The sequence below is a fragment of the Paraburkholderia caffeinitolerans genome, from assembly GCF_902859945.1.
Classification (GTDB): Bacteria; Pseudomonadota; Gammaproteobacteria; order Burkholderiales; family Burkholderiaceae; genus Paraburkholderia; species Paraburkholderia caffeinitolerans.
Genome location: NZ_CADIKL010000026.1, coordinates 1 through 57,486, shown reverse-complemented (window position 1 = coordinate 57,486; position 57,486 = coordinate 1). Strand labels below are relative to the sequence as shown.

51 protein-coding genes, 1 pseudogene and 1 riboswitch (1 of these 53 only partly in view) are annotated in these 57,486 nt (G+C 62.1%); of the genes and pseudogenes, 23 read left to right on the top strand and 29 right to left on the bottom strand.

Annotated elements, in window-relative coordinates:
* A protein-coding gene (locus HV773_RS23120; RefSeq protein ID WP_175196860.1) for a LysR substrate-binding domain-containing protein crosses the window boundary here: on the top strand, positions 1-335 show its end. The gene continues 559 nt to the left of window position 1, outside the view; the window shows 335 of its 894 coding nt (coding positions 560-894); its start codon lies off the left edge, out of view; it ends in the stop codon at positions 333-335.
* A 7-nt stretch (positions 336-342) separates the two neighbouring features.
* On the opposite strand, the gene HV773_RS23115 is transcribed toward HV773_RS23120, so the two are convergent.
* The 7 genes from HV773_RS23115 to HV773_RS23085 form a co-directional block, all read right to left on the bottom strand.
* Positions 343-1,467: a cupin domain-containing protein gene (locus HV773_RS23115; protein WP_246282370.1), complete on the bottom strand. Its 1,125-nt coding sequence runs from the start codon at positions 1,465-1,467 to the stop codon at positions 343-345.
* 23 nt (positions 1,468-1,490) lie between these two features.
* Positions 1,491-2,495 (bottom strand): low-specificity L-threonine aldolase, encoded by a 1,005-nt coding sequence (gene ltaE / locus HV773_RS23110; RefSeq protein ID WP_175196859.1) that lies wholly within the window; start codon positions 2,493-2,495, stop codon positions 1,491-1,493.
* 15 nt (positions 2,496-2,510) lie between these two features.
* Entirely contained in the window at positions 2,511-3,914 is a 1,404-nt protein-coding gene (locus tag HV773_RS23105) for an amino acid permease (protein ID WP_175196858.1), read from the bottom strand.
* 37 nt (positions 3,915-3,951) lie between these two features.
* Positions 3,952-5,091 carry an aminotransferase class V-fold PLP-dependent enzyme gene (locus HV773_RS23100; protein ID WP_175196857.1) on the bottom strand — a complete coding sequence of 380 codons (1,140 nt, stop codon included), beginning with the start codon at positions 5,089-5,091 and terminating at the stop codon, positions 3,952-3,954.
* Between the two features lie 46 nt (positions 5,092-5,137).
* Positions 5,138-6,208, bottom strand: coding sequence for a porin (locus HV773_RS23095; protein WP_246282369.1), 1,071 nt, complete (start codon positions 6,206-6,208; stop codon positions 5,138-5,140).
* 98 nt (positions 6,209-6,306) lie between these two features.
* A complete protein-coding gene (locus HV773_RS23090) occupies positions 6,307-7,467 on the bottom strand; it encodes a pyridoxal phosphate-dependent aminotransferase (RefSeq protein WP_175196856.1) in 1,161 nt (386 codons plus the stop codon).
* A gap of 28 nt (positions 7,468-7,495) precedes the next feature.
* Positions 7,496-8,260, bottom strand: a complete 765-nt coding sequence (locus tag HV773_RS23085) for an HpcH/HpaI aldolase family protein (RefSeq protein ID WP_175196855.1) — start codon at positions 8,258-8,260, stop codon at positions 7,496-7,498.
* 307 nt (positions 8,261-8,567) lie between these two features.
* Here HV773_RS23085 and HV773_RS23080 point away from each other — a divergent pair, with 307 nt between their 5' ends.
* Positions 8,568-9,263 (top strand): GntR family transcriptional regulator, encoded by a 696-nt coding sequence (locus HV773_RS23080; protein WP_175196854.1) that lies wholly within the window; start codon positions 8,568-8,570, stop codon positions 9,261-9,263.
* Positions 9,264-9,346: 83 nt separating this feature from the next.
* On the opposite strand, the gene HV773_RS23075 is transcribed toward HV773_RS23080, so the two are convergent.
* The 3 genes from HV773_RS23075 to HV773_RS23065 form a co-directional block, all read right to left on the bottom strand.
* Positions 9,347-9,679: a hypothetical protein gene (locus HV773_RS23075; RefSeq protein WP_175196853.1), complete on the bottom strand. Its 333-nt coding sequence runs from the start codon at positions 9,677-9,679 to the stop codon at positions 9,347-9,349.
* A 174-nt stretch (positions 9,680-9,853) separates the two neighbouring features.
* On the bottom strand, positions 9,854-10,150 hold the full coding sequence (locus HV773_RS23070) for a DUF4148 domain-containing protein (RefSeq protein WP_175196852.1): 297 nt from the start codon (positions 10,148-10,150) through the stop codon (positions 9,854-9,856).
* Between the two features lie 121 nt (positions 10,151-10,271).
* Positions 10,272-10,805 (bottom strand): YbaK/EbsC family protein, encoded by a 534-nt coding sequence (locus HV773_RS23065; protein ID WP_175196851.1) that lies wholly within the window; start codon positions 10,803-10,805, stop codon positions 10,272-10,274.
* Between the two features lie 217 nt (positions 10,806-11,022).
* On the opposite strand from HV773_RS23065, the gene HV773_RS36940 reads away from it, so the two are divergent.
* Positions 11,023-11,400 (top strand): hypothetical protein, encoded by a 378-nt coding sequence (locus HV773_RS36940; protein ID WP_246282368.1) that lies wholly within the window; start codon positions 11,023-11,025, stop codon positions 11,398-11,400.
* Positions 11,401-11,528: 128 nt separating this feature from the next.
* On the opposite strand, the gene HV773_RS23060 is transcribed toward HV773_RS36940, so the two are convergent.
* Complete coding sequence (locus HV773_RS23060) at positions 11,529-11,858, bottom strand: hypothetical protein (RefSeq protein ID WP_175196850.1); 330 nt, start codon at positions 11,856-11,858, stop codon at positions 11,529-11,531.
* Positions 11,859-11,928: 70 nt separating this feature from the next.
* On the opposite strand from HV773_RS23060, the gene HV773_RS23055 reads away from it, so the two are divergent.
* Entirely contained in the window at positions 11,929-12,348 is a 420-nt protein-coding gene (locus HV773_RS23055) for an EamA family transporter (RefSeq protein WP_281365294.1), read from the top strand.
* Positions 12,349-12,423: 75 nt separating this feature from the next.
* Here HV773_RS23055 and HV773_RS23050 read toward each other — a convergent pair whose 3' ends face one another.
* Positions 12,424-13,872 carry a coniferyl aldehyde dehydrogenase gene (locus HV773_RS23050; RefSeq protein ID WP_175196849.1) on the bottom strand — a complete coding sequence of 483 codons (1,449 nt, stop codon included), beginning with the start codon at positions 13,870-13,872 and terminating at the stop codon, positions 12,424-12,426.
* A 100-nt stretch (positions 13,873-13,972) separates the two neighbouring features.
* On the opposite strand from HV773_RS23050, the gene HV773_RS23045 reads away from it, so the two are divergent.
* Entirely contained in the window at positions 13,973-14,593 is a 621-nt protein-coding gene (locus HV773_RS23045; RefSeq protein WP_175196848.1) for a TetR/AcrR family transcriptional regulator, read from the top strand.
* A gap of 27 nt (positions 14,594-14,620) precedes the next feature.
* Here the strand turns inward: HV773_RS23045 and HV773_RS23040 are convergent.
* Positions 14,621-15,233: pseudogene (locus tag HV773_RS23040) on the bottom strand (acetoacetate decarboxylase); the annotation flags it as partial.
* A 160-nt stretch (positions 15,234-15,393) separates the two neighbouring features.
* Between HV773_RS23040 and HV773_RS23035 the strand changes: the two are divergent.
* Positions 15,394-15,690 carry a cupin domain-containing protein gene (locus tag HV773_RS23035; RefSeq protein WP_175196847.1) on the top strand — a complete coding sequence of 99 codons (297 nt, stop codon included), beginning with the start codon at positions 15,394-15,396 and terminating at the stop codon, positions 15,688-15,690.
* Between the two features lie 25 nt (positions 15,691-15,715).
* Here HV773_RS23035 and HV773_RS23030 read toward each other — a convergent pair whose 3' ends face one another.
* Positions 15,716-16,321: a TetR/AcrR family transcriptional regulator gene (locus HV773_RS23030; protein ID WP_175196846.1), complete on the bottom strand. Its 606-nt coding sequence runs from the start codon at positions 16,319-16,321 to the stop codon at positions 15,716-15,718.
* Between the two features lie 167 nt (positions 16,322-16,488).
* Here HV773_RS23030 and HV773_RS23025 point away from each other — a divergent pair, with 167 nt between their 5' ends.
* Both HV773_RS23025 and HV773_RS36935 read left to right on the top strand, forming a co-directional pair.
* A complete protein-coding gene (locus tag HV773_RS23025) occupies positions 16,489-17,259 on the top strand; it encodes an alpha/beta hydrolase (RefSeq protein ID WP_175196845.1) in 771 nt (256 codons plus the stop codon).
* A 558-nt stretch (positions 17,260-17,817) separates the two neighbouring features.
* Positions 17,818-18,057: a GDCCVxC domain-containing (seleno)protein gene (locus HV773_RS36935; RefSeq protein WP_246282374.1), complete on the top strand. Its 240-nt coding sequence runs from the start codon at positions 17,818-17,820 to the stop codon at positions 18,055-18,057.
* A 27-nt stretch (positions 18,058-18,084) separates the two neighbouring features.
* Here the strand turns inward: HV773_RS36935 and HV773_RS23020 are convergent, their stop codons facing one another.
* From HV773_RS23020 to HV773_RS23010, 3 genes are all read right to left on the bottom strand, one after another.
* The gene (locus tag HV773_RS23020) at positions 18,085-18,300 is read right to left on the bottom strand and encodes a DUF3820 family protein (RefSeq protein WP_175196906.1); all 216 of its coding nucleotides are present in this window, start codon (positions 18,298-18,300) and stop codon (positions 18,085-18,087) included.
* 58 nt (positions 18,301-18,358) lie between these two features.
* Positions 18,359-19,291: a LysR family transcriptional regulator gene (locus HV773_RS23015; RefSeq protein WP_175196905.1), complete on the bottom strand. Its 933-nt coding sequence runs from the start codon at positions 19,289-19,291 to the stop codon at positions 18,359-18,361.
* A gap of 161 nt (positions 19,292-19,452) precedes the next feature.
* Complete coding sequence (locus HV773_RS23010) at positions 19,453-19,608, bottom strand: hypothetical protein (RefSeq protein WP_175196844.1); 156 nt, start codon at positions 19,606-19,608, stop codon at positions 19,453-19,455.
* Positions 19,609-19,871: 263 nt separating this feature from the next.
* On the opposite strand from HV773_RS23010, the gene HV773_RS23005 reads away from it, so the two are divergent.
* From HV773_RS23005 to HV773_RS22995, 3 genes are all read left to right on the top strand, one after another.
* On the top strand, positions 19,872-21,731 hold the full coding sequence (locus HV773_RS23005) for an acyl-CoA dehydrogenase (RefSeq protein ID WP_175196843.1): 1,860 nt from the start codon (positions 19,872-19,874) through the stop codon (positions 21,729-21,731).
* Positions 21,732-22,000: 269 nt separating this feature from the next.
* Positions 22,001-23,674 carry a GMC family oxidoreductase gene (locus HV773_RS23000; protein WP_175196842.1) on the top strand — a complete coding sequence of 558 codons (1,674 nt, stop codon included), beginning with the start codon at positions 22,001-22,003 and terminating at the stop codon, positions 23,672-23,674.
* Positions 23,675-23,740: 66 nt separating this feature from the next.
* The gene (locus tag HV773_RS22995; protein WP_175196841.1) at positions 23,741-24,364 is read left to right on the top strand and encodes an alkyl sulfatase C-terminal domain-containing protein; all 624 of its coding nucleotides are present in this window, start codon (positions 23,741-23,743) and stop codon (positions 24,362-24,364) included.
* 23 nt (positions 24,365-24,387) lie between these two features.
* Here the strand turns inward: HV773_RS22995 and HV773_RS22990 are convergent, their stop codons facing one another.
* From HV773_RS22990 to HV773_RS22970, 5 genes are all read right to left on the bottom strand, one after another.
* On the bottom strand, positions 24,388-25,461 hold the full coding sequence (locus HV773_RS22990; RefSeq protein WP_217481930.1) for an AMP-binding protein: 1,074 nt from the start codon (positions 25,459-25,461) through the stop codon (positions 24,388-24,390).
* A 26-nt stretch (positions 25,462-25,487) separates the two neighbouring features.
* A complete protein-coding gene (locus HV773_RS22985; RefSeq protein WP_175196839.1) occupies positions 25,488-27,308 on the bottom strand; it encodes an alkyl sulfatase dimerization domain-containing protein in 1,821 nt (606 codons plus the stop codon).
* A complete protein-coding gene (locus HV773_RS22980; RefSeq protein ID WP_175196838.1) occupies positions 27,305-28,909 on the bottom strand; it encodes a GMC family oxidoreductase in 1,605 nt (534 codons plus the stop codon). Before HV773_RS22980 ends, HV773_RS22985 begins: the two co-directional genes overlap by 4 nt.
* 81 nt (positions 28,910-28,990) lie before the next feature.
* On the bottom strand, positions 28,991-29,671 hold the full coding sequence (locus HV773_RS22975) for a TetR/AcrR family transcriptional regulator (RefSeq protein ID WP_175196837.1): 681 nt from the start codon (positions 29,669-29,671) through the stop codon (positions 28,991-28,993).
* A gap of 90 nt (positions 29,672-29,761) precedes the next feature.
* The gene (locus tag HV773_RS22970; protein ID WP_175196836.1) at positions 29,762-30,679 is read right to left on the bottom strand and encodes a LysR family transcriptional regulator; all 918 of its coding nucleotides are present in this window, start codon (positions 30,677-30,679) and stop codon (positions 29,762-29,764) included.
* Between the two features lie 321 nt (positions 30,680-31,000).
* On the opposite strand from HV773_RS22970, the gene HV773_RS22965 reads away from it, so the two are divergent.
* Positions 31,001-32,335 carry an MFS transporter gene (locus HV773_RS22965; protein ID WP_175196835.1) on the top strand — a complete coding sequence of 445 codons (1,335 nt, stop codon included), beginning with the start codon at positions 31,001-31,003 and terminating at the stop codon, positions 32,333-32,335.
* Positions 32,336-32,417: 82 nt separating this feature from the next.
* Here HV773_RS22965 and HV773_RS22960 read toward each other — a convergent pair whose 3' ends face one another.
* Entirely contained in the window at positions 32,418-33,533 is a 1,116-nt protein-coding gene (locus HV773_RS22960) for a porin (RefSeq protein WP_175196834.1), read from the bottom strand.
* A gap of 230 nt (positions 33,534-33,763) precedes the next feature.
* A riboswitch (yybP-ykoY riboswitch) is annotated at positions 33,764-33,941 on the top strand.
* Between the two features lie 84 nt (positions 33,942-34,025).
* Here HV773_RS22960 and HV773_RS22955 point away from each other — a divergent pair.
* Complete coding sequence (locus tag HV773_RS22955; protein WP_175196833.1) at positions 34,026-35,030, top strand: sodium:calcium antiporter; 1,005 nt, start codon at positions 34,026-34,028, stop codon at positions 35,028-35,030.
* Between the two features lie 51 nt (positions 35,031-35,081).
* Here the strand turns inward: HV773_RS22955 and HV773_RS22950 are convergent, their stop codons facing one another.
* From HV773_RS22950 to HV773_RS22935, 4 genes are all read right to left on the bottom strand, one after another.
* A complete protein-coding gene (locus tag HV773_RS22950; protein ID WP_175196832.1) occupies positions 35,082-35,798 on the bottom strand; it encodes an MIP/aquaporin family protein in 717 nt (238 codons plus the stop codon).
* A gap of 123 nt (positions 35,799-35,921) precedes the next feature.
* Positions 35,922-37,427, bottom strand: coding sequence for a glycerol kinase GlpK (glpK, locus tag HV773_RS22945; RefSeq protein ID WP_175196831.1), 1,506 nt, complete (start codon positions 37,425-37,427; stop codon positions 35,922-35,924).
* Positions 37,428-37,459: 32 nt separating this feature from the next.
* A complete protein-coding gene (gene glpD / locus HV773_RS22940; protein ID WP_175196830.1) occupies positions 37,460-38,989 on the bottom strand; it encodes a glycerol-3-phosphate dehydrogenase in 1,530 nt (509 codons plus the stop codon).
* 308 nt (positions 38,990-39,297) lie between these two features.
* Positions 39,298-40,077 carry a DeoR/GlpR family DNA-binding transcription regulator gene (locus HV773_RS22935; protein WP_175196829.1) on the bottom strand — a complete coding sequence of 260 codons (780 nt, stop codon included), beginning with the start codon at positions 40,075-40,077 and terminating at the stop codon, positions 39,298-39,300.
* A 218-nt stretch (positions 40,078-40,295) separates the two neighbouring features.
* On the opposite strand from HV773_RS22935, the gene HV773_RS22930 reads away from it, so the two are divergent.
* From HV773_RS22930 to HV773_RS22915, 4 genes are all read left to right on the top strand, one after another.
* A complete protein-coding gene (locus tag HV773_RS22930) occupies positions 40,296-41,357 on the top strand; it encodes an ABC transporter substrate-binding protein (RefSeq protein WP_175196828.1) in 1,062 nt (353 codons plus the stop codon).
* 138 nt (positions 41,358-41,495) lie between these two features.
* Entirely contained in the window at positions 41,496-42,791 is a 1,296-nt protein-coding gene (tcuC, locus tag HV773_RS22925) for an MFS transporter (protein WP_175196827.1), read from the top strand.
* Positions 42,792-42,833: 42 nt separating this feature from the next.
* Positions 42,834-43,511: a response regulator transcription factor gene (locus HV773_RS22920; protein ID WP_175196826.1), complete on the top strand. Its 678-nt coding sequence runs from the start codon at positions 42,834-42,836 to the stop codon at positions 43,509-43,511.
* On the top strand, positions 43,492-44,883 hold the full coding sequence (locus HV773_RS22915) for a sensor histidine kinase (RefSeq protein ID WP_175196825.1): 1,392 nt from the start codon (positions 43,492-43,494) through the stop codon (positions 44,881-44,883). The genes HV773_RS22920 and HV773_RS22915 overlap by 20 nt, the downstream gene beginning before the upstream one ends.
* 38 nt (positions 44,884-44,921) lie before the next feature.
* Here HV773_RS22915 and HV773_RS22910 read toward each other — a convergent pair whose 3' ends face one another.
* Complete coding sequence (locus HV773_RS22910) at positions 44,922-46,031, bottom strand: HPP family protein (RefSeq protein ID WP_175196824.1); 1,110 nt, start codon at positions 46,029-46,031, stop codon at positions 44,922-44,924.
* 369 nt (positions 46,032-46,400) lie between these two features.
* Between HV773_RS22910 and HV773_RS22905 the strand changes: the two genes are divergently transcribed.
* Entirely contained in the window at positions 46,401-48,092 is a 1,692-nt protein-coding gene (locus HV773_RS22905; RefSeq protein ID WP_175196823.1) for a purple acid phosphatase family protein, read from the top strand.
* 45 nt (positions 48,093-48,137) lie between these two features.
* On the opposite strand, the gene HV773_RS22900 is transcribed toward HV773_RS22905, so the two are convergent.
* Positions 48,138-49,097 (bottom strand): sulfonate ABC transporter substrate-binding protein, encoded by a 960-nt coding sequence (locus HV773_RS22900; RefSeq protein WP_175196822.1) that lies wholly within the window; start codon positions 49,095-49,097, stop codon positions 48,138-48,140.
* A 228-nt stretch (positions 49,098-49,325) separates the two neighbouring features.
* Between HV773_RS22900 and HV773_RS22895 the strand changes: the two genes are divergently transcribed.
* From HV773_RS22895 to HV773_RS22875, 5 genes are all read left to right on the top strand, one after another.
* Positions 49,326-49,724 (top strand): Rap1a/Tai family immunity protein, encoded by a 399-nt coding sequence (locus HV773_RS22895; RefSeq protein WP_175196821.1) that lies wholly within the window; start codon positions 49,326-49,328, stop codon positions 49,722-49,724.
* Positions 49,725-52,563: 2,839 nt separating this feature from the next.
* Complete coding sequence (locus HV773_RS22890; protein ID WP_175196820.1) at positions 52,564-53,940, top strand: replication initiation protein; 1,377 nt, start codon at positions 52,564-52,566, stop codon at positions 53,938-53,940.
* Positions 53,941-54,968: 1,028 nt separating this feature from the next.
* Positions 54,969-55,655 carry a ParA family partition ATPase gene (parA, locus tag HV773_RS22885; protein WP_175196819.1) on the top strand — a complete coding sequence of 229 codons (687 nt, stop codon included), beginning with the start codon at positions 54,969-54,971 and terminating at the stop codon, positions 55,653-55,655.
* Positions 55,612-56,670: a ParB/RepB/Spo0J family partition protein gene (locus tag HV773_RS22880; RefSeq protein ID WP_246282365.1), complete on the top strand. Its 1,059-nt coding sequence runs from the start codon at positions 55,612-55,614 to the stop codon at positions 56,668-56,670. Before parA ends, HV773_RS22880 begins: the two co-directional genes overlap by 44 nt.
* A 531-nt stretch (positions 56,671-57,201) precedes the next feature.
* On the top strand, positions 57,202-57,486 hold a 285-nt coding region (locus HV773_RS22875; protein ID WP_175196818.1), incomplete at its 3' end, for a pyridoxal-phosphate dependent enzyme.

Here is a 57,486-nt window from a genome sequence, read left to right as displayed (position 1 = left end):
TGCCACGCCTGCACAGGCGACAAAATCCGGACGCCTGGCAGCTTTATGCTCAGGAGTCCGGCATCGCGCTAACAAATTCAGCGGTTGGCGCCCGCTACGACCTCCATTCCATGCTGATAGAGGCTGCGCTAGCGGGCTTGGGGGTTGCGCTGGTGCCGCGTCTTTACGTCGGAACAGAGCTCGAACAAGGCCGTTTAGTCGCGCCCTGGCCCGACGGTAAGGGAGTTGCCAAAAACTTCTGCCTCGTCCTTCCTGAATCAATTGAAGCGAGTGCGAGGCCACTGCAGGCGTTTGCGACATGGGTTCTTGACGAAGCCCGAGGCGTGGCGCCTTAAAACAGCATCAATTGCCGATCAAAAATTGGTCCGGCAACGTAATTTCGAGCAGTTGGAGATCATCCGAATAGTGCTCGAATGCATACCGCGCATTACCGGGGATGGTTACGCTTGCATCGGATGCGAGCGTATAACGGTCGCCTTCCACGACGATATCGAGCCCACCTGAAAGCACATAGAAAAAGCACAATTCCGTGTTATGCGTCTGCGCGCGGTGACTCGCCTCTCCGGCAGGCCGTACGACGCGAACCCCAGCAACGCCTTCGGTAGCCGCACCAATCCCCGTATCCGCCGCCTCGAATCCGGCAATGCGCCACGGCGCCCACTTGGCCGACGCCGCCACGTGACGCACGAAGCGCTGGCCATTGAAGTCCCGCACAGGATGAGTCGCCGGGGTCGGCAGCACCATTTCATGGTCGACGACGGTGATGTGCTCAGCCGGACTGCTGAGTTCGACGACTTCCGCCCCGGCCGAGCTTGCAAGCACGCGATGCCGAATAGTCGGCGGCTGTAGCACGCAGTCCCCGGCGTGCATTTCAAATGGTTCGCCCTGCCCCTCATAGACCACGCGCACCCAGCCCTTCCTGCAAAAAATCGTCTGGAACCGAACCTTGTGAAAGTGCGTGTAGTCGGGAACCGGTCCCCCGTCGAGAATGCGAATGTGCGATGCGATAAATGCGCCACCGTGCCTTGCCGGCAGCAAATCGCGATAGCGAAGCCCGGCCCGCCCGACATTCCAATGCGCCTCTTCATCCAGATTCGACAGCGCGAATGCCTGAACCGTCTCAGGCTGGCGCATTGGCGGATCGCTCGCTTCCAGGCGAATGCGCACCCCGTTCGGCGCAAGCAGTTCTCGCGTGCCGGACGCCAGTTGGTCAGGATCGTCGCAAAGCACTCGCAACTCTTTGACACCGTTGGCAAGGCCTACGCCAAGCCGAATCGACAGGCCATGTCCGGAGAGCATCGCGGTTGAAGGGTTATCGGCCGGAAAGATCGCGTCGATCCGCAGCCCAAGCGTGCTTTTGAGGAATTCAAGCGTTGGGTTCAATTCTTCGCATGCCATCAGTACCTGGCAAGTACGAATGCCGGAAATGGGCTGCTGTGGCGAAGAAAGATCGTCAGTTTTGTTCATGACAATGCTCCGGGGAATTGAAATCAGCGCGCGAAATATTGCTTGACCGCATTAACGAACACGCCAATGTCCGCGCGTGAAACGTCCAGATGCGTGACGAAACGGGACCCGTATAACACCTGCGTGAGTATCCCGCGTTCCCGGAGCCACGCTTCGAGCGGTGCGCAATGCTGCTGCGGAAATTGTGCAAACACCATATTGGTGGCGTGCGACAGGACCTTCACCTGATCGATCTGCGCGAGCCCTTCGGCAAGGCAGGCCGCATTGTCGTGGTCTTCGGCTAGGCGTTCGAAGTTGTGTTCGAGCGCGTAAAGACACGCTGCCGCGAGCACGCCCGACTGCCGCATGCCGCCCCCCAACATCTTGCGCCAGCGGCGCGCCGCCTCGATCACGGCCTTGCTGCCGACCAGCACCGAACCCACAGGTGCACCGAGCCCCTTCGAAAAGCACATCGATACCGAATCGAACGGGGCGCACAGCGCCGCTAGCGACAATTTCGAAGCGACCGCCGCATTGCAGACACGCGCGCCGTCGAGATGCGTTGCTAGCCCGCGCTCACGCGCAAGCTGCGTGGCCTCGGCGACATAACCCGCGGGCAGCACCTTTCCTCCTGTGGTGTTTTCCAGCGCGAGCAGGCGCGTGCGCGCGTAGTGGATGTCGACCGGCTTGATGGCGGCCGCGATCTTGTCGAGCGGCAGCGAGCCATCGGCTGCGTTTTCGATGGGCTGCGGCTGGATGCTCCCCAGCACGGCCGCGCCGCCACCCTCGTCCCGGTACGCGTGCGCGGCCTGGCCAACGATATATTCGTCGCCGCGTCCGCAATGCGCCATCAACGCGGCCAGATTGCTCTGCGTGCCGGTCGGAAGGAACAGCCCCGCCTCCTTGCCCGTGCGCTCGGCAACAGTCGCTTGCAGGCGAAGCACCGTAGGGTCGTCGCCCCAAACATCGTCGCCCACTTGTGCTGCTGCCATGGCGGCCAGCATGCCCTTACGCGGACGGGTCACGGTATCACTGCGCAGATCGATCATGTGTCGTCCCCCGGATCAGGCGCTGGCGCCGTTAGCGACCACCGATTGCGCGAGCCGCTTACGGTAGATGAAGTACACGATGGAAACGCCGATCAGCCACGGCACGCCGACGATCCACGAGATATTCCAGAACTCGGTATCCAGCCCCATCGTGATCAGGATCGCGCTCAACAATGCAATACCGGTGATCTGCGCGATCGGGAACAGCGGCATGCGCACCGGCAGCTTGCGGCCTTTCCATGCACGGCGAAAGCGCAGGTGCGTGGCCAGAATCACGATCCACACGAAGATGCCGCCGAACAAGGCAATCCCGAACAGATAGTTGTACGCGAGCGGGCTGAAGAACGACACCGCAGCGGCGGCCAACACGCCGGCGCCCGAAATCAGCGTGGCGACGAGCGGCGTACCGTTCGCAGTCAGCGCGCCGATCCAGCGCGGTGCATAGCCGCCGCGAGCGAGCGAGAACAACGTGCGCGAAGACAGGTAGATGTTGGTGTTCATGCTCGAGAGCGCCGCCGTGATCACCACGAAGTTCATCAGCCCCGCCGCGTGAGCAATGCCTGCGTGCGCGAAGAGCTTCACGAACGGGCTTTGCTGCACCACCTTCGCACCGGCTTCCGTCCACGGGAGGTAAGCCACCATGATGCCGAGCGCGAGAATGTAGAAGAGCGTGAGGCGCAGGACCATCGAGCGCAACGCATGGGGAATCGCGCGCGTCGGATCTTTTGCCTCGCCCGAGGTCACGGCCACGATTTCCACGCCATAGAACGAGAAGATCGCCATGAGCACGCCCATCCATACGCCGCCGAAACCATGGGGCATGAATCCACCCGGCAAACCGGTCAGATTGTGCAGGCCAACGCCGGGCGACCCCGTGCCAATGCCGAACACATGCGCGAGGCCCACAACGATGAAGCCGAGGATCGCCACCACCTTGATCAGCGCAAACCAGTATTCGAACGAACCGAAGTTGCTCACCGACCGGCAGTTCACGTAGATCAGCGCGATACCGAACGCGATGGACCACAGCCACACGGGAATGCCCGGAAACCAGAAGCCCATATAAAGACCCACTGCGATGGCCTCGCCGCCCACGGCGACCACTTCGATGACCCAGTACGTGTAACGCACGACAAAACCGGCCCAGCGGCTCAAATACATCTCCGCGTAAGTGCCGAACGAGCCCGCGGTCGGATGCGCAACGGCCATCTCCGCGAGGCTGAACACCATGATCACGGCGATCAGCGCAGCGATTGCGTAGCTGATCAGCACGCCTGGGCCCGCGTAACCGATTGCGATGCCGCTGCCCATGAAAAGGCCCGTACCAATGGCCCCGCCGATGCCGATCATCGAGATTTGCCGCTGCGTCAGGGCTTTGTGCAAGCCCTTCTCTCGCGCGGTAATGTTTGTCTCTTCCATGTCGTTATTTCCTTGTCGAATGTATTTCGCAAGCAGATCAGGCTTGCGGGAGCAGCGCCGACAATGTGTCGAGCACGGCATGCGTCGTCAGCGTGCCCGGTGACATGCGCACGGTGCTGCCCCGTGTATCCACAAGAACGCCGTGCTTCGCCAGCATGGCCTCCAGTTCGTGCGGGTCGACGTGTGCCGGCAGATCCGCCATCACACTGCCGCCGCGCTGCGCATCGTCGCGCGGCGATCGCACGGCGTAACCCTTGGCGTCGGCCAGCGCGATCAACCGGTGCGACAGCGCGAGGTTGTGCTCACGCATGCCGATCGCGTCGGGCGAGAGCCGCCACGCGAGGCCGGGGCCCGACGCGACGAACGGCAGGAACGAGGGCGTGCCGCCGTCGAAACGCCGCGCATCGGGCGCCAGCGAAAAGCGTGAGAGATCCCAGTTGAAGGGGTCGGGCTGGCTGAACCAGCCTTGCACGAGCGGCGCCATATCGCTGTCGATCAGCTTCGGATCGAGGTACGCGAGCCCGGTGCCCGGTGCGCCGCACAGCCATTTGAGCGTGGTCGTCGCGACAAAATCGACGGCCGGTTGCATGACGTCGAAATCGAGAATGCCGGCGCCCTGCGTGATGTCGACCGCAATCAGGCTCCCTTGCGCGCGACCGTGCGCAGCAAGGCGGTTGACGTCCGCACGCTTCGACGCAGTCGACGTGACCCAGGTGATGACGGCCAGCGCCACGTCATCCTGCCAATGGGCGATGAATTCGTCGTCGGTCATGTAGGCCGCGCCCGGTGCGAGTGGCACCGTATCGAGCGTGAAGCCCAGCACGGGTTCGAGCCCGCGCAGCATGTAGTGCAGGCTCGGGAAACAATCCGCGGCGATCAACACGCGGCGTCCGGCCAGACGCTTGCGACCGAGCGCGCCGACGAAGCGCGCAAACGCATCGGTGACGTTCTCCGATGCAAAAACGGCGTGAGCCGGCGCATTGACCAGCGTGGCCCATTGATCGAGCACCTGCCGACGGGCGGCGAGACCGTAGTCCCAGCGTTGCAGGTCCGGGCGGCACCAGCTCGATGCGAACGTGTCGAGCGCGGCGCGTACCGCGTCTTCCTGCCCGGGAAACATGCCGACCGAGTGATAAAGCAGCCACCCAGAGCGATCGGTATCGGCGGGATGATTCATGGATTGGGTTCCTTTCAGTGTGACCAGCGGCGTGACGCGCTGCGCGTCAGAACATATGGCGGATGCCCACCGCGACGCCGGTCTGGTTGTTCTTGCCCGGCAGCTCCGTATACGCGCCGCCCGAAACGTGGTTGTAGTCGACAGTGCCGTAGACCTGCGTGGCCTTCGACAGCGAATACTCGGCCAGCAGCACGCCGGCATAACGTTCGCCGTTGTTGGCCGCGTAACCGTTGAGGTTGTGCATGTCGTCGTAGTAGAACGCACCCGTGAGCGCGAGCGCCGGGGTGGCCTGATAAGTCGCGCCCGTATAAAGCGTCATGTCGCGACGCTGATTGGCCGACGACGAGCCGGTGATCACCGTGCGGCTCGGGTCGTTGAGCGCCTCGTCGACCGTACCCGTGCCGTCCTGCCCGCCCAAGTACCCGGCGAACAGCGTCGCCGGACCGGCCGCATACTTCACGCCCAGACCCCACATGCGCTGGATGTTGTTGCTGAGATCGCGCGTTTCCTGATACGTGCCGCCAAAGCTCGCCGGTCCGAGGTCATACGAAGCGCGCACGCTCCACGACGAGTTCTTGCTCAGGCTGCCGGGCTGCTGGCCAAACCCATAAGTTGCGCCGAGATGGAGCCCGCCGAACTGTCCGGTGTAGGTTGCGGCGCTGTCGATGCGGCCTACCGTCATGAAGAACGGCCATGAGTTCGCCGTATAGTTGCCGACGGTCAGCGGATCGAAGTCGCCGAAGAAGTTGAAGGCCTCGGTCCCCTGGCGGCCGAACGTGAGGGTGCCGTAGTGGCTCTCCAGACCTACGTAAGCGTAGCGGCCAAACAGACGCCCGCCCTGGTTGAGCTGGCCGGTCTGCGGATCGAAACCGCTTTCGAGCCGGAACACCGCCTTCATGCCTCCGCCCAGGTCCTCGTCCCCTTTCAAGCCCCAGCGGCTATTCGTGATCGCGCCGTTAGTCAGTTGTACTTGGTTGTCATTGGCCGCGTTCGAATTATTGGTGAAGCGAATGCTCTGATCGACAATGCCGTACAGGGTGACCGAGCTTTGCGCAAAAGCGCTGCCCGTCAGGCCGATTCCCAGCATGGCTATCGCGGCGTGAAATTTGCGTTGCATGATTTTGCTTTGTCTCCTCTTGGGGTAGAGAATTGCTCTCCGTTATCTCCGATAATCTCCGGAGTGGGTACTACGAAATCCAGGCTGAAACCGTCCGCTCAGCGTCGCTTGTGCAATAGCGTTTCGAGCCGATCCATCGCTTCGGTCAGGCTGGCGTCGCTGCGCGCATAGCACAGGCGGATCTGATGCGCCGACTCCTCGCCGAACGCGCTGCCTGGCGCGAGTCCCACACCGGCCTCATGCACCGCGCGTTTGCAGAATTCGAGCGTGTCGGTAACGCCGTCGATACTGAACATGAGATAGAACGACGCGTTGGCCGGAACCACATGCAGCCCGTCGATCGCGCGCAGACGATCGAGCGCGATCTGCCGGCCGCCGCGGCAGCGCGCCACGAACGCTTCGACAACCGCCTCGCCTTCATTGAGGGCCGCGGCCGCCCCTGCCTGCAGGAAGGACTGGCCACCGCTGGTGTTGAACTGGACTAGCTTCTCGAACGTGCCGAGCATCGCGCGCGGATACACGAGCCAACCCATGCGCCAGCCGGTCATGAGCCACGCCTTGGAAAAGCTGTTGATCACGAAGACCGGATCGTCCGCCGAGGCGATTTCCAGCAGCGAAGGCGCATAGGGCCGGTCATAGACGATGCGCTGATACACCTCGTCCGCGAGAATCGCAATGCCGCGCGAACGCGCGAATTCGAGCAATTGCCGCTGCTGGCCGGCTTCCATCGTCCAGCCTGTCGGGTTGCCCGGCGAGGCGTAGTAAATGGCCTTGGTGCGCGCATCGCAAGCGTCGATGAGTTGCTGCACGTCGAGATGCCATCCGTCGTCGCCGTAACCGAGCGGCACGCTGCGCACCTCGCCGCCAGCAATCGTGACGGCGCGCAGAATGTTGGGCCACGACGGCGTCACGCACACAACGTTGTCGCCCGGCTCGATGATCGCTTGCGCCACCAGCGTGACCGCATTCATGCCGCCGCAAGTGACGGAAATGCGCTCGTCTTCGATAGCGATGCCGCACAGCCGCGCGTAGTACGCGCGAATCGCATCGCGCAACTCGGCAATGCCGCGATTGGGCGAGTAGAACGTGTGCCCCGCCGCCAGCGCGCGACTCGCGGCATCGCAAAACGGTTGCGGCGTCGGCAGGTCGCTCTCTCCCGCCCATAAGCCAATGACGTCATTGCGGCCGATCCCCAGACGCCAGACATCGATGATCGGCGAATCCGGCATCGCTGCGATTGCTCGTCTCGTGATATCCATCGCGCCCTCGCGTTCCTTTGGAGTCCGATCAAAATGAAAAGCTCGTGCCTTGCATCGTACGGCGCGCATCGTCTCGCGCATCGAGAAAGCCGTCCTTCACCACGTCGATGTCGTTGGCGCTCACGGCCATCCGGCATCCGCGTTCGAATGCCTGGCGTACGGCGCGCGCGGTGCCGGTGAAGATGCCGCACGGCAAACCGTTTTCCGAGGCAGCGCGCACAACGCGCTCGCAGTCGCGGTCGATCACCTGGCTATCGACGGTGCCACGCGACATGGCAAGGTCGCCGGTTCCGATAAACAGATAGTCGACGCCCGGCGTCGCGGCGATGGCCTCGACGTTTTCCACGCCCTCGGCCGTTTCAATCATCAGACCAATCGCCACTTCGCCGTCGGCGGCAAGCATTGCCTCGAGCCCAGCTCTCAGCGGTCGCACGCCGCCGGCGGAACGCTTCCCCAGCGGCGGATATCGTCCTGCCGATATGGCCCTGCGCGCGTCGTCCGCCGTTTCAATGAGCGGCACCAGCACCGAAGCCGCGCCTGCGTCGAGCGCCTGTGAAATAGCACGGTGCGAGTTCTCCGCGCAGCGGGCAATGACCGGCACCTGCCTACCCACCACGCCAATGGCTGCTTCAAGCGTAGTGCGCTCCCACAAGCCGTGCTGGAGATCGAGGACAAGCGCGTCCGGATTTGCCTGGGCGGCGAACTCCACGATCGGAGCACTGCCCAGCGCCAGCCATATCAGATGAAGGGGCCGTTCACCGGCCAGCAGTGGCTTCAGCGAGCGAAAAAGCATGGACTCACGCCTCGTTACTGGTATCTATCACCGAGCCCGAGGGGCCCGGTCTTTCAAAAACTGAATTCAGTTTCTGGGATAGCGGGAACATTACTGTGGATATATTTTGGTGTCAACGAACTGCCTCCAAAAATTCTCGACAGCTCGCATCAAAGCCTTTTTCTGCGTGGAATTTGGGGTTTCTATCGAGACGGGTTTCCACCGATAGGCCGGCAGGAGCAGCGGCCTCATCGCTGTCTTGACAGTTCGCGCCCCAGAAGACGAGAATGAGTAGCAAATTCAGAATTCAGTTTACGGAACGACAGCCATGACCAGAGGGGTTGCAAAGATTCCCAAAGCGCCGGTCAGAACCGCGCTCACGCAAACGACGCTGACCGAGACCATCTATCAGGAAGTCCGCGCCCGGATGCAGCGCGGGGACGTTGGGCCGAACGATCGCATTCTCGATTACGAAATCGCTGACGAATTCGGCTGCACGCGCATGCCTGTTCGTCAGGCGCTCGTGCGCCTCGTCAACGAGGGCTTTCTGGTCGGCACCACGCGCGGGTTCGTCATCCCCAGGCTGACGAACAACGACGTCCATGAAATTTTTGAAGTCCGCAGGCTGCTCGAGCCGAGCGCCGCAGCAGGCGCAACCGCCGTGCTGACGGACATACAGGACGCTGCGTTAAAGCGCGCCTACCAGAAGGCCGTTCGAAGCTGTGAAAAGCAGGACGGCGCTGCGCTGATGGCAGCCAATGTGGAGTTTCGCGATGTTTGGCTCTCGGCCGTACAGAACAGTCGGCTACAGGACACGATCCGGCGTTTTACGGACCACGCGCAGCAAGTCAGGTCGCTCACGCTGACCGACCCGTCGACGCAGAAGATTGCCCTGGCAGGCATGCGTGAATTGCTGGAAGGCTTCCTCGAACGCGACTCGAAGCGTGTGAGAGCCGCCATGCTCGAATTCATTCTCAATGCCGAGCAACGTTATTTCGTGTCGGTGGAGGGCCAGGATCCGTGATCGAGCGGGGCGCACGCACGCGTTGCCCGGTGCCCACGGACCTGTAATTGCTGCGCGGAAGCGCCCGGACCTAGCGCCTGGACCTAGCGCCCCATGCGCCGGTCGTAACTACGGTTAATCCGCCCAAGCAGCGATGGATCTTGTGCATTGCCGGAATTGAATTGCACCATCACGCTGCCATCGGCTTGCTGGCGCACGTTCGCAGTGACCGTGCCGCCGGCGGCGGTTCCGGCTATCGCGCCGGTGCCGGGGTCCTGAACCGTGATCGCGACGCCCTCGTCACGCATCGCGCCCGCGGCGGCGGCAAAGGACCGGTCGAAACTCGCTGGCTGCATGATTACGGTGCCGGGAGGCGGCGCGTAGTAATACGGACATCCAGCCAGAGGCAGCAGGCCGGCGCATACGGCAGCGAGCATGAGGCGTCTCGCGACGACACCTTTCTTTCCGCGCAATTGCCGACTACTCCGTAAGCTCATCATGATGGGTGTCCGTGTGTCAGTTTCCTGGCGGGAGGTTTTAGCCTACATGCCGCCCCGTTCATTGGGTATCGGACCTTGGTCCGATTCCGGGGCTGCTTACCCGGGTTGTCACTACTTGCAGTCCGTTTCCATCCACTGGGCAATCAGGCGCTGCGCTTCGTGCAGGTCCGCTGGGTAGTTTGGGTCGTCGTTCCATGGCGACGGGTCGTAGCCCGCTTTCCTCAGAGCCGAAAGCTCGGCTCGGCGTTGCTCCTTTGTAGGAGACGGGTTGCTTTTTAGCGCGGTCAGCTCCTGGCACTCCGTTGGGCTCAGATGGGGTCCGCTTTGCGGCACGCCGCCGGCGGCACATCCAGTCAGCAGGAACGCCAGCGCAACAAGCGTCGAGTGGTTTCTCAGGAGGTTTTCCATGGAGCATCTCCACACGTTTGATTGGTGCAACGCAAGCGCTGCGATGCCGTCGGTCACGCGTGACTTCCGCGCTTATCTTCCCACTCTAGTGCTTCTGCTCGCCGGTTGCGTCGGAGGACACTCACGAAACGTCACTAGCCAGTGCCGCGACATTCACGTTCGGCAAGCGGCTCAGGATCTCCGGCGACAGTAGCAGCTTGGCCGCGCGCACGCCCGCTCCCATCACGACCTGCTCGCGCTGCATGACCGCCTCATCGACCAGCACGACCCAGTCTTTCGGCGCGCCAAAAGCCGTGATGCCGCCGAATTCCATGCCCGTTAACTCGATGGCAACCTCACGTTTGGCAAACGACAAGCGCTGCGCCCCGAGTTCGGCCTTGACGGCCCCATTGATATCGAGCCGCCGGGATCCAAGCGTTACGACAGCCGCATGGTAATCCGCGCCATCCTTCCGGTAACGCAAGACGATCGTATTGGCGCAGTCCTCGAGACTGAAACCGTAACGCTCGCTGAATTGGTCCGTGTCGGACGCATCGCTGTCGACGAGAAAAACGGTAATGTCGTTGCCGGTCAATTCCGCAGCGACTTGGCCCGGCAAATATTGGCCATACTCCGATTCGGGAACAACGTTCAGATTACGCAACTGCTCGCTCATTTTTACCTTTCCATTCGCATTAGTTTGAAAGCCGCCACATGGGCAAGCGTCCGTCGCTTTTCGCCCCTTGCCCCACTCGCAGGTCCACGTGGATATTATCCTTCTGGACGGTTAGCACACGCCTTCCGTTACCTGAACGTCTGACACGGCACCATCGCCGATAGTCGACCGCGCGCAGACATGCTAGGCTTTCCTCCAGACAACTCCGGAGACTGCGATGCCGTTCATCTGTGAAAACGTTGAATGTCGTGCCGTGCTGGCTCGTGGGCAGGTTCGACTCAGTCGTGACGACGAGGCGTGGTGTTTCTACTGCCCGGACTGTAACGCAAGGAACGAGTTAAACAATATCGGGGCACCCGGCGGCCCTGTAGAGTTGGTTCAGCCGGAAAGATCCGGCCCTCCACACAAGGTTATTGCGACAGCGCGACCATTGGAGGATGGCAGGTATGCAGCGCAATTGCGCGTTCAAAGAGCACTCGGCATCAAGGGCACGTATGCAGTCGAAGAGCACTGGGAGCAACTCGGTGTATTCCTCAACGCGCAAGAGGCCATAGCGCATGCAAATTCTTTCGCAGCAGAGCTGCTGAAGGCCTAGGCGTCCCTGGCTAGCCAGATTAACGTATATTCAACGCGCGGATCGACGGTCGTCGATCCCGCCAATTGGTGCTGTATGGCCAATGTCGGACGCGCCTCACCCGTAACCCAAGCATCCAGGCGATGGGTTCAACACCCCACGGCGTCCGCGCGCGTCGCGCCATCGATGCTCCTCGCAAGTGCCGCGCGAGCCGCAGGCTCGACTGCGGACAGACGATTATGGGCGAGGCGGATAGAATGGCCGGCCCTCACCTGTCGCTCGCCCGCGGCATTCATGTAGACGACGTGACCATCGCGCGCCGTAAGGAATACTCCTGCAGAAAGCCCGTCGAGCGTCTTTTCCAGCATCTCCGATCGAAGTGCCCGGATATCGAGCGCATCCGAGATCGCAGTTGTCCGGCAGGTGGACGGCCAACGCTCGGGGTTGAGGGCGCAGTCGTAGATATTTATTGCATCCATTCTTGCTGGCGAACGTTTCTATCGCGCTGCACTAGCTGGCTACGTATTAGCCATTGTCGGGCTCCTCTGGTTGATCGTACCAGGGGCCGGCGTCGCCTGGGCACTCTATACCTTGAGAGGCATGCGCATTACAAGCCCATCATCCGCAACCACAGGAAACTTCGTACGGGCAGCGCCGATTGGCATCGTCCTCGGATTGGGTCTGCAAGGTCACGCGCATGCAAGCGTAACCGGAATCACTCTCGCGGTGGTGTCTGGCAGACTGACGTCGGCAATCGGCTTTGTGGTCTCGTGTTCGACGATCCGACGATTGACGGCGATGTGCGCGGCTGCCGTCCAGCTACTGGTGCCGCCCGTGGCAGCGCTCGGCGGAGTTCTATTCCTGCATGAACACGTGAGTGCGCGTCTTGTTTTGAGTTCTATCGTTATCCTTATCGGTATCTCGCTCACGCTTTCGGATAGTTCAAGACACAAGCGCCAAATGCGTTAGTCGCGCGGCAAAAATCGCCGGCCGGCAAATCAGCAAAGGGGCTGCAGCGGCCGGCTCCTCATTCGTACAAACGCACTAGTCCGCCGACTTCCGCCCCGCTCCCAGCACACCCTTCAAAGCAAAGTCCGCGAATTTGCCGAACGGTGCCCGCAGCAAACTGGGAAGGTTCCAGCGCCCCTGAGCGAAAACACCTTTCGCGTGGCTCATCGAGCGAAAGCCTTCAATGCCGTGGTAGGCTCCCATGCCGCTCGGCCCTATGCCGCCAAAAGGCAAATCGTCCTGGGCCACGTGCATGAGCGTGTTGTTGATACCGGTATTGCCCGAAGTCGTCCGCGCCAGCAGCGCCTCGCATTCGCAATCGTGATTGCCGAAGTAGTAAAGCGCGAGCGGCCGCGGGCGCGCGTTCACATAATCGATAACCTCGTCGATGTTGCGATACGTCCGTACCGGCAAGATCGGCCCGAAAATCTCCTCCTGCATGATCGCGCTTTCATCAGTGGCCCCGACGACCAGCGTCGGCGCAAGCGTGCGCACGCGATTGCGTGCACTCTGCGGATTCACGCCCGCCTCGACCACGCGAGCACCTCGGCTTCGCGCATCGTCAACGAGGCTCACGAGGCGCGCGTAATGCCTGTCGCTGATGATCGAGGTGTAGTCGCGCCCGGTCGGCCCTTCGGGATACGAGCGCGCCACCATCGCATCGAACTGCGCGACGAAGGCTTCGAGGTCGTCCTCGTGAACCAGCGCATAGTCGGGCGCCACGCAGGTCTGCCCGCCGTTCGACAGCTTGCCGAACACGACGCTGCCCATGGTCCGGTCGTTGACGTGTCCGCGCGCGACGATCACCGGGCTCTTGCCGCCCAGTTCGAGCGTCACGGGCACCAGATTGTCGCTCGCCGCCTTCATGACTTTGCGGCCCACCTGGGTGCTGCCCGTGAACAACAGATGATCGAACGGCAAACCGCTGAAGGCCGCGCCGGTTTCCGGTCCGCCGAGTACAACGGCGACCTCGTCGGCCGGAAATGTATCCGCGAGCATCCGCTGAATGACCTCGCTCGTGCGCGGCGTCAATTCCGAGGGCTTGAGCATCACGCGGTTGCCGGCTGCAAGCGCGGTAGCCAGAGGAATGAAGGTCAGCGCGAAGGGATAGTTCCACGGCGCCATCACCCCGACCACACCCTTCGGCTGGTGTTCCACCCACGCCTGGCCGGAGCGGGAGAAGATCCCGACGTGGCGGCGCTCGGGCTTCATGAACCGGCGCAGGTTGCGCGTCAGGTAGTCGATCGACTGGATCACGCCGGCCAGTTCCATGAGGTCCGTCTCATGATGCGAGCGGTGCCCGAAATCCGCGCTGATTGCCTCTTGCACGGTTTCCCGGTTGGCGAGCACCACGGCGCGCAGCCGGGCCAGTTGCGCTTTGCGCTGCTCGAGGCTCGGCGGTCCCGCCCGCAGGAACGCGCTGCGTTGACGCGCCAGCAGGTCTGCCGCGTCGAGGCCTTGAATGGGCTCTACGGGAATGGTCATCCTGCACCTCTCGAGATTATCGAAATGTAGACACTGTCAACTTTATGATTTAGGATAGTAGTGGCAAAATGTGTCTCCTGTCAACATTCGAATAATCCCCATGGCGTCAGATGCGGACACGGAGCAAAAGCCCTATCACCACGGCGATTTGCGGCGCACGATCATCGAAACGGCCCTCGACATGCTGCAGGAGCAGAAAGGCTGGCAGTTCACCCTGCGCGAGGTTGCCCGGCGGGCGGAAGTCAGCCACTCCGCGCCCTATCGGCATTTCCCGGACAAGACCGCGCTGCTCCACGAGTTGGCGCTGATCGGGTTCGATCGTCTGCGCGACGCGCTGCTCACCGCACTCGATCCGGCGGCCGATGCGCCCGCGCACTTGACGGCGCTCGCTTATGCCCACATGGGCTTCGGCGCGGCGAACCCGGATCTTTATCGTCTGATGTTCAACACGGACGCGGGCGAGGCTTCCGATATCCATCTCGATCCGCGGACCCAGGCGCCCTTTCAACTGGTGATCGACGTCCTTGAGCGCGGCCAGCGCGAGGGCACGATTCGTTCGCGCTCCGCGCTCGGCCAGGCGACGGCATGCTGGGCTCATCTCCATGGCCTGACGATGCTGGCGATCGATGGGCGGCTGGTGCCGGAGAAAGTAGGCGATCACGCTGTCGAAGACGCGCTGGCCACGCTACAGGAAGGATTACTGAACATATCGGTCGACTAGAGGGCACGCGTCAGAAACCGCTTAGCGGCTCAGGTCTGGCGCGCCACTCGGGCCGGCAACGTGAGCCCTCACGTCGGCACCGATGCGCACATCGATCTGCGTGCGCCATTTGGGTAACTGATAGCCATACACGCCACGCACCCGCGCGATTTCGGTGGTGACGGGAAGCGCCAGCACATGTGCGTGGAAGTTTCTGCGCCGCATGGCGTCGAGCAACTCCAGCGCGTGGGACCCGCGCGCACCAGGCCGGCGGATCACGACGGAGATGGAGACTCCGTCGTAAGGGTCGTTATCGCAAACGGCGTATGAAAAGAAAGTCAGCGCCACCAACCTGAAGCCCGGGAACGCCCGAAGCAGTTCGAGCGGCGTCGGCAACATGGCCCGCAGCCGCGACAAGGGGGCCAGAAAATAGCACCTGGATATTGCTGGTGCGATAGTAGAAGTTAGGCGCCCATGCGGGACCGACTCGCGAGGCAACCAGTTGTTTTGGAATCCTTTTTAAATAGTCGATGTTTCCCGCCGCTGGATCCCGGGCCACCTCGTCCAGATTCGGGTTCATCCGGAAACGGTCGTAGTAGCCGCCTTCGGGCACTTCGACCTCGTGCGGTCCAAATTCGACCAGTGTGTACTGTCCGTCCATCTTCGCCGACCTTTCTCGATGTTTAACCCGGTGCGCAGTGCCCAGGACACGTCAGCACTTTAAGATTCAACCCAACTTGAAGGTCAAGCGTTTGAAAAGCGGATGCACGAGCGGCCAGAATACACAGCTACGATAATGGCGATCCATATGGAGAATCCACATGCCTCTTATCGATTTCAACTCCGTAGCTAAACAGAGCGCCGAAGCATGGAAGTCGTCGGTAGTGGGAAAAGTCGGTCCGGCGAATGTCAAGGTTCTGCGCATGGACGCCCAACCTTACGCCGAGGAAACCCACGACTACAACGAAGGGCTGCTCGTTCTCGACGGCCAACTTCGTCTGCAGGTCGGACCCGAGACCATCGTCGTGGAGGCCGGGCAGATGTATCTTGCCCTCGCAGGCACCGCACATGGAGTTCTGCCGGGAAGCCACGGCACCCTTGTCATCATCGACGCGTGAATATCGCGGGCGATGGCCCCGCCCCTCATGTGGATCGCGTACGTTTGCGGGGCTTCACCAGCCTCTGCACCGCACCCTCGGTGACATTCCCGAATAACTCGACGTTGCCACGCGCTCGCGCCGCGAGCATGGCGCCGTAGACCAGCGACACCAGCGTTGCCGCCTCGGTTTGAACCGATGACTCCAGCTTGAGGAGGCCGCTTTTCACGCCCGACTCGAGCACCTGCTCGAGCCACGAAGTCAGGTGATCGAAAAACGCTTTCACCGCCTGCGCCACTTCCTCGGGCAACGCGGGAAGTTCGGCGCCAAGCATGCCCGCTACGCAGAACGGCGCCGTGTCGTCCGCAATGCAGCGCTCCCAATGGCCAATGTAGGCGCGCAATTGCGCAATGGCGTCGGCGCCGCTCTCCTGAAGCGACGCAATGTCGGCGTCCAATGCTTCCCGCCACTCGTCCAGCACCGCAATCACGAGATCGGTCTTGACGGGGAAGTGATGGTGAATGCTCGCCTTTCGAATATCGATCGCTTCCGAGACGTCCGCATAGCTGAATCCGCTATAGCCGCGACGCATGATGAACTGCCGTGCCGCCGCAATGATCCTGTTTGCCGTAAGTTCTCCAGTCGCCGTCATACTACCTACCATCTAGTCGGTTGAATTTCAGAAAGTTTACGTCAGACGGGATCCAATTTCCAGCCTCGAAAATTTTCTTGCATGTATGCCATCCTACTAGTAGGATGGCTACATCGATCAGGTACGCTCCTGTCGACCCCTTCCTTCCCCGGACTCTGGAGCATGAAATGAACATCTCGTCGTATGTAACCCGCATCGCCGCTGCCGTCGCGCTCTCCTCCGCCGCCCTTGGCTCACAGGCCGCTATGGCCACACCGGTCAAGAACATCGTGCTCGTGCACGGCTATTTTGCCGACGGATCGGGCTGGCAGGCCGTTTCGAAGATCCTCACGCGCGATGGCTACAAAGTCGCGGTCGTGCAGGAGCCGGAAACGTCATTTGAAGACGACGTGAAGGCCACCACCCGCGTGATCGATGCGCAGGACGGCCCGAGCATTCTCGTCGGCCACAGCTATGGTGGCGCAGTCGTTACCGAAGCCGGCAACGACGCCAAGGTCGCGGGTCTCGTCTACGTGGCGGCGTTCCAGCCCGACACGGGAGAAACCCCGCTCCAGTTGACCAAAAAGATGCCGCCTGCGACCCAAGCCATCAAGGCGACTGCCGACGGCCACCTGTACATCGATCCAGCCAATTTCCACCAAGATTTCGCCGCCGATCTGCCCGCTGCGGAAACCGGCTTCATGGCTATCTCGCAAGTTACGCCCGCCGCCCAATCGTTCGACACGCCGATCACACACGCATCGTGGAGGACGAAGCCGAGCTGGGCTGTCGTGGCCACGGCCGACCGGGCGATCAATCCCGATCTGGAGCGCTTCATGACCCAGCGCGCGGGCAGCAAGACGGTCGAGATCAAGTCGAGCCACGTGGCCTACATGTCTCACCCGGCCGAGGTCGCGAAGCTGATCGAGCAAGCCGCAGCGCAGTCGGACAAAAAGTGATGAAGCATGACTTGCCGCCTCGGACCACGGTATTGGTCGAGGCGGTTCGGTTTGAGATGCCTGTCACAAGCCATACCGGAATAAATGCTTGTCGTCCGCGCCAGGCCTCGCTCGCTGAAACTACTCATACTTCTCAGCGGGAAAATCCTCATGATTACGGCAACGCGGCTGGGCGAACCCTATTGCGTGCATCTGCGTGTCCATCGACATGGCTGCCGAACGAGCGGGGGCCACACTTCCCGCCGTCACGGTACACGTGACTATCGACCGGCAAAACCGCGAAACCGGGTTTGACGTCTCACTGCAGTTCGCGACGGCACCGTCTGCGGCACATGAGGCGCTAGCTAGCGAGGCAGTGCTGACATCACTGGTTGCGCGAACGCTGGGCAAGCCAGTAGTGAATCATCCGGCCGTCATCGTCCCCCTTGAACGGGAACATTGGCCAAGCCCGAACAGACCATCGAAGCACGACGATCCACCTATTTTCGCGGTAGTGTTGTATCCGCCAGCCATCGAATATCGACGCAAATCCACCCCGAAAACACGCAGGCGCCATCGATGCAAACCTCACCGATCCTCGAATCCGCATTGACATGCCCGCACTGCGGGTACGTATCAGTCGTGACGATGCCGACCGACGCCTGCGTCTACTTCCAAGAATGCACGAGGTGCAAAGCCGTGTTTTCTCCGAAGCCCGGCGACTGTTGTGTATTCTGTTCATATGGCTCGGTCAAGTGCCCGCCCGTGCAAGAAGCCTGTGCCTGCTGTGGAAATTCTGTTTCTCGGCCCGCACATTGAGCGTCGCGCTATGGAGCCCGATTGGCGCTACCCGCGTTTGCGCAGCGGATCGAGCAAGCTCCTCAGGCCGTTATGGTCCATCTCCTGCATCAGCGCGAGCAACCGGCCGATTTCGCCGGGCGGGAACCCTTCGCGGGCGAACCAGTTGAGGTAATGCCCGGGAAGATCGGCAATGAGCCGACCTTTGTATTTGCCAAAGGGCATGGCGAGGGTGACGAGGCGTTCAAGGTCTGGGACTTGCATGATGAGCGTATTGTGCACGGCTTTTCGTTGCCGCATGCCGCGACTAACCTGCGCGCGCTTATCCAGCCGCGCCTTGGCGCTGGCGAGGCTCGATCCGCGCCGCCTCCACCCGCTCGCGCAGCAAAGGTGTCGCGAAATCCAGAAACGCGCGCAACTTGAGCGGCAGCGGCGCCTGCCCACCATGCACGAGGCTGACGGGCCACGGCGGCGGCTCAAACGCATCGAGCACCACGGTAAGCCGCTTCTCGCGCACCGCCTGCGCGACTTGATACGAAAGCACCCGCGTGAGCCCAACGCCATGCAGCGCCGCATCGATCGCGGCCTCGGCGGTGTTCACCGCGAGCCGCGCGTGCACCGACTGCGCGACATCGCCCTTGCCCGCGCGAAACGTCCATGTGCGAGCCTCGACGCCCTCGAATGTCACGCAGTGATGCCGCGCCAGATCGCCTGGCGCGGCAGGCACGCCGTGCTCAGCCAGATACGCGGGGCTCGCGCACACCACGCGGCGGATGGCGCCCACGCCCACCGCCACGAGCGCGCTATCGGGCAGCGCGCCAATGCGCACGGTAGCGTCCACGTGCTCTTCCATCAGATTGACCACGCGGTCCGCCAGCATGAGACGCACGTCGATCTCGGGATACTGCGCGAGAAACGCATTGACGACGGGCAGCACGTGCAGCCGCCCGAACACCACAGGCGCGGAGAGCGCAAGCATGCCTCGCGCCGTGGTGTATTCGCCGGTTGCCGCGCGCTCGGCCTCGCCCACCTCCTCGAGGATGCGCCGGCAGGCCGCCACGTAAGACGCCCCAGCCTCGGTCAGCGCGAGCTGCCGCGTGGTGCGTTTGAGCAACCGTGTCTTGAGATGCGCCTCGAGGTCGTTGACCTTGCGGCTGACCGTGGCCAGCGGCATGTTCAAACGCCGCGCCGCTGCGGAAAGACTGCCCGCCTCGACCACGGCGACGAGCACGGACATCGCATCGAGCCGGTCCATGATGTTCTCGCTATTCGGACGGATGAGCACGAATATTGCCGTATCCTCTTTGAACGTGCGACTTGGGGAGACACAACTTGAGGGTGACTTGGGGGTGTATACGCAAGAAAGCCGGCAAACGCTGTTTGCCGGCTTTCCAGGTCTGAGACCTCGGCGAAGATTTAGCTTGCCGATGCAGCAGCTTGCGGCGTGATCACGAGGTTCAGGCCGTTTTCCTTCGTGATCGTCAGGGTGACTGCCGACGGGGTCTTGTTGGCGCCAGCGCCGGCCGTAACGACTTGCAGATTCGACAGCTGTTCACGTTGAATCAGTTGCATGAGCAACCTCCATGGATATGTGCGTGTGTTAAGAGAACGCTCCCCAATTAGGAAGGGAGCGGCGAGAAGCTTACGGCCAATCCGTCTCCCACCCCTTTGTCTCGATTTGAAGATTCGTGAAGATGCTTTGGCGTTTGATTTGCGTCACCCGATAGCCGAGCCATCGCGCCTCGGACCCGTTCAGAATCTGGAGAAATTACCAATAGCACGATCGTTCTATTTTATGTACGCTACGACTTTTCTTATTCGCGGGACTGCCTGCCATGTCGCTGATCTTCTCTCGCCGTGACCTGAATTTCCTGCTCTACGAATGGCTCGACGTCGAGCGCCTCACGCGCATCGCGCGTTACGCCGACCATTCGCGCGAGACCTTCGACGCGGCGCTCGACACCTGCGAGAAGATCGCCACCGACCTGTTCGCGCCCCACAACAAGAAGAACGACCAGCACGAGCCGCACTTCGACGGCGAAACCGTCACCATCATCCCCGAGGTCAAGACCGCGCTGAAGGCGTTCAGCGATGCGGGGCTGATGGCCGCGGGCCAGGACTACGAATATGGCGGCATGCAATTGCCGCTGGTGGTCGAGAAGGCGGGCTTCGCATGGTTCAAGGCCGCGAACGTGGGCACGAGCGCGTATCCGTTCCTCACCATCGGCAACGCCAACCTGCTGCTCGCGCACGGCAGCGCAAAGCAGATCGAGACCTTCGTGAAGCCCGAACTCGAAGGCCGCTTCTTCGGCACCATGTGCCTCTCGGAGCCGCAGGCGGGTTCGTCGCTATCCGATGTGGCCACGCGCGCCGATTTCGAGCGCGACTCACCGCTCGGCGCCCAATATCGCCTGCGCGGCAACAAGATGTGGATCTCGGGTGGCGAGCATGAACTCTCCGAGAACATCGTCCACCTCGTGCTCGCAAAGATTCCGGGCCCGGACGGCAAGCTCATTGCCGGCGTAAAGGGCCTCTCGCTCTTCGTCGTGCCGAAATACCTCGTGAACGAGGACGGTTCGCGCGGCGAGCACAATGACGTGGTGCTCGCGGGCCTCAATCACAAGATGGGCTATCGCGGCACGACCAACTGTCTGCTCAATTTCGGCGAGGGTACGAAATACACGCCGGGCGGGCGCGTGGGCGCCATTGGCTATCTCGTGGGCGAGCCGCATCAGGGCCTCGCCTGCATGTTCCATATGATGAACGAGGCGCGCATTGGCGTGGGTCTCGGGGCGACCATGCTCGGCTACACCGGCTATCTGCATGCGCTCGACTACGCGCGCAATCGTCCACAGGGGCGCAGCGTGGGCGCGGCGGGCAAGGACCCGGCATCGCCGCAGATCAGGCTGATCGAACACGCCGACGTGCGCCGCATGCTGCTCGCACAAAAGAGCTATGTGGAAGGCGCACTCGCGCTCAATCTCTGGTGCGCGCAACTCGTGGACGAAGCGCGCGCCGCCGACGACGACGCGGCGCGCGAGCCGCTCACGCTGCTGCTCGACCTGCTCACGCCGATCGCGAAAAGCTGGCCTTCGCAGTGGTGCCTCGCCGCCAACGATCTCGCGATCCAGGTGCACGGCGGCTATGGCTACACGCGCGAATACAACGTCGAGCAGTTCTGGCGCGACAACCGTCTCAACCCGATTCACGAAGGCACGCACGGCATCCAGGGCCTCGACCTGCTGGGCCGCAAGGTCACGATCAAGAACGGCGCGGCGCTGAAGCTGTTCACGCAACGTGTGCAGGCTACGACGGACCGCGCACTGTCGAGCGGCGAAAAGCAGGATGCCGCGCATGCGCGCGCGCTTGAAGCGGCGCTGAAGCGTCTCGTCGACGTCACGCAAACGCTCTGGTCGGCGGGCGATCCGAGCGTCACGCTCGCCAATGCTTCGGTGTACCTGGAAGCGTTCGGGCACGTAGTGGTGGCGTGGATCTGGCTCGAGCAGGCGCTCGCGGCGCGCACGGCCCTGGCACGCGCAAGCGGCAAAATCGACGACGAGGCCAGCTTCTATCACGGCAAGCTCGCCGCCGCCGAATACTTCTTCGCATGGGAGCTGCCGAAGACGGGCGCGCAGTTCGATCTGCTCGCCTCGCTCGACCGCACGACGCTTGACATGCAGGATGCGTGGTTCTGAACCGGCGGTCGTGCGCCGCCCAAAGAATTTGACCGCAAGCAAACCCGCCCACCGCTCTCCCCCACCTACCTGACTGGGGGGGTGTCCCCCCCTCGCGCTGTCCTTACCCTGAAAGCCGTTCCGCCCACGCCGCCAGCGCGGGCGGAACCATGCCAGAGGAGGCAGACCCTGCTATCGTCCCGAACCCGCTCGGGGCGGCCAGCAGGACTTCGCGCACACACCACCAAAGTGGACGGCGCATGACGCCCCATCCACGACAAGGGACACCCATGAGTTCATCCTCCGCCGCGCACGTTGCGGGCGAATACGATTATCTGGTGATCGGCGCCGGATCGGCCGGCTGCGCCGTGGCGGGCCGCCTCGCAGAAGACCCTACGGTGCGCGTCGCCGTGATCGAGAATGGCGGCCCCGACGACCATTACCTGATCTGGACGCCCATCGGCCTCGCCAAAACCGTCGTCAAGCCCGGCCCCTACAACTACGGCTACTACACCGAGCCGCAGCCCGAGCTCGGCGGCCGCACCAGCTATCAGCCGCGCGGCCGGGTGCTGGGCGGCTCGTCGTCGCTCAATGGCATGGTCTATATCCGCGGCCATCGCAAGGATTACGACGACTGGGCCGCGCTCGGCTGCCAGGGCTGGAGCTACGAAGACGTCCTCCCCTATTTCAAACGCAGCGAGAACAATACCCGCTTCGCCGACACCGACAATCCGTGGCACGGCACGGACGGCCCGCTCTATGTCAACGACCTGCGCTCACCCAATCCCTTCGGCCATCATTTCCTGCAAGCCGCCCAGCAAGCGGGCCATGCATTGAACGACGATTTCAACGGCGCCGAGCAGGAGGGCTTTGGCTACTACCAGGTCACGCAGCACAACGGCGAGCGCTGGAACGCGGCGCGGGCCTACCTGCACCGGGGCAAGACCACGAACGGCCAATACAACGACGGCCGCCATAACCTGGCCGTGCTGATCGGCACCCAGGCGCTGCGCCTCGTCTTCGAAGGGCGGCGCGCAGTGGGCGTGCTCGTCATCCGCGATGGCGTGCAACAAGTCCTGCGCGCGCGACGCGAAGTGATCGTGAGCGGCGGTGTATTCAATTCGCCGCAGCTGTTGCTGGCCTCGGGCATCGGACCAGCCGGGCATCTGCGTGAAATGGGCGTCGAGGTGCTCCACGATCTGCCCGGCGTGGGCGAGAACCTTCAGGATCATCTGGACATCGTCCTCAATACGCAACTCGACAGCACCGACCTGTTCGGCGCGACGTTGCGTGGCGGCCTGCGTCTGCTCAAGGAGATCCGCCGCTACCGGCGCGAACGCACCGGCATGCTGACGTCCAACTTCGTCGAAGCGGGCGCGTTCGTGAAGAGCCGCCCCGAGCTCGATCGCCCCGACCTCAATCTCGTGTTCACCGTCGCGCTGATCGGCAATCGCAACATGGGCAGCCGCCGCAAGCTCGGCCACGGCTACTCGGGGCACGTGTGCGTGCTGCGCCCCGAAAGCCGGGGCGCCGTGCGCCTGCGCTCGCCCGACATGCGCGAAGCGCCGCTGATCGACACCCGGCTGATGAGCGCGCCGCGCGACATGGAAACGCTGATCGCCGGCATCCACATCATGCGCAATATCTTCGGCCAACCGGCGCTGAAGAACCTGGGCGGCCGTGAAATGAAAAGCGAGAGCTTCGCCGATGAAGCCAGCCTGCGCGACTTCGTGCGCGGCCACGCCGATTGCCTGTATCACCCGGTAGGCACCTGCAAGATGGGGCGCGACGCCGACCCGCTCGCGGTTGTCGATTCCGAGCTGCGCGTGCGAGGCGTGGAAGGTCTGCGCGTGGTGGACTGCTCGATCATGCCGACGCTGATCGGCGGCAATACCAATGCTCCGGCGATGATGATCGGCGAAAAGGCCGCCGACATGATCCGCGCGGCACAACGCCGCTCATAGAGCGGCATTGCCGGTCGTCACGAGAATTTAGCCGGCGAGGAGCCGGTAGAACCTGGGCGACCCACGATGCAACAACACCCGATCAAGGAAGCCGATGCGGAGATTCGCGCGCATACGCGCAACTGGTCTGGAGCCTCGCCGATTACGCCTTTCTCGACGAAATTTGCACAACCACAACTGCGCAAAGCACACGAACTAGGGGCCGCCGCGCTCGAACAGATGGGCTATCAAGCGCAATCGGCAACATGGCGCAATGCGTTCCTGCTCGGCGCGCGCGAACTGCGCGAGGGGCGCGGCGCTTCGACGAGATTCGGCAACCGCAGCGTCGACATGGTCAGCGCGATCACCGAGGAAATGTTCTTCGACTATCTCGCCGTTCGTGTCGATGGTCTGAAGGCGCAGCATCTGAACGTGCGTATTGCATGGCGCTTCAGCGACATCGATAAGCAGTTCAAACTGAATTTTCAGAATGGGGCGCTGACGTGGTGTCACACGTCGCCGAACGAGCGCAGCGACCTGAGCGTGGTGATGTCGAGGCAAACACTCAACCGGATCCTCTGCGGAGAAACGGGCTTTCAGGAAGCGGTTCTCGCGCGCGCGATCCAGTTGGACGGCAAGGTCGAACTCTTCCGCGCCATGCTTGGGACCCTCGACAAATTCGACGGGGATTTCAATGTCGTCGAACCGTGACGCAGATATGCCGACGAACCACGCTATGAAACGAGCAGCAACGCTCCATCCCGGCTGGCAATCGGCACACCCGTCACCGCTTCCCAGCGTATTGCAATGGCGGGCGGCAAGACTGCGCCCTCCACACCCGCATCTGCAAGCTCGGAAAAATCGAGCCTCGCGAACTCGGGCTCGTTCAACAGTGCTTCGTATAGCGTTTCATCACCGGGGAACGAATGGATCTTATAGCCGCGCAACGTTTTGACAATGCCCGGCACGTCACGCGCATCGGGGATCAGGATGCCCAATCCACCACAGCGCATCGTCAGCAGGCCGCACACCGTCAGACCGAAGGGGTGATAGAGCGGTAGCGCAGCAACGGTGACCCGTTGCTCGATGCCAGCCCGCAAACGGTAGACTGGCTCGCACCATGCCTGCCATTGCAGCAGGTTCACGATCAGATCGCGATGCCGCAACGCAGTGCTCATCGATACCCCGGCCGCTCCATCGGTGTACTGCAATACGGCGATGTCGTCGGCGGCAAGCCGCACCGGTCTGAACCCAGCTTCGGCGCCGAGTGCGATCGCCGCGCCAAAACCGGTACACGTCATACCCGGGCTCTCGCCCGCGTGCGCGGGCCCGCGCACGCCAAGCATTTCGCCAACCGACGTCACCACGGCGTGCCGAACCACCTTGTTGGGCTGCATGGCTCGCAACGCGGGAAGGCACGCATCCAGTAGCACGATGACCTGCGCGCCGCTGTCGATCAAACGGTGCTCCAGCTCGCAGGCCGTGCAGCGCGGATCGATGTTGACCGCAGTGTAGCCCGCGCGCAGTATCGCAACGAGCGCGACCGGATACTGCAGCAAATTCGGCAACATCACTGCAACGCGCGCACCCCGCTCGAGCCCATGTGACTGGAGCCAGCCCGCGAGATGGCGCGATCGTGCATCCAGCTCCGCATACGAGAGCTCGCGCCCCATGCAGACGAACGCGCACGAATTCGCATGGGCACGCAGGCTTTGTTCGAGCAGGCTCGCCAGCGATTCACCGTGCGATACAGCGAACCGCGCCTGCGCGCCAACCCGACAAGATCCCGGCCAGGCGTCTCGCACCATCCTCTCCAGTGGCTCGCGCACGCCGATCAGCGCGCCGCGAGCACGGGCATGCGTCCGGTCGGACGTTCGAAGCAATCGAAAAAGGCTTGCACCAATACCGGCGTGCCGCGCTCCAGCCGCACGCTGCCGTCGGCCAGGCTCGCCGGCAGCCGCGTGGACAGTTCGCCCAGCAATGCGTAGAGCGTCTCGCAATCGAGCGCGAGTTGAACGTCGGCGGTCAGGCTCGTGTGCTCGTGGACTCGCAGTACGCCGCGCCGGACTTCGAGCGTATACGTCTCGTTGCGGTCGGCGATTCTGAACGCAAGCATCATCTGCACATTGGCGCAGCGCGAGGGATCCACGCGTACGCTAAAACCCTGAAACAGATTGCGAAGCGGTTGCGCACGCAACACATCCGGAGAGGCAAATGCAGAGCTGCCTTTGAACGGCAGTTGGTCATACGCGTGCTCAAGTTCGTTCGCCGCGCTCAGATACCAGTTGCGCCAATTGGTGTTTTCCGTGCGGTAACCGAGTTCGCGCAACGCGGCGGCCTTCACGCGCCGCGCCGCGCCGTCACTCGAATCGATATGCACGAGCAGCGAGGCCAGTTCGGCGGCCCAGCGCCAGTCGCCTCCATCGAGCGCGGTTTGTGCTGCAACGAGCACCGCCTTCGGACCGCCCATCAACTCGACGGTCCGGCGTGCGCGCTCGCTACGCGGCAGCGGATCGAGCGTCGCAGGGTCGCCGTTGAACCAGCCGAGTTGCCCCGAGTAGATCTGGCGCACCGAATGCTTGACCGTACCGTAGTACTCGCCAAGCCACGGGTGTTCGGCCAGATGCGCGGGCAGGCAAGGAATCGTTTCGGCCAGCTCGTCCGGGCTCATGCCGAGGTTCATATGCCGAATCGCCTGATCATGGATAAACTGGATCGCGTCGCGATAAACCGACAACACGTCCGCCACCGCGCAAGCACCCGACACCGGCCGGCCATGCGCGGGCACCATGTGCGTGGCCTCGAACTCCCGCATCATGTCGATCGTCTGATACCAGCGCACCGGGTCGCGGTAGCGCGTACCGCGCAGCGTGTGCACGTTCGCGAGACATTCGCCCTGGATGACTTCCGCGGAAAGCAGCACGCCAAGATCGGGCAGCCACATCACAATCTCGTCGTCGGCCTCCGAGGGTGCGTGAAAAAATTCGAAGCGCACACCTGCAAGGGTGACATCGAGCCTATCGTCGAACACACGGGTGGGCGCCAGAAAGCTTGCCGGCTCCACCACGAGCACCGGCCCAATACCCGCATTGACCTTGCCGGTTGCGCCGGGCTGCAAAAGCGCGCCGAAGCTGTAAGCAGTACGCGTGCCGAGAATCGGCGCGACGAGATTCGCGTTGTTCACCACGACGTCCATGAGCGAGCGATGCGCGATGATCTCGACGCGGCCCGACTCAAGCGCGGCCTCGTCGGCGAACGCGCGCACGCCGCCGGTGTGATCCGTGTGATTGTGCGTATAGACGATGGCCTTGACCGGCAGCTCGCGATGGCGCGGATCGATTGCGCAGAAGTCCTCATAAATGCGCTGCGCCGACGACACGGCCTCCGTCGCGTCCACCACGACGATTCCGTCGTCGCCCACCACGAAGATGATGTTCGCCAGCGCATAGCCCACTGCACAGTACACGCGCTCGGCCACGCGGTAGATGCGCTGCGCCATGCGGCGCGAATGCTCCGTGAGCTTGAGTGGCACGGTAGGCGCCGCGATGGTGTGCGCAAGATTGACGCCGGCATCGAAGACGACGTCGAGCGGCTCACCCACGTGCGGCGCATCGAAGGCGGGTCTGCGGGAAATTTCGGGGCAACAGCGGTTCATGCAATGTCTCCTTGACGAATCAGATCGACTGCCTTCTCGGCAATCATGATGGTGGGGGCGTTGGTATTGCCGCCAATCAGCGTAGGCATCACGGACGCATCCACGACGCGCAACCCCGCTACACCGTGCACGCGCAGGTTGTCGTCGACTACGGCAAACGCATCGGAACCCATGCGGCAAGTGCCGATGGGGTGATAGATCGAATCGGCGCGGCTGCGGATCTGTTTCTCGAGCGCCGCTTCGCTATTGGGCACCGGATGCATGTCGCGCAGCGCGTAACGCGCAAATGCGGGCTGACCCATGATGGTTTGCGTGATGCGGTAGCCATCGATCAACGTTTGCACGTCTTCCTGCGCGCCGAGGAAGTTGGGATCGATGACGGGCGGCAACATCGGGTCCGCGCCAGCGAGCGTCAAGCGTCCAACCGATTTCGGCCGCAGCACGCAGACGTGGCAGCTCACGCCATAACGGCCTGGATAGCGGTGCCGGCCATGATCATCGGAGATGCCGACCAGAAAGTGGAACTGAATATCGGGCCGCTCGAGATCCTTGCGCGTGCGCGCGAAGCCGCCCGCTTCGGAGAAGTTGGTCGTGAGTGCGCCGCGGCCGTCACGCCGCCACTCGCGCGCCATTCGCGGCAAGCGCAGCGCCTGGCGCAGCGTAACGCCAAAGACCGAGTTGTCGTGCGTTTGATAGAGCGCGATATAGTCGATGTGGTCCTGAAGATTGCGGCCCACGCCCTCCAGTCCGACACGGATTTCGATGCCGTGACGCCGCAACTCCTCGACAGGGCCAATGCCCGAGAGCATCAACAGTTGGGGCGTCTGAAACGCCCCGGCGCAAATAATCACTTCACGGCGCGAGCGAATCGTGAAATCGCCCGACGCGCCGCGGCAATGCACACCTACCGCGCGCCGGCCATCCATCACGACTTTCAACGCTCGCGTGTTGGTCTGCACCGTCAAGTTGCTGCACGACATCGCCGGACGCAGGTAAGCCTTGCCCGTGCTGTGCCGGTTGCCGCCGCGCTGCGTGACGTGATACAGGCCGAATCCTTCTTGCGTGGCGCCGTTGAAGTCGTCGTTGCGCGCGTACCCGGCTTGCTGTGCTGCCGCCACGAACGCCTTGGCGGCGGGATTCGGGTCGCGCAGCGACGCGACGTTCAGCGGACCGCCGGTGCCGTGCCATGCATCGCCACCGCCTTCATAATTTTCGGCGCGGATGAAATACGACAACACGTCGTCGTAACCCCAGCCGCGATTGCCGAGCGCGGCCCAGTCGTCGTAGTCCGAACGGTGCCCGCGCGTGTAGATCATCGCGTTGATCAGGCTCGACCCGCCTAGCCCTCGCCCGCGCGGCTGATACCCGCGGCGTCCGAGCAATCCGGATTGAGGTGTCGTTTCGAACGCCCAGTTGTACTTGCCGCGACGCGGCACGACCGCGGCTAGCGCGGCCGGGCAGTTCACGAGAAAGCTGTCGTCCGGCGATCCGCTTTCGATCAGGCAAACCTGCGCGTCTTCGTGCCCGGCAAGCCGTGCAGCCAGCACGCTGCCAGCCGAGCCGGCACCCACAATCACGTAGTCAAACTCGATGGCGTTCATCGCTCCCGTCCTGCTCCTCTTTTTAGCTCGTTCAAAAAATCGAAACCGGAATTTCTATTCCGATTTTTAGGCAAAAAAATGTCAGGCGTCGGGCAAGCCCAGGCACCGGCGAAACTGCATCTGAAGATAAGGCCCCAACCGCCTGCTAGAAAGCGCGAGCGGACCCGGATCGTGCAGCATGCTGTTGACAAGCAGGCCGATTACGAGTTGCAGCGCGGCGCGCACCTCGAAATCGAGCGCACTCCGCTTGACCGACCGGCCACGCGCCTCATTGAGGGCGGCAACCAGACGCGGCACGATCATCCCGAGCACTTCTTCGCTGGTTTCCTTGATGGGATTCCAACTGCCCTTGCGTTGCGAGGAGCGCAGCAGCGACGCGTGATAGAGGCCGCGATTGCGGCGGAACGCGCGCACATACAGTGCAACCACCGCATCCGCAAGGGTGCCGGCATCCGCCGAGCGCCACGCGGCATGGCCCGCCAGCTCCGCTCGCACGACCTCGAGGTTCTCGGTCATGACCCGGTCCTGCACAACCTCGAAAAACACGTCCTTGTTGTCGAAGCGGCGGTAGAAGGCGCCGATCGACGTGCCGGCACGCTCGACGATGTCGCTGATCGAAAGGTCGTCGACATTGCCGCTCGCCTCGATGAGATCCCGGCCCGCTTCCAGCATTCGGACGAGCCCTTCCTGGCTGCGGGTCTGGCGCGGCGTCGGTACGGCGGTACGGCCGTGTAAGCGGCGGGGTCCTTCATGGGCGGTCATGCGGCGTCAATATCGGAATCTGGATTCCGAATCCTGATGGAATACCGGGAGATTGTCAAGCTGGGATGCACGGGGAGGAATGCCCGCACATCAGGCCGCAGCGTCGTTCATCAGCATTCCAGCCAGCTCCATGGTGGCCAGCGCTGCGGGAGAGGGCGTGCGCTCCGCAAGATGCACGAGTGCGAAATCCAGCGTCAGCCTGGGCGGGCTTGCGAGCACGATGTTCGCGAGCCTGCCGGCCTCCAGATCAGCACGCACCGACGACCTGGTGGCGAAGAAAACCGCGTCGCTCTCCGCCACCACCGCTCTGAGCACAGAGACGTCGTTGCACTCGGTCTGCAAAGGAATCTGCTCGTGCGAACGAATCTTGAGCAGCCGATGCAGCGCATCCTTCATGAACGCCGGCATGGGCACGGAAACGAGGGGAAACTCGCGCAGCGCCGAGAGCGGAACCTCGCCGCGCGCGATGAGCGGATGACCCGCGCGTACGTACCAGGCGCCCTCATGGCGCTCGAGTCGCTGTAGCGCCACATCCGGCGCAATGGACTGCAAACGCCTGTCGACCACCAGCGCGTCGAGTTGCTCGGTGCGCAGCCTGGCCAGCAACGTATCGGCCTCGCCCACTTCGACCGCAAGCTTGACCTTCGGAAAGCGCCGCGAGAACTCGACAATCAGCCGGGGCAACAACACGGCAGCCACATAGGGACCCACGCCGACACGCACTTCGCCAAACTCATGCGCCTTGAGCAGCTCCAGATCGCGAAAGAGGCACCGCGTTTCGAACAGCACGCGCCGTGCGCGCCCGACCATGAGATTGCCCGCCGCTGTCATGGCGATGCCCCGTGCCGCCCGATCGAATAGCTTGATGCCCAGGTCATCCTCCAGGGCTTGAATGCTCCGGCTGAACGCGGACTGGCTCAAATGCGCCCTTGCGGCGGCACGCGCAAAGCTGCCCTCTTCGGCCAGCGCCACCAGGTGCATCAGCCGGCGCGAATTGATCTCATGCATGATTTGCAAGCTTCCTTTGCATCGTTTGCGCTTGATACGGTGCTTCGTACCACGTCAAATAGATTGACTTCGGTATCTTATGTTCGGAACGCTCACGGCACCACAGCATCGCCATTACCTCACGCGCGGCACTCGATCGAGCGTTCCAGCGCATCGCCAAGCCGCTTTCCATCCCTCGATTGCGCGCGCATTCGGCGAAACGTCAAACCCCGGACGATCCCGCAGCTTACCGGTATCTACCTGGCCGCGCATTCAGGCGGCTCTCGCATGAGGTGGCTGCTCATTGCAAACACAGCCTCCGGATTCAGTCAGGAATATCAAATGGTCGAAACAAAAGAGCGCGTGCTGTCCGCCACGCCCCACCCTGCCGCAGAAGCTAGCTTGTCGTCGGGCCGCAGATGGGCCGTCGTCGCGTCATTGTTCCTTTTCATGGCGATCAATTTCGCCGACAAAGCCGTGCTGGGTCTCGTCGCCGTGCCGCTCATGCACGATATGCAACTGTCGCCCACACAGTTCGGTCTTGTCGGCAGCGCGTTCTTCCTTCTGTTCTCCGTCTCCGGCATCGCAACCGGCGTCGTCGCCGACCGCTGCAACCTGAAATGGCTCATCGCCGCGCTCGCGTTCGCGTGGGCAGTCGCCCAGTTGCCGCTCGGCTGGCCAACGACGTTCGCGGTCCTGCTCCTGTGCCGCATCCTGCTAGGCGCGGGCGAAGGCCCAGCGTCGCCGCTCGCGCTGCACGTCGTCTACACCTGGTTCGACGATCACGAGCGCAATCTGCCCACGACGATCGTGCAGCAAGGCGCCACCGTGGGGGTGATCGTCTCGGGGCCGCTCCTGACGTTCGTCGCCGAGCGCTGGAACTGGCACGCGCCCTTCCTCTTTCTGGGTTTCGCGAGTCTCGCATGGCTGCTGCTGTGGCTGTGGGTTGGCGACAGCGGAACGCATCGCCGCCGTTTCAGCGAAGAGCCGGGTGCCGCGCAAGCAGCCGCGTCGCCCGCACGGCGGCTACCCATTCTTCCGTTCTTCGCCAACCGCACGATTATCGGCGTCATGCTGCAATGCTTCGTCGGTTATGCAGTCATCTCGATCGGCTTTACCTGGACACCCGCTTATCTGCGCCTCGCGCTGGACTTCCCGGCCAGCCATGCCGCCTGGATCTTCGCGATGCAGGTGGCCATGCAGATTCCGGTGGGCGTTGCGCTCGCCATGCTTTCGCATCGGCTGCTCGCACGCGGCGTACCGTCGCGACTCGCGCGCGGCGCAGTGATCAGTGTGGTATGCGTGATTGCCGGCATTGCCTATTGCGCGATCTATGCCGGCGTCCCGACGCCGGTAAAGGTCGCGCTCATGGCGATTGCGAGCGCCTGTGCCATCCAGACGTTTTCGTTCGGTCCGATGCTCGTCGCCGAAGTGGTGCCGGCCGAACGCCGCGGCGCCTTGCTCGCCATCACCAATTCGATTGTCACCCTGGCGGGATTGCTCGGGCCCATCGCCATGGGCAAGCTGATTACCTCGGGCCACGGAGCGAGCGGCTATCAACTGGGCTTCGGCGTCATGGGAGTCCTGCTGGTCGCGAGCGGCCTCGCGGGATTCATTCTGCTCAACCCGCAACGCCCGGCAAAACCGCTTCGTGCTGAGTCTGCTGCCAATCGATAAAAACACGCCGCCGCCATGACGATGGCGGCGGTGTCTACCGTTGAGCGGCAAGGCGCTGTTGCCCGGCGCAACAGCAGGCCGATCAAAACGCGTGCCGCAGGCCCACGGACATGCCCAGTTGCGTACCCTTCTGCGCAGTGCCGATGCTCTGAATGCCTTGCAGTTGCGCGCCGATCAGCCCGCCCTTGTATTGCGCGTAATCGGCTTCCGCATACAGATCGGTCCGCACCGAAAGGCTATAGTCGGCGACCAGCTGATATTGCCAGGCGGACCCATCGTTCTTCGCCGTCGTGCCGTCTTGCAGCGTGCGCCACACATTGGCCGCGAGGTGCCACGCATAGCCCAACTCCTGCGTGATGCCGCCCATGATCATGCGACGCCGGGAGAAGTCGGTATATTTGGTCGCGATGAGTCCCGCCGTGGTAAACGGCCCATTGGCGAAATTGTCAAAGCCTGGGTCCCGTTGATTGACGATATAGCCGAGCGCGAAGCGCGTCTTGTCCCACGTATACGATCCTCCGAAAGTCCAGGCCTTGGCAGTGGCGCCGTCGAGCGAGTCTTTCGATTGCTGGAATGCCCCGCCGAATTTCACGGGACCGTCCTTTGGCGAATAGGCGGCCGCCACGCCAATCTGACTGCCATAGGACATGTGCCCCGGGTCGCCGCCGAAGGCGTAGCCCGCCGAGAACATCAGGTCATGTGCACGGACCTGATACTGAACCTGATTGCTCGTCCAGATACCCCCTGTCAAGGTGATTTCCGGCTGAAAGCTGAAGTCGTACGGAATCCAGGGGTTGCTGCCGTACCCGCCGATCGTGATGCCCTCGATCATCACGTTGTACTGGCGGCCCAAGATCACCTGGCCAAAAGACGTCGACCGAATACCAATTTGGGCTTCGTTGAAATACGGTAGAGACGCGTCGCTCTGACCGTTGTTGATATAAAAGCGGTTCTCCAGTTTGAAGAACGTCGACCAGCCGTCGCCGAGTTGCTCGACGCCCTGCAAACCCCAGCGGCTTTCGGTCATGCCGCCGTTGCCCATCTGGAGCTTCGAATCGCCGGCGGCATTGGTATGCGTCATGTAGCGAATGCTCTCGTCAACGATTCCATAAAGCGTGACGCTCGACTGAGCATGTACCTGATTGCACGTCAGCAGCATTAATGGAACCACGTAATTCAAACGCCTGTACTTCGCCATCCTGTTGACTCCTCCTTTTTAGATTAATTGCCTTCTAACTGGCTCGCTGAATATGCGGCAGCGGGCCCGCTTACATACAGCGCATTTTTTGCACGGGGAGTTTGCAAAAAGCACTTGTTTGGAAGCTGCAATCCAATCGGAGGAATGAATCGGTTTTCGTAGAATCCCGGAAGCCAAATAGCACACGCGGCACACGCCTCTCCCGCGCGATCGCCTTCGTCGGCTATAATGCGCAGGTCTTAGGGGAGTAGTCTGCGTCGCGCGCAACGCGTGACGCGCCGCCGTCAACATAATTGGCACGCTGTGCCATGGCGCCGGCAGCCGTTCTTCGGCCTGACGAGACCTATGACGTCATCCCTCACACCCGGGCTGGGCGGGGGGATTGCGTCATTGGTCCGTCCGTCCAGCCCGAGGAATGCCGTTTCCCATGTACCGCTTCTCACGCAGTCACGCGCACTCAATCACACGCACTCGCACGACGGAGCGTTTGTCATGATCTGGACGTTCGCGCTGCTCATTGCCGCCGCCGGCATCATCTATCTGTCCTGCGAAACCTTTGTCAATGCCGTCGAATGGCTCGGCCAGAAGCTCAAGGTCACGCAGACGGCCACCGGCACGATCCTCGCCGCGTTCGGCACGGCGCTGCCCGAGAGCGTGGTCACGCTCGTGGCCGTCGCCTTCGGCACCGACCCTGCCCACAAGGAAATCGGCATTGGCGCGGCCATTGGCGGGCCACTCGCGCTCAGCACCGTGGCCTATGCGGTGGTGGGTGTCGCATTGCTGGCGACCGTAGCGCGCGCGGGCCGCGCACGCGCCGGCACCGTCGACGCCAATACGCGCCGCCTGCGCCGCGACCAGCTCTGGTTTCTCGCGATCTTCGTCGTGAAGATCGGGCTCGGGCTCGTGGTGTTCAGTTTCAAGCCCATTCTCGGCATTGCGTTTCTCGCGGCTTACGCGGTCTATTGCTGGAAGGAGCTGAGCGACGACAGCGACGCGATCGAAGACGTGGGGCTCGAGCCGCTCAAGCTGCGTCCGCGCGATGCGGACCCGTCGCTGTTCTGGGTTCTGCTACAGACCCTGGGCGCGCTGGTCGTGATCTTCTTCGCCTCGCACTTGTTCGTGCAGCAGATTGGCAAGGTGGGGCCATGGCTCGGCTTGAGCCCGCAGTTGACCGCGTTGCTCTTCAGCCCGATCGCCACCGAGCTGCCGGAGATCATGAACGCAATCATCTGGGTGCGTCAGGGCAAGGAGCGGCTCGCGCTCGCGAACATCAGCGGCGCGATGATGATTCAGGCCACCATTCCTACCGCGTTCGGCCTGTTCTTCACGCCATGGCACCTTGGTGCGCCGTCGATTCTTGCTGCGGCCACGACGATGGTCGCCATTCTGTTCCTGCAGTGGGCGTTCCGCGCGCCGCAAGTGCATAGCCGGCAACTTACGCACGTGGGCTGGCTCTATGCGGTGTTCGCGGCGATGCTGTGGGTGATTCCGAAGTGATTGGATTGCGGCGGTTGCACAGCTCGTTGTGAAACCGCCGCCTCACGGCCCTCAACGCGTCGCATGCAAATACAAATACAGCGACGAAGCCGCCACGCCGCCCAGCAGCGGCCCAAGCACGGGAATCCACGCATAGCGCCAATCGCTGTCACGCTTGCCCGGAATCGGCAGCAGCGCATGCATGATGCGCGGCGAGAGATCGCGCGCCGGGCTCATGGCGTAGCCCGTGGGGCCGCCCAGCGAAATGCCGATGCCGAGCACAAGCAGGCCGACCGGCAATGCATCGAGCGCGCCCAGGCCCACCTGCGGCGAAGCCAGATACAGCACGCCGAGGATCAGCACGAAAGTGCAAATGGCTTCGGTGATCACGTTGTGCCGCACGCTGCGGATCGCAGGCGCGGTGCAGAACACGGCGAGTTTGACATCGGCGTCGGCTTCTTTCGCGAAGTGCTGGCGATAGGCGAGCCACACGAGGACCGCGCCCGCCATGCCGCCGAGCATCTGCGCGACGATATAGCCGCCCACCTTCGACCACGCGAACTTGCCCGCGAGCGCGAGACTGATCGTCACGATCGGGTTCAAATGCGCGCCGCTGTACGATGCGGTGACGTACACGGCCACGAACACAGCCATCGCCCAGCCCATCACGATGACGATGAGGTCTGCGCCCTTGCCTTTGGTCTTTGCGAGCAGCACGTTGGCGACCGCGCCGTTGCCGAGCAGCACGAGAATCGCCGTGCCGATGAATTCAGCAATATAAGGTGACATGTAAAATATTTATCAGGATTCCGAAACGGATGAGCGAAGCCAGCGTAATGCTGGCCGTGTGCGTACCGCCGGGATTGGTTGTGTTTACGCGTTCGAGTTCTTTTGCTGGATGTCGCCGCGTACTTATTGCGTGTCGTCGGCCCAAGCCTTGGCGGCGCGCACCGCGCGCTGCCAGCCCGCACGGCAGGCGTCCGCTTGCGAAGGCGACATGGCGGGCGAAAAACGCTTGTCCACGTGCCACTGGCTCTGCAACTCGTTCACGCTTTGCCAGTAGCCGGTGGCCAGGCCCGCGAGATACGCAGCGCCCAGCGCCGTGGTTTCGGTTATCCGCGGACGCACCGCATCCACGCCCAGCAGGTCCGCCTGGAACTGCATGAGCAGATTATTGGCGCTCGCGCCGCCGTCCACGCGCAGTTCGCCCACGCTAATGCCCGAATCGGCCTCCATGGCGGCGAGCACGTCGAGCGATTGATACGCGATCGAATCGAGCGCCGCACGCGCGACGTGCGCCGAGGTCGTGCCGCGCGTCACGCCAAAGAGCGAGCCGCGCGCTCGCGCGTTCCAGTGCGGCGCGCCCAGGCCAGCGAAGGCGGGCACCAGATACACGCCATCCGTGTGCGGCACGCTCGCGGCGAGCGCCTCGACTTCCGCCGCGCTCTTGATGACGCCCATGCCGTCGCGCAGCCATTGCACCACCGCGCCTGCGATGAAGATACTGCCTTCGAGCGCATAGTTCACCTCGTCGCCAATCTGCCAGGCGATGGTCGTCACGAGATTGTTCTTCGACTCGATGGGCTTCGCGCCGGTATTCATCATCAGGAAGCAGCCCGTGCCGTAGGTGTTCTTCACCATCCCCGAAACCGTGCACATCTGGCCGAACAGTGCCGCCTGCTGGTCGCCCGCAATGCCCGCGAGCGGAATCTTCGACGCGAATACCGTGGTCTTGGTCGGTCCATATATTTCGGATGACGAACGAACCTCGGGAAGCATGCTGCGCGGAATATCGAGCGCGTCAAGCAGCTCGTCGTCCCATTTGCGCGTGTGGATGTTGAACAGCATCGTGCGCGAAGCATTGGTCACGTCGGTCACGTGCAGTTCGTGCTTCGTGAAGTTCCAGACGAGCCAGCTGTCGACGGTGCCAAACGCGAGCTTGCCTTGCCGTGCCTTTTCGCGCGCCCCGTCCACGTTGTCGAGAATCCAGCGGATCTTGGTGGCCGAGAAGTATGCGTCGATCGGCAGACCGGTCTTCGCGCGCACCATGGCTTCGAGGCCCCGCGCCTTGAGCTGGTCGCAGAAGTCTGCCGTGCGGCGGTCTTGCCAGACGATCGCGTTATAGATGGGATGACCGGTCTCGCGATCCCAGACGATGGTGGTTTCGCGCTGGTTCGTGATGCCGATGGCGTCGATATTGGTGCCGTTCAGGCCCACGCGCGTAACCGCCTCCGCCGCCACGCCCGCCTGCGTCGACCAGATTTCCTGCGGATCGTGCTCGACCCAGCCCGGACGCGGATAAATCTGCTCGAATTCCTTCTGGGCCATCGAGACAATCTGGCCTTGCCGGTCGAACAGCATCGCACGCGAGCTCGTGGTGCCCTGGTCAAGCGCAAGAATGTACTGTTGGTCCTGCATGTCTCTCATCTCCATCCGTAAGTAGTTATGATTCACGCCGCAATGTGCGGCTCGCGGTTCGCGGCAAACCACGCTTCGAGCGCCGCCGTGACCGCCTCCAGCGTGCCCGGGGTCACGTGCAGGCCGAGCTTCGAGCGACGCCACAGCACGTCCTCGGCACAGGTCGCCCACTCGGTATCGCGCAGGTAGCGCAATTCGGCCTCGTAGATGCCAGGGGCAATTTGCGGCCCCAGTGCCTTGAACGATGAGGCCTTGCCGATCAGACGCTCGGCGCGCGTACCGTAAGCGCGCGCGTAGCGCAGTGCGAGCGGCGCGGGCAGCCAGGCATGGCGGCGCGCGAAAGCCTCGGCGAAGGGCGCGAAACGCGCGTTCGCGATGTCGCCACCCGGCAGCGCCTCACCAGCGGTCCAGCCTGGCGCATCGCTGCCCAGCACGCGACACAGCATATCGCCGGCTTCTTCCGCGAGCTTGCGAAACGTGGTGATCTTGCCGCCGAACACGGAGAGCAGCGGCGCGCCTTCGGCGTCGTCCATCTCCAGACGATAGTCGCGCGTGACCGCCGACGCATTCTTCGCGCCCTCTTCTTCGAGCAGCGGCCGCACGCCCGAGTAAGTCCAGTGCACGTCAGCGGGTGAGATCTTGCGCTTGAAATAGCGGTTGATGGACTCGCACAGATAGCGCGTTTCGTCACCGTCGATTGAGACTTTCGCGGGATCGCTACGGTATTCCACGTCGGTCGTGCCGATCAGCGTGAAATCGTGCTCGTAGGGAATCGCAAAGATGATGCGCTTGTCCGGATTCTGGAAAATATAGGCGTGGTCGTGATCGAACAGGCGCCTCGTTACGATATGACTGCCCTTCACGAGACGCACGCTGTGCTGCGCGCCACGCCCGAGCGCGCCGTTCAGCACCTCGCCCACCCACGGGCCCGCCGCATTGGCCACCGCGCGTGCGCGCACGTCGAAGGTGCTGCCGTCGGAGCGGCGCAGAGTCGCGAGCCATTCGCCGTTCACGCGCTGCGCGGAAACGAGCTTCGTGCGCGTGAGAATCCTCGCACCGCGCTCCTGAGCGTCAAGCGCGTTGAGCACGACCAGACGCGCATCGTCAACCCAGCCATCCGAGTAAACGAAACCGCGCCGAATGGTGTCGATGAGCGGCGCGCCCGCCGCGTGGCGGCGCATATCGATGCCGCGCGAGCCCGGCAGTAATTCACGCTTCGCCAAATGATCGTAGAGAAAGAGCCCGATGCGGATGAGCCACGCGGGGCGCAGGTTGGGCATGTGCGGCATCACGAAGCGCAGCGGCCACATGATGTGCGGCGCCGAGCGCAACAGCGTCTCGCGTTCCTGCAGCGCCTTGCGCACGAGGCCGAACTCGCTGTACTCGAGGTAGCGCAGCCCGCCGTGAATCAGCTTCGTGCTCGCTGACGAGGTGTGCGAGGCAAGGTCGTCCTGCTCGCAAAGGAGCACGGAAAGGCCGCGTCCGGCCGCGTCGCGCGCAATGCCCGCGCCGTTGATCCCGCCACCCACGACGAGCAGATCGTAGCGATTCTGTTGACTCACCTGCGTTCCCTGATAGTTCCGCCAACCCTGGCAATCCTGGTGGATACTCCCAGAGACCCGCCAGGATCGAACCGAAAATGTTCGAATTCGAAATTTATCGAACAAAATCGAAAAAGTAAAGTTCGCTTTTACGGAACAATGAGCGAATTCGGGAAACTGGCCAACTCTCGGGGTGTAGCCAGATTTCAGGCGCAAGTGAGCGCCAGATCAGGCGCCAGGAGCAAGTTTGAACAAGCGCGAGAATTTTCGAATGATGTTCGTTTTGTTTTCGTTTCGGCGCGTGCAGTCGCTTCGAACCGTAGCTCCGCCTAGTCCGCGACGTACACGGCCGTCCCCGCCTGGACCACGGTCTCGTCCATTTCGGCGGGCAGCGGCTTGTCGGTAAAGAGCGCGTGAATCTGGCTCAGATGCCCTTGGCGCACGAGCGCAGGCCGGCCGAATTTCGAATGATCGGTCACCAGATAAACGGTGCGTGCGTGCTCGATGATCGCTTCGGCCACGCGCACCTCGCGCGTGTCGAAGTCGCGCAGCGTGCCGTCGGTTTCGATCGCCGAGGTGCCGATAATTGCGTAATCGACCTTGAACTGGCGAATGAAGTCGATGGTCAGGTCGCCCACGATGCCCTTGTCCCACGGCCGCACGATACCGCCAGTAATGAGCACTTCGCATTCCGGGTAGCCACTCATCATGCTCGCCACGTTCAGATTGTTCGTGATGACGCGCAGACCGCGATGGTGGTTGAGCGCGCGCGCGACCTCCTCGGTCGTGGTGCCGAGGTTGATGAAAAGCGACGCCTGATCGGGAATGTGGGAGGCCGCGAGCGCGCCGATGCGCCGCTTCTCCTCGTGGAACATCTGTTGCCGTGCGCCATAGGAGACATTTTCCGCACTCGTGGGCAGGCTCGCGCCGCCGTGGTAGCGGCGCAGGAGGTTCATATCGGCGAGCCAGTTAACGTCGCGACGAATGGTCTGCGGCGTGACGCCGAAGTGCGCGGCGAAATCGTCGACGGTCACGAAGCCGTCGCGCTGCACCCATTCGAGCAACTCCTGCTGGCGCGCGTTCAGGGTGAGGCGGGGGTCTCGTGTCATGGTCTCGTGATGCATGCGGATGGGGACTGGCACTATTGTAAGGGGAGCCGGGCCGAGGATTTCGCGGGCCCGCAGATAGGGGGCTGGATACGCACCCGCGTAAATACGGGGGTAAATACCGAGAAAATCCCTTTCAGCCAGAAAGCAATCAGAAGGCCACGCTTTCTTATACTTCCACCCATTCCGGCAAGCCGCCGGTCACGAGGAGTCACGCAGTCATGCTTTCCGGCGCCCAGCATCTCGGCCGAGCTCTGTTGCTGTGCATCGCGCTTGGCACCGCGCCGATGGCGCATGCCGAGCCGATCCGCCTGATGATGGGAGGCATGTCCAAGATCGTCTATCTGCCGGCGGTGCTCGCCTCGCAGTTGGGCTACTTCAAGGACGAAGGGCTCGACGTCCAGGTGGTCTCGGGGCCGGCGGGCATCGACACCTCCACGGAGCTGATCGCCGGCGCGATCGAAGGCGCGGTGGGTTTCTACGACCACACGCTCGACCTGCAGAGCCGCGGCCAGGACGTGCTCTCGGTGGTGGTGCTGCAGCGCGCGGCGGGGCTCGCGGAACTCGCGTCGGTTCATACGGCAGGCGGCCGGGAATTGGCTGGCTCAGCCGTCGTGAAAACGGCGGCATTGAACACAACGGCAAACACGGCGACGATGAAAGCGGCGCGAGGCAAGCGCCTCGGCGTCACCGGATTTGGCGCCTCCACGTGGATGCTCACGCGTTTCCTGCTCGCCCGTGCGGGCGTGGCGGCCGGCGACTACACGGTCGTGCCGCTCGCCTCCGACACGCGCTTTGTCGAAGCCTTCGAGCAGGGCACGATCGACGCGGGCATGGTCGAGGAACCCACGGCCACGCGCCTCCTGACAAGCGGCGCCGCCACGGCGGTGGTCGACATGCGCAGCGTCGAGGACACGCAGCGCTGGGTCGGTGGCCCGTATGCGGGCGCGTGCCTGTATCTGCGGCGCAGCTGGATGCTCGCGCACCGGCAGGAGACCGGGAAGATGGTGCAAGCGCTCACACGTGCGCTGCGCTTCATCAGCACGCATTCGGCTGAGCAGATCGCCGCCGTGCTGCCGCCCGAGGTCATCGGCAACGATCGCGCGGGTTACGTGCGCGCGCTGGCTTCGGCGCAGGGCGCGTTTTCGAAGGATGGCCTGATGCCCGACGGCGCGCCGCAAACCGTGCTCAAGGTGCTGATGACGGCAGGCACGGGATTGACAGCCCGGCACGTCGATCTGTCGAAGACCTATACGAATGAATTCGTGAAAGGCATGCCGTAATCCGGCGCGGCCGTTCGCCAACACCAATCGCTTTAATTTAAACCGCGTTTTCAAACCCGAATCACGCCACACGGCGAGCAGCACGACGGCCCACCCGGCCGCCGGGGCGCGCTCGTCCAACATGCAAGGATGTTCAACATGTCTTCAGCCATTCACGCCGCGCCGGGAGAGTCGAAAGCTCGCACCGTGTTTCGCGCGGTCAGCGGCAACTTTCTGGAAATGTACGACTTCATGGTGTACGGCTACTACGCCGCCGCCATCGCCGCCACGTTCTTTCCCGCCGGCGACGAGTTCGCCTCGCTGATGCTCGCACTCTCCGTGTTCGGCGCGGGCTTCCTGATGCGCCCGCTCGGCGCGATCGTGCTCGGCGCGTACATGGACCGTCATGGCCGCCGCAAGGGCCTGATTCTCTCGCTCTGGCTGATGGCCGTGGGCACCATGTGCGTGGCCTTCGTGCCCGGCTATGCCACCATCGGCCTGGCCGCCCCGGTCATCATCCTGATCGGGCGTCTGCTGCAAGGCTTCTCGGCCGGCGCGGAGCTTGGCGGCGTGTCCGTCTACCTCGCGGAAATCTCCACCAAGGGCAACCGCGGCTTCTACTGCTCGTGGCAGTCGGGCAGCCAGCAGGTGGCCGTGGTGTTCGCCGCTGCGCTCGGCGTGGTGCTGCACAGCGTCCTGCCCGCACCCGACATGAAGGAGTGGGGCTGGCGCGTGCCGTTCGTGATCGGCTGCATGATCGTGCCGTTCCTGTTCTACATCCGCCGTTCGCTGCGCGAAACCGATGAGTTCACGGCACGTCGCCATCATCCGAGCCTCGGCGAAATCACGCGCGCCATCGTGAGCAACTGGGGCATCGTGCTCGCCGGCATGGGCCTCGTGATCATGACGACGACCTCGTTCTACCTGATCACTGCCTATACGCCCACCTTCGGCAAGGTCGAGCTGCATCTCACATCGCTCGACGCGCTGCTCGTGACCGTGTGCGTGGGTGTCTCGAACTTCATCTGGCTGCCCATCTCGGGCGCGGTGTCGGACCGCATCGGCCGCGCGCCCGTGCTGATCGCCTGCACCGTGCTCGCCGTGCTCAGCGCGTATCCGGTCATGCGCTGGCTCGTCGGCGCGCCCTCCTTCACGACGCTGCTGATCGTGGAACTGTGGCTTTCGACGCTCTATGCGTGGTACAACGGTGCCATGGTCGTCGCGCTGACCGAGCTGATGCCGGTGCATGTGCGCACCACGGGTTTCTCGATGGCCTATAGCCTCGCCACGCTCGTGGGCGGCTTCACGCCGGCGATCGCCACGTGGCTCATTCACGTCACCGGCGACAAGGCCGCGCCGGGCGCATGGCTGAGCATCGCCGCCGTGTGTGGCCTGGTGGCGACCCTGTACCTGTACCGCACACGCGTCGCTCGCGATCAGTACAAGACCGCCTGATAACGCATTGTGCAAGGCCGGCCGACTGGACTGGATAACGGCATGAAACTGCTGCTCGTCGAAGACAACGAACAACTCGCGCATTGGCTCATCCGCACCTTGACCGATGACGGTTTCATGCTCGACCACGTAGGCGACGGCGAGGCCGCCGAAGACGCGCTGCGCGCCTCGCCCTACGACGTGGTGCTCCTCGATCTCAATCTGCCACGCATGTCGGGAAAGGCGCTGTTGCGCCGCATGCGCTCACGCGGCGACGCCACGCCCGTGCTGATTCTCACGGCCACCGGCGCCATCGACGAAAAGGTCGTGTGCCTCGGCGCCGGCGCCGACGACTACATCGTCAAACCCTTCGACGCGCGCGAACTCGTGGCGCGCGTGAAAGTGCTCGCGCGCCGCCAGGCGCCCTCGCGCACGAACCGCGTGCGCTGCGGCAACCTGCTCTACGACATGGACACGCTGCGCTTTTACGTGGACGAAGAATCGCTCACGCTCACGCCGCGCGAGCACACCGTGCTGGAAACGTTGATCCTGCGCGCGAAAAAAACCGTGTCCAAGGCCGCGCTCGCAGAATCCGTGAGCGACGCCGACGCCCCCACCAGCGAAGACGCCATCGAGATTTATGTCTCGCGGCTGCGCAAGAAACTCGAAAAGAGTACGGCGACCATCATCACGCTGCGAGGGCTGGGCTACCTGCTCGAAGATGCCGAAGCCGAAGAGTAAGGCGAAAAGCAGGGCGACCAACAGCCTGCGCGTACGCCTGCTGCTCTGGCTCGTGCTGCCGATGACGGTATTCATCGCGGCGGCCGGGCTGATCACGCGAGGCAACGCGTGGCACACGGCAAACCTGCTTCAGGACGATGCGCTGCTCTCGGCGGCGCGCGTGATGGCCGGCGACATTGGTTGGCAAGGCAACGACCTGATCGCATCGGTCTCGCCGAGCGCCATCGAAATCCTGCGCACGCCGCACCGCGACCAGGTGTTCTTCCGCGTGCAGGAAATCGGCGGGCCCATCATTGCAGGCACCTCCGACTTTCCTCAACACATTCCCGAAACCTCCCCGCAGTGGTACGACGCCCAGGTAGGCGGCGCGCCCATTCGCGCGGTCTCGCTGATCCGCGAAATGTACGATGCGGGTGCGACGCGCCGCGTGATCGTCTCGGTGGGCCGCACGCTGCACGAGCGCGACGCCATGGTCGCCGCGCTCTGGCGGCCGCAGATGTTCTATTTCGCGGCCATCGTCACGGTGGCCGTCGTGCTCGTGTGCGTCGCGCTCACGCTCGAACTGCGCCCGCTCACGCGGCTTGCGCGCGGGTTGCCGCAGCGGGTACGCACGTCTTCCGTGCGCATCGACGTCGAGCCGCTGAGGAGCGAGCTGCGCCCCATCGTAAGCGCGTTCAACGAATGCCTCGACATCATCGAGCGGCAGACCGCGATGCAACGGCGCTTTGTTGCCGACGCCGCGCACCAGTTGCGCACGCCGCTCACGCTGCTCGGCACGCAGCTGCAATACGCGCGCCGGCAGCAGGATCCCGCGCTGCTTCACGAAACACTCAAGGCGATGCACCAGAGCAACCGCTCGCTCGTGGGGCTCACCAATCAATTGCTGACGCTCGCACAAGCCGAGGCGGCGGACTATACGCAATTCGAAGGCGTGAGCGTGGACATGCGCGCCGTGACGACCGGCGTAATCGAGCAGCTTGCTCTGCTCGCGCAGCGCAAGCGCGTAGAGCTAGTGGCCACACTCGCGCAGCAAGCCGAAGTCATGGGCAACGAACAGTTGCTCTCGGTGCTGGTGTTCAATCTCGTCGATAACGCCATTCGCTACTCGCCCGAAGGCGGTGCCGTCATGGTGACACTCGCGGTGGCGGCGGGGTTCGTCACGTTGAGCGTCGCGGATGAAGGCGACGGAATCGCGCAAGAGTTGCGCGACAAGGTTTTCGAGCCATTTTTCCGGGCCTCAACGAAACCCGGCAGCGGTCTTGGGCTTGCGATCGTGCGCGAGATCGCGCGTGCGCATCGGGCCGAGGTGAGGCTGGAGAACGGCGCGCATGGGCGCGGGACGATGGCCGTCGTACAGTTCGCGCCGGGCTGACGCGCGTGCACGAGTAGCATCGTCGCGCGTCGGCACGTTCAGCTCGCGTCGGCTACCGGCCGCTCCGCATAGGCATAGGCCGCGCCCGCATGCTGATGCAACCAGCGGATCATATCCGAGTGCTTCACCACGCCAAGCAGGCGCCGGGCATCGTCGAAAACCGGGACCTCGTAGCACGAGTGATCGGCGAAGATCGACGCGAGATGGGTCAGCGGCGTGGCGCGGTGCACCGCTTGAGCCCCCGATGCCATGACCGCTTCAACCGTCTCCTCTACCTGCAGGGTCGTGCGCCGCAGCGCGCGCCATAGCCTGCGCCCGAATCCCTCTGGACGCCCGTGCGCCAGATCGTGATGCGTTACCGTGCCCACGAGCCGATGCGCGTCGTCCACCACCGGCAACGCGTGAACACCGTGGCGGCGCAGCGTCTCCAATGCAGCAAACCTGCCCATCGTGAGCGGCACGGCGTGGTCCGCGCTCGTCATGAATTCTTCGCAGGTGATCTCGTCGAATGACAGGCGCTGCGGGTCGGCAAGCACGCCGGCCTCCTCCGCTGCCTGAGCCGGAGTTCCCAAGGTACTCGCCGGCGCATTCGCTGGAGCCGCTGCACGCCAGACCGCGCGCGGATACCGGTGTCCGGTGAGCGCGTGAAAGACCAGCGCAGCGCTCAGCAAGGCAAACGACTGGAACAGAATGGGCGTGACCACGAAGCGAAAGCCGAGCGCATGCACGGCCGGGCCGCCGAGCACGGCGGTCAACGCAACGGCGCCTGAGGGCGGATGCACGCAGCGGCACAGGAACATCGCGCTGATGGCAAGCGCAACGGCCACGGCAGCAGAAAGAACCGGGGTCGCGATCCATTGCGCACAGGCCACGCCGACCAGCGCCGAAACGAGGTTGCCCCCCACAATGGACCACGGCTGCGCGAGCGGGCTTTCGGAAGCGCCGAACAACAACACGGCCGACGCCCCCATGGGCGCGACCAGCATTGGAATATCGCCAGCGCTGCCGAACAGCAGATGCGTCGCGATCCCCGTGAACGCGATACCGAGTAAGGCGCCCCCGGCGCGGCGCACCCGCTCACGCCACTCAGGCGCGCCGGGGTGCGGAATGAAGTTCGTCAGCCAGTCGGTGAGTGTGGTGCGAGGCATGGGCGTCGGTGCGTCTAGGGTGGGCTCCGCGCCGCGCGAGCCCTTGCTGCAAGGCCCGCGCGGCGCCTCAGGCGATTTGCGTGCGTTGAGGTTACTGAGACGCTCCGATTAATAACAATTGCGAATTTTTCGCTTACATATAATTCATTCTGTATGCATGTTTCCTGGCGGATGCGCTGCGAGCACTTACGGCGGGCATTTTCAGCATCTGATTTTTATTTTGCATTCCTGATTTTTTAGCCTTTTCAACAGCCCGAATTGCGGCAGCGTCATTCCTGCAGCAAGACGCTATCAAGCCGTGTCATCGCGAGGTCATGCAGGGAAGCCATCTTTTCGTTTACATCCACCCTGCAACACTTGCGACGAGCCATGACCAAGAAGAACACCCCCGACGCATCCTCCACCGAAGCCGCCGCCAACGTCTCGCGGCGCGGCTTCCTCAAGCTTGCCGGCGCGTCCGGTTTCGCGAGCGCCGCCGGCGCCGCAGCCACGCTCGCCGGCGTGGCAAAAGCCAATGCCGCCACGCCCGACGGCACGCCCGAGCAGATCCACCTCACCTGGGGCGCGGACCCGGCAAGCGAAGTCGTGGTTTCGTGGGCCTCGCTCGCGGCCGCCACGCATCCGCGCGTGACGTACGCCACGGACCGCGGCCGCCGCGAAGTCGTGAACGCGGTCCAGCGCACCTACACGGACGGCCTCACGGGCGTCGTCGTGTTCACCTATCACGCACGCCTTTCCGGCCTGCACGCCGGCACGACCTATCGCTACGAAGTCACCGCTGACAATGACAGCCACGCCGGTAGCCCGTTTGCCGCGAGCTTCACCACCGCACCGCACGGACGCAAGCCATTTCGCTTCACGAGCTACGGCGACCTCGCCACACCCAACACGGGCTGGGTGCTTTCGTCGCCGCAAAGCCGCTTCGCCGTGGAGGCCGTCGAACGCTTTCAGCCACTCTTTCACCTGCTCAATGGCGACCTCTGCTACGCGAACCTGAATCCGTCGCATCAGACCGAGGTGTGGCGCGACTTCGCAAACAACAACCAGAGCTCGTCGTCGAACCGTCCGTGGATGCCCTGCCCCGGCAACCACGAAGTCGAGTTCCACAACGGTCCCCAAGGGCTCGAATCGTATCTCACGCGCTACACGCTGCCCGAGAACGGCACGCGCTTTCCAGGCCGCTGGTACAGCTTCCGCGTGAGCAACGTATTGTTCGTCTCGCTCGACGCCGACGACGTGGTGTACCAGGACGCCGCCGCGTTCGTGGCCGGCCCTGCGCCGCTCGTGCCAGCAGCAAGCACGGGCAACGCGCCCATCGCAGCGGGCTTGTCGTTCTACGTGCGCGGCTACAGCAACGGCGAGCAGACGCGCTGGCTCGAAAAGACGCTGCGCCACGCCTCGCACGACGACGACATCGACTGGATCGTCGTGCAGATGCATCAGGACGCGCTCAGTTCATCGAAGACGGGCAACGGCTCGGACAAGGGCATCCGCGAAGCCTGGCTGCCGCTCTTCGACCGCTATGGCGTGGATCTCGTGGTGTGCGGCCACGACCACGACTACGAGCGCAGCTATCCGGTGCGCGGCTGCAATCATCACGCGGGCATGGACGCCGCGACGGGCACGCCCGTCGACACGCTGCAGCCGAAGCCCGCCGCGAACGCGCAAGCGGGCGCCAACACGTTCGACACGAGCCACGGCACGATCCACCTGATACTCGGCGGCGGCGGCACGAGCGCACCGCTCGACGTCTACGGCGTGGATGTGGGCAACGGCAATCCGCAGGCGAAGGTGTTCACGAAGCCTAACCGGCCCGTGCCGGGCGCGACGCCGGGGACCTGGGTACGCGCGGGCGCCGACGCACTCGAAGACGCCATCTGGTCCGCGCAGCGCGATACGGGTACCGGTTATGGGATCGCCGTGTTCGACGTGGATCCGGGCGAGCACGGCGGCAAGACCACCATCACGATGAACTACTATCACGCGCCGGGCGCCGACCAGACGCCCACGCCGAACTACGAGCTCTTCGAGACGGTCACGCTCGCCAAGTCACGCAAGTAAGCGCGTAAGTGAGCGCCCCGGTCCGACGATGAATTGCAGCGGTGCTCAGGCGAGCCCCGGCACCGCTGCCTGCAGCACATCCACGCGTTTGGGCACGAGGCCGAGATCGAGAAAGGTGTCGGCGATCTTCTGCTGCTCGCCGAGGATCGTCTTCGTGATCGGCACCGTACCGAACGCCGTGCGATCGACCGCCCGCTCGACCACAGGCGCGGGCAGGCCCCAGAGCTTCGCGAGTTCGGCGGCGTACGCGGCGCGATTATTCTTGCCCCATTCGTCCGTTTTGGCGACCTCGTCGATCAATACACGGATCACGTCCGGGTTATCGCGCGCGTAGTTGCGCGACGAAAAGTAAAAACCGCGATTGACCGCCACGTCGCTCGCATCGGCGAGCACGCGTGCGCCAAAGCTCGCCTGCGCCGCCGCAAAGAACGGGTCCCAGATGACCCAGGCGTCGATGGAGCCGTGCTCGAAAGCCGCGCGCGCATCGGGCGGCGCGAGGAAGACGGGATTCACGTCGCGATAATCGAGTCCGTGCTTGCGCAGCAGTTGTACGAGGAAATATTGGACGTTGCTGCCGCGGTTGAACGCGACGCGCTTGCCTTTGAGATCGGCAACCTCGCGCAGCGGCGAGTTGTGCGGCACGAGCACCGCCTCCGATTGCGGCCGCGGCGGCGTAGCCGCCACGTAGGCAAGCGGCGCGCCCGCGGCCTGCGCGAAGATGGGTGGCGCCTCGCCCACATCGCCGAAATCGATCGAGCCGACGTTAAGCGCCTCCAGTTGCACGGGGCCAGCGTTGAACTCAGTCCACGTCACCTTGACGCCCAGCGACGCGAGACGCTGCTCCAGCGTACCTCGGCCCTTCAGAAGGCTTAGCGCGCCCTTCTGGTTACCGATGCGCAGGGTGCGTGCGGCGTTCGCTCCAAAGGCTCGGGGCGTGCTCAGGGCGGGCAGCGCGGCAGCGGCCGCACCCAGCGAAAGTTTGAGAAATGCGCGGCGTGTGCTCATGGGATTTGTATAAACGGTCGTGAAGGAAAGTTCGACCGATTCTACGAAGCGCCCAGACAAATCAGAACGATGGAGTTTTCCGATTCAAATCAGTTGCAGGACTAAGGGCACAGGCAGCCATTGTCCGTTTGATGCAAAGCAATTTTCGAGACCCGCCCAGCCGCTAAGCTTGCGGCCAGCAGCAAAGCTGCAGCGCGGTGTGCGCATCCAGCACCCGAGTTCCTTCTGATGAACCGTTCCATCCACCCGCAAATGAAAAAACCTCTCCTGGCCGGGCTGACACTCGTTGCCGCGCTCTGTGCTGTTAACGCCGCCGCTCAAGCCACGCAAGCGCCGGCTGCCACGCCGGCGCCTTCGATTGATCAAGCCGATGTCTTTCTGAATGTTTGCCAAAGGCCTGAAAATCTCGATGCCTGCGTCATGTACCTCTCGGGCTACACGCACGGCGCACTGGTTCAAACCCTGATCGACAAGCAGCCGCAACGCTACTGCGTCCCGCCCAATCTCGGACGCAAAGAGCAGCTTGGCGCAATCCTGACCTGGATGAAAGGGCACCTTCAATACATTCTCGAACCCACGGGCGCGGTCATTTACAAGGCGCTGATGGGTACGTTCCCCTGTCGCTAGCCGGCGGCGCAGGGAGAAACGTATCCGCCCCGGATGAGCATTGATCATGTTTCATGGCGTCATTCATTAAGGTTACCTTAATATTAATTGCCACTCCGGAATACCCCATTACATTCACTAGCCGGCCAACACCGCGACGAACACCCTGTTCAATTTCACAGCAGCTTTCCAGCAAGCGCGGCTTGGGTAGCGTCCGATGGTGGGTGAACTGCATCGAAGAGACGCGTGCAGGTTGAACACGACGGCCCGATCGCATATCCGAACGTCACCGCCTTCACCTCCTTCACACGCTGAAGCCTTGCTGCACCTGGCGTGCAGCCTGTGAACGGCGTTCGCCGGAGCGGCGCGCCAGCCCAAGGTCCTATCTGCTTTTTGCGCGACAGGTACCCACAAGTTGCCGTGCATGCGACCTGAAATCCCACAAACGGTTACCTTCGCGTTGTGAGCGCGGCGGATCGTCTGCACCATTCGGCCGCGACACCAGAAAGCGCCACCGGCCGGAATGGGTTGTCTGGCTTCGCCAATATCCCTTATATGAAGGAATCCAGATTAATTTTCGGGGATGATGCTGATTTCCTCGAGCGCGCTTACGGGCAGATGCCATGGCTCGCCGCGGCCGACAGAAGTTGGCAAGGCATGTGACCATGCCGAACCCTTCGTAGCTCACAGTTGGTACCTGGCCGACACCAGAGAAAATCGCGATCGCCAGCCGATGCGACCGGTTGAACTGCGAATCCCGACGATGCGCGGAATCTGCCGTCTGCTCGGCATGCAATCCGGCGCCAAGACTGGCGTACAAGCTCTGGAAGCCGCCGTCAAATAGCTCCTCCATCAACTTGCGCTGCGCATACGACGCAGACCAGAGAACGCGCGCGCCGTGCGACCCAATGCCAGTTGTCCTCTCGCACTCCGCCGATCGTGCCTGGCGAGGATTACGCCGCGCCAATATCGAACGTCAGAGCTTGCTTGCGTGGACGGCAGAAGGTCGTGGCCGATATCGCCCATCGGCGCGGCTTGCGCAGCGCCTGAATCTCGAATGTGCCCGCCCAACCCCGCAGATTCATCCATCGTGGATTTTGCACCAACCTGGTGCAGGCGGAACGCAAAGTACTCGATCCTTCACGGGCGATTGCGGAACCTCACTTTTGGCTGTCAGCTTATCGATCGGGTGGAGCACGACTGAATTCGAAACGGCGAGTGTCAGGTTCGGATGGAGCGGCCGTCACGAGTATCAGACAAGGACACGGTCCGTTGCGCCAGTGAACCTCGTTTCAGGCTGCTGAGCGCTCTCCTGATTCGGCAGCCACTCTTACCCGGCTCCCATAGTTATGCCATGGGTTCGACGGAGTTCTTCACGCCCGCGGAGGTGCAAGCCGAGGTCACCTGTGCGGCATGCTGCGGTGCACCTTGCAACACAGATTGGCAATCTATCGGGGATCCAATTGAGGTTCTCCCATAACTGGTGACCTGAAGTGGGTAACAAGATATGGGAAGTGGGGACCTTTGACGTGTACTCGGGGAATCGCACTCAACTGCGCAGCAAGAAGAGGGGGCAGCAGACGGATTCCGGTTTTCCGGTCACCTGGTGTCTGGTAAGGCGATGAGCTTCTCAGTAGGTGTTTCGATCCCATAGGCAGTTACCTTTTTCAGGAGCCTTTTCCCATATCAAGGTACCCCTATAGATAGGTACCCATATAAATCATGCGATTAGATAACGTAATTAATGTGATTCCTTAGAAATCCACCGAACGGTCCCGGGTTTTGGGAGCTTGATTCTTCCACTTAGGTTCTAAGGTCACCGGGTTTGGGAGATCGTGGGTTGGTGATCACTAACATTTCCATAGGGTCCCGGTTTTGGGAAACGTATCTGTCATCGGACGCTTGTTTCAGTGTTTACCTTTACGCTTTAGAACCTTTAGTAAACCTTTATCGAGCGCAAAGCCTTATCTGGTAAGGGTTTGCGGGCGATTTGGTTGCAGCTTATGGGGAGCTGGGTACTGGCTATGGGATCTGGGGGTTGTGGATATGGGGGTTCGGTAGCCTCAAATGGGGATTCCGGTCTGTGGATATGGGGAAAAGGTTGCCCTGTATGGGAAAAATTGCCGGAAGTCGCTGAGGTTGCCGTTTATGGGAACGAAAAAAGGTAGCCGGCTATGGGGCGCACGTCGGAGATTCACCTCATCTGAAAGTCCTTTAGGGGACTAGAAAGGTACCCTGCTATGGGGAACGCTTAAGGTAACCCGTTATGGGTCCTTGTAACTGGGCATTCGGGAGGTGACCATTGCCCATTGGGAAGCCGTTCGCGTGGGCACCTGCTGTGTAACTCACGAGGCGTAGATAGGTAGCGTCTTATGGGAGAAGTCCAAGGTACCCATTTCTGGTGGATTGCCTGCGAAAGGCGATCCAGGTGAGCCTTGATCGGAACTGCTTGAGGTTCCCATTTATGGGGTAAGTCATAGGTCACCACCAGTGGGGGATTTTTTGCATGCTGTGGGCCGAAGTTCCCTGATGAGTCGCTTACCTTTAATTCCCATAATCGGGTACCTGTGAGTAACCTTATTCGAAGTGAGCACTCACCAGGGGAGCTTAAGGTAGCTTGTTATGGGAGCTGATTCAAGGTGGTGAGCTCAAAAAGTAACCTGATATGGGACCGCATTGGCACGGCCGGAACTCGCTTCGATGCTTGTCCGGTTGCCCATTGCGTCGACCCACGCGGCGACTGTCAACTTTTCCTGCGCGCAGTGTCGTGCTCCCGCACAGGTGGGTCCGTAGCCTTGAGTCACCTGGTCGGTTGGTATACAGTTACCAACCGACCAGGTTCCCTTTTAACGTGAATCATATGGCAAGAAAAAAGGCCGATGCCGGCGACGCCGACAAGCAAGGTGCACTCGTATTCCAGCAAGGCCAGCCGCCTGACCTCTTCCGCAAGGCGGTCCCCGCGATTCACATCGCGCCGAAATCCGGGTCGATCAGCCTTCAGCAGCGCAAGATGTTCAGCTCGTTGATCAAGAATGCGATCCGACAGGACTCGCTCGAATCCGGCCGCTCTTCGTTCGAGATCACAATTTCCGCCCTCTCCCAGGACGTCGATCTGAACAGCAACAATACGGAGTACGTCAAGGAGACGATCAATTCGCTGATCAGCACGGTCGTCAACTGGGACTATCTCACGCAGGACAAACGCAGCATCTGGAAGGCTTCCGGTTTGCTTGCGGGCGCGGAACTCGAGCGCTCGGTGCTGCGCTATACCTTTTCCGAGCAGATCCGCGGCGAGCTTTTGAACCCCGAAATTTACGCGATGATCGACATGCGGATCACGCGTCAGTTCAGGAAAGCGCATTCGCTTGCCCTATGGGAAAACGTGGTGCGCTACGAAGCCGTCGGGATGACTGCGCGCTTTCCGCTCGCGACACTGCGTGATCTCATTCTCGGCCAGGATACCTCGGCACAGTCGTACAAGCTCTACAAGCAATTCAAGAGCCGCGTGCTGGTGCCCTGCATCAAGGAAGTCAACGAGATCTCGGACCACAACTTCGAACTCATCGAGCACAAGGTGGGCCGCTCGGTCGTCGCCCTGCAATTCCGTGTGACCCGCAAGCCGGAGACGGATCCGTCCCAGGAGCTTCGTGCGAATGAGACGGTACTTATTAGCGAGATGTCGAAATTCAATGTTCCGGTCTCGGAGGCGCGACGTCTCTTGAAGCAGTACGGTGAGGAAAAGATTCGCACGGCCGTGGCCTATACGGCCGCGCGTGTCGCCCAGAAAAATGCGGCACCGCTCGCCAATGTGGCTGCGTATTTCCGCAAGGCGCTGATGCAGGGCTATCAACTGCCGGGAGCCAATACTGCAAGCGGCACGAGTACCGATTCGCCCAAGGCACGCGAAAGCCAGGACCAAGTGAAGGATCGTTATATCGCGGCGAAGATTGCCGAGGCGCGGGCCTACTTCAACGAACTCGAGCACGACGATCAGACCGCACTTATCAAGCGGTATAACGAAACGGTGGGCATGGACAAGCTCAAGGTTTCGATGACCAAGGTGCCGAGCAAGATGGCGTCGACGAACTTCTTCCGTTGGGTGGTTCTCGATACCTGGGGCCAACCGACTGCCGCCGATTTGCTCGAATTCCTGCTGAGCGGACAACAGGGACCGGCTACGGCGGATTTTCAGGCCATGGGCGATATCGAGCTCACGTTGAAAGCAGGATCCGAGTAACTGTCGCTGTTGAGGTTTTAGGGAAATTCATCCATTATAAGAAGATAGATAAATTTCACTTACCCATTTTTCTTTTACATCGCGGCGCCGCCAAACACTCGATGTTTGGTAGTGTCTGCGATGTCTTTGCTCCCTCCGCTTCCGGCGGACCCTGGGTGGCTCCGATCCTCTCTTTTATCGCGAACTGATCTCCACGTGGAGATCGACTGGTTACGTGCGTAAATCGCGCAGTCGGGTCACCAGATTTGCAAATCATAGCGAGGCCATTTCCAACGCATCCGGTTTGTGTGCTCGTCGCACGCTACTTGAGCGGCGTTGTTCATTAAGACCAACGAACAGGTCGTGATGGCGATCATTGGTGTAGCCGTATCAGCTACTTGAGAACAAAGCTTGTGTAGCACACTGCCGTGACAGGCTTGTCTCTGGGCATTGTCATCAGGTATCTACTCGCTTGAGATAGTCTCTTGCCATATCACAACATCTCACGAATCTCCACGTGGAGATCAGCACCACACCGTCGTAATAGCCTGTTGTGGAAGTGAGTTTCATTTTGAATGTCGGAGTTGCCAAAGGAACACACAGTCTCCACGTGGTGACTGTGGTGTCGAGGTGCTAGCGCAGATGAACGCTTCCCGGTTGATCGTCTTTGGGTGTTCAGCCTATGTTCGATTTTGATTGATGTTTCCTTGCCGGTAAGTCATGGCTCAGAGGCCATCTCTGTGATTTCGCAAAGTGAAGCGTGTTCGACGGACCTTACCCGTCCCGCTTGGTGTCTCCACGTGGAGACCGCACACCGGCGCCATGGTCACTTGATCGAAAGCCTTCACAAATTCAAGCTTGGATAAATCTTCACCTCACAGAGTCTCTTGTCCTAATAGCTAGTTTGGTTGTGATCTGACAACGATTCCAGCGCTGAAGCTAGAATTTACTTTAACTTGCCGCTAGACTGCCAATTAACTCGCTGGAGAATCTCCACGTGGAGATTAGCGTGTGGCGGCACCAGCGTTGAACATTGCACGGAGAACTGAATGGGACTGGTCATTGCGGTAGCGAACCAAAAGGGCGGAGTGGGAAAAACCACAACCAGCATGAATCTGGCGGGTGCGTTTCGATCCGAAGGCTACAAGGTCTACGTCGCCGATGCAGACGGTCAGCAATCGTGTATGAGTTGGTGTGCGGCCTCCGGTCCAGAAACGCCGCTTCCATTTCGCGTCGGCAGCATTAATAAGCTCGACAAGATGATTGGACCTGAGATCGCAGCGCTTGCGAACGACTACGATGTCGTCATCGTCGACTGCCCGCCGAATATCAACGATCTAACCACTGCCCGTGTCCTTGCTGTTGCCGATGCGACCATTATCCCGACCGACGCATCTCCGATCGACATCTGGAGTAGCGAGGGGATGATGGAGTTGGTCGAGCGTACACGAGTGGCTAATCCTGCCGGTAAATTCGCAATTTTGCTGAATAAGGCTAATTCGAAGACACTCTTGCACACGCAGATGAGTGCGATTCTTGCCGAGAGCAATGTCCATGTGCTCGCAGCCACCGTCAAGCAACGCGAACTGTATCGACAGACGGCGGCGCTGGGGCGAACGGTCTTCGACGTAAAGGGGGTGCGCGGCACGAAGGTCGCCAAGGACGAAATCGCTGCGGTCTACAACGAAATCATTGCGCTCGTTCAAGAAGAAGAGGAGATCGTCGATGGCAACTAAGCTCAACTTCACCAGCAAGGTTCGCGCGGGCATGGCCGTTGAGCGCGCGTCTGCAGGCGAGCGTCTTGCCGATGGCGACATCGTGGGTATCGCACAGCGCGATGCGGCGTCTGCCACGCAGACCGAGGTCGCACCGGTGGAGCCGTCTGCCCCGGCGGTTCATGCGGTCACGAGAATTCCGGTCGAGGAAGTCGTCTCCAATCCGTACAATCCGCGTGCCTTTTACAGCGCGGAGACAATCGACGAACTCGCGGAGAGTTTTGCCACGCAAGGCCAGATCACGCCGATTCTCGTCACGCGGCTGCCAGAGTTTCCCGGCAAATATGTGATTGTCGACGGCGAGCGCCGTATCCGCGCGGCGCGCTCGCGCGGCGACAAGCATATCGACGCCGATGTTCGTGATGGTCTCGACAACCAGAACCTTTATCTGCGCGCCTATCACGCCAACAAGGAGCGTGAGGAGCAGACGGTTTTTGATGACGCGCTTGCCTGGAAGAAGTTGCTGGATGATGGCGTCTACGTCGACCAGGTTGAACTGGGTGTAGCGGTTGGCGAGGATCCGAAGCACATCAGCAAGGTGATTTCGCTCACGTCATTGCCGCCATTTCTCTTGCAGCGCATGGCCCAGCATCGTAAGGACATCGGTCTTGGACATGCCTACAACATCAAGCTGATTTTCGACCGCGCCGGCGTGAGTGTCGCCGAGCATTGGCTCGGGCAGGTCATCGAAGGCAAGGCGAGCGTGCGAAAGCTCGAGGCCGCCGCGTCGGCGGAGGCGGGTGCGCGGCGTATCGGGCCGCGCCGCACGCATTATCAATCGCGTGTGCAGTTCAATCGCCCGGATGGCGTGGCGCTTGGCGAGCTGAAGCTTTTCGGTGACGGCCGTGCCGAGTTGAGCCTGAAAGGCATCGCTGCGGCAGATCAGCAGCGCTTGGCCGAACGGATGAAGGCCGTGATCGATGAATGGGCGGCCGAGATAGATGCGGTTGAGCTGGATACGGCCGAGGCAAGCTGAAACCGAAAGTGTGAATACCGGAAAGGGCAGGGCCGGAAGGGCACCTGCCCTTTGCTTTTACGGACCCCAGAAGTAGCTTGGTAACGTAAATACGTGGCTGGGGTCGAAACCGTGAAACACGGCTTGAAAATCGGCGCACTAGATATTTTTCTTTTTAATCAATGGGATATGTTCAAACTCCTAGAATGTTTCACGGTTAGACGTGTTTAATTGGCGGCTCCAAGGCGGTTGCCGCGTTCACGGCAAACTCATGATCGTTTCAACGCTCGAAACGTGTTATTTGAAATGTAATTTGTAGTTATCAAGACATTTCACCAAAGCATTTGCCGGATTGACAATTGCCGCCACCTCCCTCATGCTTGTGCAGATGAATTCTCGCCACTGCCCGATTACGCTGATTATTTGCACCATTCAACGAATGGTGGGTTAGCGTACGTCTGGCATAAGCGACAACAACCCGCCCCACGAGGCGGGTTTTTTGTTTCCGCCTCCTGGCAACAAGACATATCAAGAGAAAGCACAGGAGTCGTCATGCAGGTCGAATCGAGCCAAGCCGTAGTCGAAGCCGACACAACCCAGGCCGCTACGGTCAAAAGCAAAGTCAGTAACGCGCAGCAAACAGATTACCTTCGTCTGGTTCTTACCGCCCGCGTCTACGACGTGGCCCGCGAGACTGAACTGGAGCGCGCGCCGAACCTCTCGGCGCGCCTGCGCAACACCGTCCTGCTCAAGCGCGAGGACAACCAGCCCGTGTTCTCCTTCAAGCTGCGCGGTGCCTACAACAAGATGGCGCACCTCACGCCCGCGCAACTCGAA

Coding starts and splice junctions, on each gene's coding strand:
- HV773_RS23115 (WP_246282370.1), bottom strand. CDS start 1,467: ATGAACAAAACTGACGATCTTTCTTCGCCACAGCAGCCCATTTCCGGC.
- ltaE (WP_175196859.1), bottom strand. CDS start 2,495: ATGATCGATCTGCGCAGTGATACCGTGACCCGTCCGCGTAAGGGCATG.
- HV773_RS23105 (WP_175196858.1), bottom strand. CDS start 3,914: ATGGAAGAGACAAACATTACCGCGCGAGAGAAGGGCTTGCACAAAGCC.
- HV773_RS23100 (WP_175196857.1), bottom strand. CDS start 5,091: ATGAATCATCCCGCCGATACCGATCGCTCTGGGTGGCTGCTTTATCAC.
- HV773_RS23095 (WP_246282369.1), bottom strand. CDS start 6,208: ATGCAACGCAAATTTCACGCCGCGATAGCCATGCTGGGAATCGGCCTG.
- HV773_RS23090 (WP_175196856.1), bottom strand. CDS start 7,467: ATGGATATCACGAGACGAGCAATCGCAGCGATGCCGGATTCGCCGATC.
- HV773_RS23085 (WP_175196855.1), bottom strand. CDS start 8,260: ATGCTTTTTCGCTCGCTGAAGCCACTGCTGGCCGGTGAACGGCCCCTT.
- HV773_RS23080 (WP_175196854.1), top strand. CDS start 8,568: ATGACCAGAGGGGTTGCAAAGATTCCCAAAGCGCCGGTCAGAACCGCG.
- HV773_RS23075 (WP_175196853.1), bottom strand. CDS start 9,679: ATGCTCGCTGCCGTATGCGCCGGCCTGCTGCCTCTGGCTGGATGTCCG.
- HV773_RS23070 (WP_175196852.1), bottom strand. CDS start 10,150: ATGGAAAACCTCCTGAGAAACCACTCGACGCTTGTTGCGCTGGCGTTC.
- HV773_RS23065 (WP_175196851.1), bottom strand. CDS start 10,805: ATGAGCGAGCAGTTGCGTAATCTGAACGTTGTTCCCGAATCGGAGTAT.
- HV773_RS36940 (WP_246282368.1), top strand. CDS start 11,023: ATGCCGTTCATCTGTGAAAACGTTGAATGTCGTGCCGTGCTGGCTCGT.
- HV773_RS23060 (WP_175196850.1), bottom strand. CDS start 11,858: ATGGATGCAATAAATATCTACGACTGCGCCCTCAACCCCGAGCGTTGG.
- HV773_RS23050 (WP_175196849.1), bottom strand. CDS start 13,872: ATGACCATTCCCGTAGAGCCCATTCAAGGCCTCGACGCGGCAGACCTG.
- HV773_RS23045 (WP_175196848.1), top strand. CDS start 13,973: ATGGCGTCAGATGCGGACACGGAGCAAAAGCCCTATCACCACGGCGAT.
- HV773_RS23035 (WP_175196847.1), top strand. CDS start 15,394: ATGCCTCTTATCGATTTCAACTCCGTAGCTAAACAGAGCGCCGAAGCA.
- HV773_RS23030 (WP_175196846.1), bottom strand. CDS start 16,321: ATGACGGCGACTGGAGAACTTACGGCAAACAGGATCATTGCGGCGGCA.
- HV773_RS23025 (WP_175196845.1), top strand. CDS start 16,489: ATGAACATCTCGTCGTATGTAACCCGCATCGCCGCTGCCGTCGCGCTC.
- HV773_RS36935 (WP_246282374.1), top strand. CDS start 17,818: ATGCAAACCTCACCGATCCTCGAATCCGCATTGACATGCCCGCACTGC.
- HV773_RS23020 (WP_175196906.1), bottom strand. CDS start 18,300: ATGCAAGTCCCAGACCTTGAACGCCTCGTCACCCTCGCCATGCCCTTT.
- HV773_RS23015 (WP_175196905.1), bottom strand. CDS start 19,291: ATGGACCGGCTCGATGCGATGTCCGTGCTCGTCGCCGTGGTCGAGGCG.
- HV773_RS23010 (WP_175196844.1), bottom strand. CDS start 19,608: ATGCAACTGATTCAACGTGAACAGCTGTCGAATCTGCAAGTCGTTACG.
- HV773_RS23005 (WP_175196843.1), top strand. CDS start 19,872: ATGTCGCTGATCTTCTCTCGCCGTGACCTGAATTTCCTGCTCTACGAA.
- HV773_RS23000 (WP_175196842.1), top strand. CDS start 22,001: ATGAGTTCATCCTCCGCCGCGCACGTTGCGGGCGAATACGATTATCTG.
- HV773_RS22995 (WP_175196841.1), top strand. CDS start 23,741: ATGCAACAACACCCGATCAAGGAAGCCGATGCGGAGATTCGCGCGCAT.
- HV773_RS22990 (WP_217481930.1), bottom strand. CDS start 25,461: ATGGTGCGAGACGCCTGGCCGGGATCTTGTCGGGTTGGCGCGCAGGCG.
- HV773_RS22985 (WP_175196839.1), bottom strand. CDS start 27,308: ATGAACCGCTGTTGCCCCGAAATTTCCCGCAGACCCGCCTTCGATGCG.
- HV773_RS22980 (WP_175196838.1), bottom strand. CDS start 28,909: ATGAACGCCATCGAGTTTGACTACGTGATTGTGGGTGCCGGCTCGGCT.
- HV773_RS22975 (WP_175196837.1), bottom strand. CDS start 29,671: ATGACCGCCCATGAAGGACCCCGCCGCTTACACGGCCGTACCGCCGTA.
- HV773_RS22970 (WP_175196836.1), bottom strand. CDS start 30,679: ATGCATGAGATCAATTCGCGCCGGCTGATGCACCTGGTGGCGCTGGCC.
- HV773_RS22965 (WP_175196835.1), top strand. CDS start 31,001: ATGGTCGAAACAAAAGAGCGCGTGCTGTCCGCCACGCCCCACCCTGCC.
- HV773_RS22960 (WP_175196834.1), bottom strand. CDS start 33,533: ATGGCGAAGTACAGGCGTTTGAATTACGTGGTTCCATTAATGCTGCTG.
- HV773_RS22955 (WP_175196833.1), top strand. CDS start 34,026: ATGATCTGGACGTTCGCGCTGCTCATTGCCGCCGCCGGCATCATCTAT.
- HV773_RS22950 (WP_175196832.1), bottom strand. CDS start 35,798: ATGTCACCTTATATTGCTGAATTCATCGGCACGGCGATTCTCGTGCTG.
- glpK (WP_175196831.1), bottom strand. CDS start 37,427: ATGCAGGACCAACAGTACATTCTTGCGCTTGACCAGGGCACCACGAGC.
- HV773_RS22935 (WP_175196829.1), bottom strand. CDS start 40,077: ATGACACGAGACCCCCGCCTCACCCTGAACGCGCGCCAGCAGGAGTTG.
- HV773_RS22930 (WP_175196828.1), top strand. CDS start 40,296: ATGCTTTCCGGCGCCCAGCATCTCGGCCGAGCTCTGTTGCTGTGCATC.
- tcuC (WP_175196827.1), top strand. CDS start 41,496: ATGTCTTCAGCCATTCACGCCGCGCCGGGAGAGTCGAAAGCTCGCACC.
- HV773_RS22920 (WP_175196826.1), top strand. CDS start 42,834: ATGAAACTGCTGCTCGTCGAAGACAACGAACAACTCGCGCATTGGCTC.
- HV773_RS22915 (WP_175196825.1), top strand. CDS start 43,492: ATGCCGAAGCCGAAGAGTAAGGCGAAAAGCAGGGCGACCAACAGCCTG.
- HV773_RS22910 (WP_175196824.1), bottom strand. CDS start 46,031: ATGCCTCGCACCACACTCACCGACTGGCTGACGAACTTCATTCCGCAC.
- HV773_RS22905 (WP_175196823.1), top strand. CDS start 46,401: ATGACCAAGAAGAACACCCCCGACGCATCCTCCACCGAAGCCGCCGCC.
- HV773_RS22900 (WP_175196822.1), bottom strand. CDS start 49,097: ATGAGCACACGCCGCGCATTTCTCAAACTTTCGCTGGGTGCGGCCGCT.
- HV773_RS22895 (WP_175196821.1), top strand. CDS start 49,326: ATGAACCGTTCCATCCACCCGCAAATGAAAAAACCTCTCCTGGCCGGG.
- HV773_RS22890 (WP_175196820.1), top strand. CDS start 52,564: ATGGCAAGAAAAAAGGCCGATGCCGGCGACGCCGACAAGCAAGGTGCA.
- parA (WP_175196819.1), top strand. CDS start 54,969: ATGGGACTGGTCATTGCGGTAGCGAACCAAAAGGGCGGAGTGGGAAAA.